This is a genomic window from Cellulomonas sp. P2_B4, from assembly GCF_056404795.1.
The window spans coordinates 113794-170671 of sequence record NZ_JBFUDI010000009.1 but is presented as its reverse complement, the minus strand read 5'-3'; the positions used below and the strand labels follow the sequence as shown (position 1 = coordinate 170671).

Below are 56878 nucleotides of genomic sequence, written 5' to 3'. Positions count from 1 at the left end.
ATACCGGGGTAGGCGGCCGCGATGTCACCCTCCCAGCTGGCCCCGACGTCGTCGACGACCGCGGAGACGTCACGTGCGGCGTGGTTCGCGCCGCTCGCCTGGTCGCGGCCTGCGACGCTCGGGAGGTTGTGCCAGTCAGACCGCATCGTCCAGATCGAGTAGCGGTCGGGGCCGAACGTCTGCGCGGTGTAGGTCGGTCGACCGGGGTCGACGAGGACGGGCACGCCCCGCAGCGCTACGACGAACGCGCCCACGTCGTTGTGGTTGTGGTGCTCGCCGTTGTGGCCGCCCTTGACGGCGACCGTGGTCGGTGGAGGGCCGTCGAACGAGGCGGCGTCGCGGGAGAGAAGGAGCTGCACGGACGGCAGCCACACGTCTCGGACCAACGGGTCCGGCCCCAGGCGGACGGCGAGCCACACCGGGTCTGCGGCCGCGCGCAGAAGACGCCCGAGGCCCGCGCGCTCGTCGGCGACAGGCTCGCCGGGTCGCCGGTGCGCAGCGGCGTGCGCGGCGGCGTCCTGGTCGCCGGCGGCCATGGCAGCGCAGTGCAGCGCGGCCCACGGCTGGTCCTCCGGCGGTCGAGCGGGGCCGTCGGCAGCGTTGAGGTACCACGGACCTCCGAGGTGCATGCGGTGCGGGAACGCGACGGTGGCGACGAGCGCCGGCACGCCGGACGCATCGACGCCGCCGTCGGTCGCGTGGCGCAGCAGGTCGATCGCCTCGAGCGCGCGGCATGCCCCGTTCCACCAGTACGCGTAACCCTCGTCGACCGCGCCGTCATCAGGCAGGGCCTTCACGTAGCGGTCGATGCCCTCGACGACGAGGCCGACGATCGAGGCACGCTCTGCGGGCTCGGCGAACCGCAGGGCCGCGACGAGCACGTTCCCGTGGATCCACGGGTTCCAGTTGTGCACATCGCCGTCGAGGCCGAGCCAGTGCCAGTCGCGCCGGGCGACGAACGGGTCGAGCACCCGTGTGCGCACCTCGTGCCGGACCCGCGCGCGCAGCCCGGGGTAGCGCTCGTCGAGCACGTCGCCGAGCACGTGGTCGACCCAGGCGAGCTGGCCGGCGACCTCACCGGCTCCCAGATCGAGGAACGGATCGGTGACCGTGGCGACGAGTGCGCCGTGCCGCGCGCGGGTGTCGTCGTGCGCGGGCCAGCACCAGGTGCTCTGCTCGCACAGCGCGGTCACCCCGTCCGCGACCTCATCGATCCACGCCGGGTCGAGCGTCGTGGCGGCGACGACGAGCGCGCGCGAGAGGCGTCGCTGACGAGCACCCACCGCATCCTCGTACTCGGTGCGGTCGCCGTCCCGCCAGTACCGGGCGTAAGCGTGCGCGGTGGGAGCTGGCCACGGCGTCCCAGGCTCACCGGCGGCCCTGACTGCGATGGCCTCGCGGGTGGGGATGTCCAGGGTGCCGTTCACGTCCCATGCGGCACGGTCGGCGGCCGTGGGGACCGGGAGGACGATGTCGAGCGGAGGTTCACGTCGGTGCGCATCCGACCATGTGCGCCACAGTGCCAGGAGGCCCGTGGCCGGGGCCTCGCCCCGCTCATCGTGCCGGGTGACGGCCGCGCCTGTCGTCGTCGGCATGCTTCTCCATTTCGGCCGCCCCGCTGATCGACTGTGATCGATTGTGAGTGTATCAACCCGATAACGATGTTCCCAACGCTTGACACGGGTCGTTTTTGCGCTGTTACTTTCACCCTGTCATCGAAATGCGATCAGAGTAGATCGCAAACGAAAGGCTGAGCTTTGTCTCACACCCCTGCCGTCTGGTCCCGAGCGGACCTCGCGGCATTCGCCGACCGCATGCTCCTCGCGGTGCGTCCCTACGCCTCCCCGGCTCACGGCCGGGTCACGCTGCCGGGCGCCGAGGGCGGCTACGGCCACGCGGTCGACGGGCTCGAGGGGTTTGCTCGCACGTTCCTGCTGGCGGGGTTCCGACTCGCCGGCGAGCATGGAGAGGACCCGCTCGGCCTCGCCCAGTGGTACGCCGACGGCATCGCTGCGGGAGTCGATCCGGCGGCCGCGGCAGACTCGCCCGAGCGTTGGGTGCGCCTGCCGGAGCACGGGCAGGCAAAGGTGGAGGCCGCGTCGCTCGCCCTCGTCCTCGACATGACGCGTGCCTGGATCTGGGACGGGCTCTCCCCGCTGGTGCAGGAGCAGGTCGTCGACTACCTGAGCCCCGTGGTCGGGGACGCAACCTACCCGCGGAACAACTGGGTGTGGTTCCGGCTCGTCGTCCAGACGTTCCTGCGCTCGGTCGGCGGCCCGTACGACCTGGGTGAGATGGCCGAGGACCTCGCCACGCACGACTCGTTCGTCCGCGCGGACGGCTGGTACTCCGACGGCGCCGAGCGCTCGTACGACCACTACGTCGGCTGGGCGATGCACCTGTACCCGACGCTCTGGGCGAGGATGACCGGCGCGGGCGACCTCGCCGCGCCCCGCGCAGAGCACGACCGCGCGATGCTGGACCGGTTCCTCACGGACGCCGTGCACCTCGTCGGCGGCGACGGGTCTCCGCTCCTGGAGGGCCGCAGCCTCGTCTACCGGTTCGCCGCCGCCGCCCCGTACTGGGCCGGCGCTATCGCTCAGGTCCCCTCGACGCCGCTCGGCCTCCTGCGCCGCGCGGGCACGTCCGTCGTCCAGCACTTCGCCGAGCGCGGCGACCCCGGCGACGACGGCCTGCTCACGATGGGCTGGCGTGGCGAGTGGCGCGAGATCGCGCAGGCCTACTCGGGCCCGTCGTCGCCATACTGGGCGAGCAAGGGCCTGATCGGCCTCGCACTTCCGGCCGACCACCCCGTGTGGACGGCCCCCGACGAGCCGCTGCCCGTGCAGGTCGGCGACACGCTGCTCGCCGTCCGAGCGCCCGGCTGGCTGGTCGCCGGGACTGCCGTCGACGGCATGGTGCGGGTGGTCAACCACGGCACGGACCACGCCGACGAGGGCGCGCAGGTCGCTGACTCACCCCTGTACACCCGCCTCGGCTACTCGACCGCGACGGTCCCGCCGCTGGACGAGCGGGCATGGCGGGAGCCGGTCGACCAGTCGGTCGTGCTGGTCGACGGCGAGGGCGCCCGCAGCCACCGCGCCGGCATGCGCACGCTCGCCGTGCGCGTGGACGAGACGGCCGCCGGACCCGTCGGGTACGCCGCCTCGGTGGCCGATGCGCACTGGGTCGACGTCGGGCCGCAGCAGGTGCACCACGGCTCCGGCTACACGGGCCGCGTGCGGCCGGCCGGCCGCATCACGGTCCACTCGATCGTGCGTGGGCCGTGGGAGGTGCGCCTCGTCGCGGTCGACGACCTCGCCGCCGAGGCCCGCAACCTCGTCGTCGGTGGCTGGCCCCTGGCCGGCGCCGACCCGCAGGGTCGTGCACTCGGCCCGCACGCCGCCGGCGCTGTCGCCGACGGCCTCACCTCGTCGGTCGTCGCGCTGCTTGGCGCGCCGACCGCGGGGCTGGCGAACCTCCCGGACGCCGGCCCACTCGGCGCGGTCACCGTGGTGCCCTGGCTGGCGTTCGACGCCCGCCCCGGCACGGTGGCCGTCCTGCTCACGTTGACCGGTGCCTCCCTCGGCTCCGGCACGACCGACCCGGCCGCACGGCTGGGTGTCTCGAACGACGGCGCACTCGTAGACGTGTCCTGGCCCGACGGGGTCACGACGCCGACGCGGCTCGCCGAGAACGTCCCCGGTCCGATCGCCTCGACCGACCGGTAGGGATTTGGGCCATGAGGGCCCCGATCATGAAGGAGCACGCAATGAAGCGTTCAACCCTGGCAGCGGTGGGTATCGCCGCCGTGGTCTCGCTCGGGCTCGCCGCCTGCAGCAGCGGCGGCGGCGACACGTCGTCCGCACCATCGGACGACACGACGACGGCCGACACCACCCCCGTCACCATCTCGTTGTCCGGCTGGAGCCTGGCGACGACCCCGGAGTTCCAGACGCTCGTCGACGGCTTCGAAGCCGCCCACCCGAACGTCACGGTGGAGCTCAAGGAGTACGACGCCGCGAACTACGACACCCAGCTGACGGCAGACCTCGCCGCGGGCTCCGCTCCGGACGTGGTCACCCTGAAGGTCCTCAAGACCTTCCTGACCTACCAGGGAGGCAAGCAGCTCCTCGACATCTCCGACGTGGCCAAGGACCTGTCCGACAACGTGTCGGGTGCCGACAACTACGTCGTCGACGACAAGACCTACGCCATCCCGTACCGCCAGGACTCGTGGCTCCTGTACTACAACAAGGACCTCTTCGACGCGGCTGGTGTCGCGTACCCGGACGGCTCGTGGACGTGGGACGACTACGCCACCACTGCCAAGGAGCTCACGACCAACCTCGCGGCTGCCGGCTCGCCGGCGCTCGGCACCTACCAGCACAGCTGGCAGTCGACCGTCCAGGGCTTCGCGGACGCGCAGTCCCCGGACGTCGACCTGACCGACGGCGACTACTCGTTCCTGAAGCCGTACTACGACCGCGTGCTCGGCCTGCAGAGCGCGGGTGCGCAGGTGGACTACGGGACCGTCACGACGAACAAGCTGACGTACCAGGCCGAGTTCGGCAAGCAGCAGACCGCCATGATGCTGATGGGCTCGTGGTACGTCGCGACCCTGCTCGCGCAGCAGAAGTCCGGTGACGCCGACACGTTCAACTGGGGCATCGCGCCCGCGCCGCAGTTCGACTCGAGCACGACCGGCATGGACAAGACGCCGGTCACGTTCGGTGACCCGACGGGCATGGCGATCAACGCCGCGACCGGCAAGGACGAGAAGAAGCTCGCGGCGGCCAAGCAGTTCATGGCGTACGTCGCCACCCCGGAGGCCGCCAAGGCGCTCGCCGGGATCGGCATCGCCTCGTCCTACCTGGACGACTCGGTCGTCGACGCGTACTTCGCGGTCGACGGAACCCCGACGGACGACCTGTCCAGGTTCGCCTTCGGCACGCACGAGACCAAGCCGGAGAACCCCGTGTCGCCCTACATCTCGGGCATCCAGGACGCGCTCAACGACGCCCACTCGTCGATCATGTCCGGCTCCTCGAGCGTGGACGACGCGATCGCGGCGGCCACGAAGCAGATCAAGGACCAGGTCCTGACCAACTAGTCCGGGCCAGGGGTGGGGTGCGGCGAGACCGCACCCCACCCCSACCCCTAGGGAGAACCCATGTCCACCGTCGCACCGCCGACGAGGCGCCGAGGGTCGTTGCGGCTGCGCAACACGCTCACCGGCTGGTCGTTCATCGCGCCGAACTTCATCGGCTTCGCCGTACTGACCCTCATCCCGGTCGTCACGCTCTTCTACTACGCGTTCACCGACTGGAACGTGTTCGGCGGGGCGACGTTCACCGGCCTCGACAACTTCCGCCGGATGATCCACGACGCCGCGTTCTGGACCTCGTTCTGGAACACGGTCTACTACGCCGCCCTGCACATCCCGCTCACGCTGGTGATCGCGCTCGGCCTGGCGCTCCTGCTCAACCGCAAGATGCGCGGCGTCGCGTTCTTCCGGACGGCCGCCTTCTTCCCCTACATCACCTCGATCGTCGCGATCGCCGTGGTGTGGAACACGCTGTTCTCGCCCGAGTTCGGTCCGATCAACCAGTTCCTGCGCCTGATCGGGATCGAGAACCCGCCCGGCTGGACGGCCTCGGCGACGTGGTCGATGCCGGCGGTGATCATCGTCGGAACCTGGCGCGAGGTGGGCTACTACATGCTCCTGTTCCTCGCCGGTCTGCAGACGATCCCGCGGGAGCTCTACGAGGCCGCGCGGATGGACGGCGCCAACGCCTGGCACCAGTTCCGGAACGTCACGCTCCCGTCGCTGCGGCCGACCACCTTCTTCGTGACGATCATCCTGACGATCGGCAGCTTCAAGGTGTTCGACCTGATCCTCGTGATGACGCAGGGCGGCCCGGGCACCTCGACGCTCGTGCTCTCGCAGTTCATCTACAAGAAGGGCTTCCAGGAGAACCAGTTCGGCTACGCCTCGGCCGTCGCTCTCGTGCTCTTCGCGATCTGCATCGCCGTGACGATCGTGCAGTTCGTCGTCAACAAGCGGAGGGACCGCTGATGGCCACCATGTCGATCCCGCCACTGACCGAGCTCGGCGCGGTAGGTGGCGACCCTGAGCGGCCCCGCCGCCGCAAGCCCCGCACCGTGCTCGGTCAGGTACTGCTCTACCTCGCGCTGATCGTCGCTGCCGTCGGCGTGCTGCTGCCGTTCTACTGGATGGTCATCAGCTCGTTGAAGGAGAACAACGACGTCTTCACGGTGCCGATCCAGTGGATCCCGGACCCCGCCGTCTGGTCGAACTACGTCGACATCTTCGCGAAGTCCGACATGACGACGTGGCTGAAGAACACGGTCATCCTCTCGGTCGCGGTGACGATCCTGCAGGTGCTCACCGGGTCCTTCGCCGCGTACGGGTTCGCGAAGGTGCGCTTTCCCGGACGGGACGTGCTGTTCCTCGTCTACATCGGCACGATCGCCGTTCCGTGGCAGTCGTACATGATCCCGCAGTTCATCCTGTTCTCGAAGCTGCACCTGTCGAACACCCTCTGGTCGATCGTCGCGCTGCAGGCGTTCGGTGCGTTCGGTGTCTTCCTGATGAAGCAGTTCTTTGAGACGATCCCCGAGGACCTGTCCGAGGCGGCGCGGATCGACGGCCTCTCGGAGTACGGCATCTGGCGGCGGATCATGCTGCCGCTGTCTGTTCCTGCCCTCGCCAGCCTCGCGCTGCTGACCTTCACGAACACCTGGAACGACTACCTCGGGCCACTGATCTATCTGCGCAGCCCGAACCTGTGGACCATCCAGCTCGGCCTGCGCACCTTCATCGACCAGTTCAACGCGGAGTACGCGCTGATCTTCACGGGGTCGGTGATCTCGGTGCTGCCCATCGCGCTGCTGTTCATGTTCGGGCAGCGGTACTTCATCGAGGGCATCGCGACGTCGGGGATGAAGGGATGAGCGCGGCCGTTGGGTCCCCGACCCGTCCCGCACGTCGACACCTCGTCGGGTTCGACACGTACACGCTCGTGTTCGGCCTGGTGTACGCGGCGCTCGCGACGAACATCTCGCTGGTCGTCGCGGGGGCGCCGCTGGTCGTCGGCCTCGTCACGATGGACCCTGCTCGGTCCTGGCCGGCGCTCGCACTCGTCGCGCCGCTGGCCGCGCCGGGGCTGGTCGCCGCGTTCACGGTGTTCGGCGCCTTCTCCGCCGACTCGACCGCACCGATCCTGCGCACGTTCTGGCGCGCGTGGCGGCGGTCGTTCCGCAAGGCGTCGTTCATCGCCGCGATGGTCGTCGCCGGCGTGGTCGTGCCCCTCGTCGACGTCCGGGCCGTGTGGGAGATGCGGATCGGCGCGCTCGCCGTGCCCGCGTTCGTCACGCTGGCCGTGCTCTGCGCGGTGACGGGGCTCTACGCGCTCGTGCTCCTCGCTGCCCGGCCGGATGCCCGGCTGCGCGACCTGCTGCGGGTCGGGCTCTTCCTGTCCGTGCGGCGGTGGTACCTGACCGCGCTCAGCGCCGTGGTCGTGGGGCTCGGGCTCACCTTCCTCGCCGCGAAGCCGGCACTCGCGCTCGGGCTCGCCGCTGCACCCCTGCTCTACGTCGTGTGGGCGAACACGCGGTTCGCGGCCCGACCCGCGCTGGGCGAGCCGCGCGAGACAGGCGACGGGGCTGCCATCGCGCCGTGACCTGCCGTGCTGCCCAGGCACCACGCCCTGCCCCGCCCGCGCCCTGCGCGACCCCAGATCACAGGCGCCGACGCGCCGCAGAAGGAGCCACCCATGACTACCACCGACCGAGCGGTCGCGGGCCTCGACGAGGCCGTCGCGACCGTCCGGGCCAACCTCGCGCCCTTCGCGACGTGGTGGCCGGGAGACACGACGACGGACGGCACGTACCTGCCCCGTCGTCCCGCCGACGGCGGAGGCGAGGGCGAGAACACGGGGTGGACGACGAGCTTCTGGACGGGCCAGGTGTGGCTCGCGTGGCAGCTGACCGGCGACGACGTCTTCCGGGCGGTAGGCGCGGCGCACGCCGAGGACTTCGCGCGCCGGATGCGCGAGCACGTCGGCGTCGACACCCACGACCTCGGCTTCCTCTACACGTTGTCGAGCGTCGTCCCGTGGCGCCTGCTCGGCGACGAGGAAGCTCGCGCGGCGGCGCTCGCGGCTGCCGACCACCTGATGACCCGGTTCCTCGAGCCTGCTGGGATCGTGCAGGCGTGGGGTGACGTCGGTGAGGTGGGCCAGCACGGCCGCACGATCATCGACAGCCTGATGAACATGCCGTTGCTGTACTGGGCCAGCGAGCAGACGGGCGACCCTCGGTACGAGCGGGCCGCTCGACGGCACACCGCCCAGCTGCGCGACCACATCGTCCGCGCGGACGGCACGACGTTCCACACGTTCCACTGGGACCCGGTCAGCGGCGAGGCACTGCGCGGCACGACGGCCCAGGGCTTCCACGACGGGTCCTGCTGGGCGCGCGGCCAGGCGTGGGGCGTCTACGGGTTTGCGATGGCTCATCGGTTCACCGGCGACCCGTCGTTCCGTGAGACGGCCGTGACGCTCGCCGACTACTTCCTCGACCACCTGCCGGCCGACCGAGTGTGCTCCTGGGACCTGGTCTTCACCGACGACCCGACGCAGCCGCGGGACAGCTCGGCTGCGGCGATCGTCGTCAACGGGCTCGTCGAGCTGGCTGACGCGTTGGACACCGACCCCGCGACGGCACCGTCCGCCGCCCGCTACCGCAAGGCCGCCGACGAGATCCTCGACGCTCTCGTCGCCGGGTACGCCACCCGGGCCGGCGAGCCCGGCACCGCCCTGCTCGAGCACGCCGTGTACGACATGCCGAAGGGGATCGGCGTCGACGAGGGCTGTCTGTGGGGCGACTACTACTACCTCGAGGCGCTCATGCGCCGCGCCCGGCCGGACTGGGTGACGTTCTGGTGAGCCCGACGAGCGGGAGCGCACCGTGCGGCTGGTGACATTCGAGCGCGCAGGCGAGACCGGCACCGGGGTCCTCCTGCCCGGCGACCGGCTGCTGGACGTCTCCAGCCTCGCACCGAGTCCGGTCGCTCTGGCGGCGTCGCCGGACGCCGCAGCCGCGGCGCGTGCCGCGGTCGCGACGCCCGACCCGGCGAGGGTGCACGCGGTGACCGACGTCCGCCTGCTCGCGCCCGTGCCGCGGCCGGGCGCGATCTGGTGCATCGGCTACAACTACCGCGGGCACACCGCGGTCGAGGATCCGCCGTTTCCGGACGTCTTCGTCAAGACTTCGAACACCGTGGTCGGGCCTGACGAGCCCGTCATCCTGCCGCGGGCGAGCGTCGAGGTCGACTACGAGGCCGAGCTCGCGGTCGTCATCGGGACGACAGCGCACGACGTGACGCCGGAGCGGGCGCTGGAGCACGTCGCCGGCTACACCGTGTTCGACGACGTCTCCGCGCGGGACTGGCAGCGGCGCACCTCGCAGTGGGTGCTCGGCAAGTCGTTCGACACGTTCGGCCCGATGGGCCCCGCGCTGGTGACGGTCGACGAGGTGCCCGACCCCCAGGACCTCACGGTCCAGCTGCGGTGCAACGGCGAGCTGACGGTGTCGAGCCATACGTCGAGGATGGTGTTCCCGGTCGCGTTCCTCGTGTCCTACCTCAGCCAGGTCGCGACCCTCCAGCCCGGTGACGTGATCGCGACCGGTACACCGCAGAAGCTCCCGGACGCGCTGGAGCACCAGCGAGCGCTGCGCGACGGCGACGAGTGCGCGATCACGATCGGCCACCTCGGCACGCTGACCCACACGTTCCGCACCGCGCCCGGCGCGACGACGACCTACGAGAACGACGAAGGAGAGCACTGATGACCCTCACACGCTTGTGGAGCACGCACCCCGACGACCTGTCCCATGTGGATGGCGCCACCCTGCGCGAGAGGTTCGTGCTGTCCGGGCTGTTCACGCCCGGCGAGGCGTCCTGGGGTTACGCGCACGACGACCGTCTGCTCGTCGGAGGTGCCGTGCTCGACGGGCGACCGGTCACGCTGACGGCCCCGGACGAGATCGCCGCCGAGCACCTTCTCGATCGACGCGAGCTGGCGATCGTCGGCCTGGCCGGCGCGGTGCAGGTGGCGGCGGACGACGAGTCCTTCGCGGTCGGTCATCATGACGTGCTCTACCTGCCCATGGGGACGCGCAGCATCACGCTCTCGGGCGAGGGTGTGGTCTACCTGGTCTCTGCCCCGGCGCACCGTCGGACGGCGGCCGCGGTCGCCTCGCGCGACGAGGTGGTGGCGGTACGGCTGGGCGCGCCCGAGCGGTCCAACGACCGCACGATCCGCAAGTACGTGCACGCCGAAGGGATCGAGTCGAACCAGCTCGTGCTCGGCATCACCACCCTCGAGCCCGGCAGCGTGTGGAACACGATGCCGCCGCACGTGCACGCGCGACGTACGGAGGTCTACCTGTACGACGGGCTCGGCGACGACGTCCTCGTCCACCTCATGGGCCGGCCGGACGAGACCCGGCACCTCCTGCTGCACGACCGAGACGTCGTCGTCTCGCCGCCGTGGTCCATCCACACGGCGTCCGCGACCGGCGCGTACTCCTTCGTCTGGGCGATGGCTGGAGAGAACGTCGACTACGGCGACGTCGTCGCCGTCGACCCGACCGACCTGCGCTGAGCGCGTCGACGACTCGAGGTGGACCGATGATCCTGGACAGCTTCTCGTTGCGCGGCAAGGTCGCGCTCGTCACCGGCGCGGGCCGCGGGCTCGGGCAGGGAATCGCGATCGCGCTGGCCGAGGCCGGCGCCGACGTGGCGCTGCTCGATCGCAGCGGGGCCGCCGAGACCGTCACGGCGGTCGAGGCGCTCGGCCGTCGGGCCCTGCCGATCGCGCAGGACCTCCTCACGGCAGGTACCGACGACCTCGCGGCCACGGTCGCGCACGTCGTCGACGACCTCGGCAGGCTCGACGTGCTCGTCAACAACGCCGGGATCATCCGGCGCCGTCCGGCGATCGAGTTCTCCGAGGAGGACTGGGACGACGTCCTGCAGGTCAACCTCAAGGTCGTCTTCTTCCTCTCCCAGGCGGCGGCCCGGGTGATGACGCCGGCCGGTGGCGGCAAGATCGTCAACGTCGCGTCGATGCTCTCGTTCCAGGGCGGGCGGAACATCGCGTCCTACACAGCCGCGAAGTCCGGGGTCGCGGGCATCACACGCGCGCTCGCCAACGAGTGGGCGCCGCACGACGTCAATGTCAACGCGGTCGCGCCGGGCTACTTCGCGACGGACAACACCGCGCCGCTTCGCGCCGACGAGGCCCGGTCGGCGGGGATCCTCGCGCGCATCCCGGTCAGCCGCTGGGGAACCCCGGCCGACCTGCAGGGTGCGGTCGTGTTCCTCGCCTCGGCCGCGTCGGACTACGTGCACGGCACGGTGCTGCCCGTCGACGGCGGCTGGATGGCCAGCTGACGTGGCCGACGACGTGCCGACGAGCGTGACGACGGGCCCCCTCGACGGCGACGGGCTGATCCCCGCGTGGGAGTTCGAGCCATGGCGGATCGACGAGATCACGACGCCCGCGCAACGCGCGGAGCTGGCCGCTCGCGTGGCTGCGCTGCGGGCGGCCGGGCACGCGATCGGCGACGGCGCGACGGTCTCCCGGCTCGCCGTGGTCGACGGCGCACGCCTACGCCTGGGTGACCGGTCCTACGTCGCCGCGTTCGCGCACGTCACGGGAGACGTCGAGGTCGGTGACGACTGCTCGGTCAACGTCGGCGTGGTGCTTCGCGGTCCGGTGCGGCTCGGTCGCGCCGTGCGGATCGGGACGCATGCTGCCCTCGTCGGCTTCGACCACGGCTTCGCCGACCCGGGTACGGAGATCTTCCGGCAGCCGCTGACGAGCCGGGGCATCGAGGTCGGCGACGACGTGTGGATCGGCGCGCACGCCCTCGTCCGCGACGGCGTCCGCATCGGCGCGCACAGCGTCGTCGGGGCCGGCGCGGTCGTGACGCGCGATGTGCCGGAGGGCTCCGTCGTCGTCGGAAACCCTGCGCGCATCGTGCGCTCGCGGCTGGGTGCGTCGTCCGCGAGGCTCGGTCCGAGGCTGCGAGAGCTGGGTGAGCGGGCTCGGGCCGACGTCGCGACGATCCTCGACGACGCCTATGTCGATGGCGCCTACCGCGACCGGGAGGGTGCAACGCCGACGGTCCGGGCGCACTCCGACGCGATCGAGCTGGCCGAGCTGTGGGCGGGGACCGTCCCCGCGGCGATGTCTCGCGACGAGCATATCGCCGCGCTCCGGGGCCTGCAGGACGCGACGGACGGGCTCGTACCCGAGCTCGGCAGCGCGCACCACCCTGCTCCCGCACGTGCTCTGCCCGACGGCGACCACGCCTACCACGTGCTCTGCGTCGGGTACGCGCTCGAGCTGTTGGGCAGCGAGTTCGCTCATCCTGTGCACGCCGTGCTGGATCTGCCCGCCGACCGTCTCGTCCGTCTGCTCGACGCGCTCGACTGGCGTGGCGGGGCGTGGGGCGCCGGCGCAACCCTCGACGCGGTCGGCACCGCGCTCACGTGGGCGCGGCTCGCCGACCCTGGAGCCGGCACAGGGCTCTTCGAGGCCGTGACCGGCTGGGTGCTGTCGCGGCGCGACGCCGGCACCGGCCTCTGGGGCTCGACGGCGGGCGGGCTGCGCGAACCGGTCAACGGCACGTACCGGCTCCTTCGCGGGACGCTCGCGCAGTGGGACGTCCCTGGAGGGTCGCCGCGCGCACTCGTCGACACGCTCCTGCGCCGCGCCGCCGAGCTGCCGCACGATGCCGGCGCATGCGACCTGCTGGACGTAGCGCAGCCCCTGTGGTGGGCGGCTCGCACCGAGCCCGGGTACCGCCGCGACGGCGTGGTCGCGGCGGTAACGGCCGTGCTCGAGCGGTCGCTGGTCGGCTGGCGTACCGGTGAGGGCTGGGCGTTCGCCCCCTCCGAGCCGCCGTCGCTCATGGGCACGGAGCTGTGGGCCGCGACCACCTGGTTCGCCGCCGACCTGCTCGGTCTCGCCGACGAGCTCGGCTACCGCCCGCGCGGTGTCCACCGCCCTGAGCCACGCCTCCACCTGGGCGCTCCGCCCGCTCCGGCAGCGAACCCCACGACCGGGCGATCCCCCGCCCGTCTGACGACGAGCGAGGACAGATGAGCACCGGCACCACCCCGGAGCCCGCGGTCGGATCCGCGACGACCTCCGACATCCTCGAGCGGCTGGCCCTGCACACCCTCGTGCCGGTCGTCGTCATCGACGACGCCACCGACGCGGACGCGCTCGGCGCCGCGCTCGTCGACGGCGGCCTGCCGGTCGCCGAGGTGACCTTCCGCACCTCGGCGGCCGCTGATGCCATCCGGGTGCTCCGCGACCGCGGAGACGTGCTCGTCGGCGCCGGCACGGTGCTGACCCCCGCGCAGGTCGACGAGGCCGTCGCCGCAGGCGCTTCGTACGTCGTCTCTCCCGGCACGAGCCGCGCGGTCGTCGAGCGCTGCCTCGAGCGCGGCGTCCTGCCGCTCCCCGGTGCGGTGACCGCCACCGAGGTACAAGCCGCCCTCGAGCTCGGGCTGAGCACGGTGAAGTTCTTCCCCGCGGCCACCAGCGGCGGACCTGCTGCGATCGCCGCTCTGGCGGCGCCATTCGGTGACCTGCGGTTCGTCCCCACCGGCGGGATCGGGCCGGGGAACCTCGACCAGTACCTCGCCCTCTCCTGCGTGGCAGCAGTCGGTGGCTCGTGGATGGTTCCGCGTGCTGCCGTCCGCGCCCGCGCCGGCCAGGAGATCCGGACCCTGGTCGCCGACGCCGTCGCCCTTGCCGCAGGCCTGCGTACCCACTGACCGCACGAAGGAAGAACCGAGCGATCAGGCCGCGGCCAGGGTTCATCACGAAGCCGACGACGGGCTCAGGGAGCCGGCCGTGCGCCGCTCGTGGCTACCAGTTGGCACACCACGCTGGGCTACGAGGTCGGCCACTCCCCACAACGAAAGGCCCCGCACCAGCGTTGCCGCTGGTCACGGGGCCTTTTCCGGAGCCGCCTAAGAGAATCGAACTCTTGACCTTCTCATTACGAGTGAGACGCTCTGCCGACTGAGCTAAGGCGGCGTCGTCGCGATCCAGGGGACCTCGGCGAGCGCGCCAACTGTACCCGCAGGACCCCGCCCCCTCCAAAGCGAGCGGTCAGGCGGGCCGACGCCCCGGCAGACAGGCGAGCGCGGCCGCGCCGAGCGCGACGGCGTCCTCGAGCAGCGCGGCCTGCCAGTCGGGCATCCGACCCCCGGCCCAGGCCCGCCAGGACGCACCGGCGTGCGTCCCCACGAACCCGCCGACCGCGCCTGCGACCGCCGGGACGAGCGCTCGCGCTGCGGCCTGACGGGCGAGCATCGACGCCCCGATCGCGCCGGCGACCGCACGGAGCTCGTCGCCGCGGTGGTCGAGCCGGCTGGGCGTGGACGGCAGCTTGTCGCCGATGAGCTCGCCGACGATGCTCGTGGCCGCACCGAGGCGGGCGATCCGGCCCCCTCCGCCGGTGAGTGTCGCGGCACCGGGCCCGAGAGACGAACGGGCACCGGCCGCCAGACCGAGCAGGAGCGATCGCACGACGAGCCCGCCGCTCGCCGGTCCGCCGCCGCGCAGGGGGCCGAGCGTGATCAGTCCGCCGAGGGATGCCATGCGGCCACCGTCACCCGGGGCAACGGCTTCGGCAACTCGGGGAGGTCAGCAGCGGGTGCCGGCCGCCGGGGCGTCGCCGCCCAGCAGATAGGTGTCGACGGCACCGGCGATGCAGTCGTTGGACGAGCCGTAGGCGGTGTGCCCCTCGCCCTCGTAGGTCAGCAGGACGCCGGTGGACAGCAGGTCGGCGAGCTGCTCGGACCACCGGTACGGCGTGGCCGGGTCGTTCGTCGTGCCGACGACGACGATCGGGGGCGCACCCTGCGCCGTGTAGTCGTCGAGCTCGGCGGCGGCGGGGACCGGCCACTTCGCGCACACGACGTCGCCGTACCCGAAGAACGAGCCGACGGTCGGGGCGACCTCGTCGATCTTGGCGGCCTCGGCCCGCATCGCGTCGAAGTCCGGCGCGGTGTCGTGCGGCGAGTCCGCGCAGTTGATCGCGTTGAACGCGACCATCTGGTTCGTCGAGTAGGAGCCGTCCTGCTCGCGGTCGGAGTAGATGTCCGCGAGCTGCAGCAGCACCGAGCCGTCGCCCTTGCTGATGGCCGCCTGGAGGGCCTGCGTGAGGTAGCCCCAGGAGTCCTGCGAGTAGAGCGGCAGCGCGATCCCGTAGAACGCGAGCGAGCCGGTCAGGTCGCGGTCGGTGTTGGTGGGCAGCGGGTTCGCGCGGGCACGGTCGAGCAGGCGTCGCACCTGGGCCATGCCCTCGTCGACCGATCCCGTGAGCGGGCAGTCGCTTCCGCCCTGGCAGTCCGTGACGTACGCACGCAGAGCGCCCTCGAAGCCGGCGGCCTGGCCCTCCGCGGCCTCGTCGGGCGTCAGCGTCGGGGGCAGGGCGCCGTCGAGCACCATCCGCCCGACCGTCGTCGGGAAGAGGGCCGCGTAGGTGGCGCCGAGCTCCGTGCCGTACGAGAAGCCGAGGTAGTGCAGCTGGTCGTCACCGAGGGCCGACCGGATGACGTCGAGGTCGCGGGCCGCGCTGACCGTGTCGACGTGCGCGAGGACCGGACCGGTCCGGTCCAGGCAGGCCGCGCCGAGGTCGCCGTACACGTCGATCACGTGCTGGATGCCCGCATCGGTCGAGTAGTCAGGGTCGAAGGCGATCAGCTCGTCCAGCTGGGAGTCGTCGACGCAGTCGACCGGGCTGGAGCGCTGCACGCCCCGCGGGTCGAACGCGACGAGGTCGTACTTCGCCTGGACGTCCTTGCTGACCAGGCCCTTGGCCTGCTGCAGGAAGTCGATCCCCGACGCCCCGGGGCCGCCCGGGTTGAGCAGCAGGGAGCCGATCGGGTCGCCGTCCGTGGCCGCCGAGCGCGCCAGCGCGATCCCGATCGACTCACCGGACGGGTCGGCGTAGTCCAGCGGCACCTGCGCGGTCGCGCACTCGCCGGCGTCGCAGGACGTCCAGTCGAGCTCCTGGTTGTAGAAGGAGGCGAGCGGCCCGGTGGCCTGCGTCGCGTCGGCGCGAGGGGTCTCGACGGTCGTCTGGTTCTTCGGCGCGACGCAGCCCGCGAGCAGGAGGGCGAGGCCGACGAGCGCCGCGACGGCGGCGACGGGGCGTCGTGACCGACGGTCGCTCGCGTCGCGTCCGGGCGCGGCGGGGTGATCGGTCGACGGCAGCATGCCCCACACCGTAGCCGTCGAGACTGGGCGGTCCGTGGGAGTCTCGGGGAGATTGCTGGGGGAACCCTGTGGTGCTCGCCCGATCTGCGCCGTTTGCCCGATCGAGGATGTTCGCCCGATCGCGGGCGGTCGCCCGATCGCCGGTTGTCCGCCCGTCACCCCTGCGGTCGGAGCGCGACGGCCATCGCCTCGACCGCGAGCAGCGGGGCCACGTTCCCGGCCAGCCGGGTGCGGGCCTGACCGACGGCGTCCATGCGCCGCAGGGTCTGCTCCGCGGTGCTCGACTCCGCGAGCGCGCGGACCGACGGCTCGTGCTCGACGTTGACCAGCTCCACGCCGGCACCGAGCTGGACGACGAGGACGTCCCGGTAGAGCGAGAGCAGGTCCACCATCGCGCGGTCGAGCACGTCCCGCTGCGCCCGGGTCGCGCGGCGCTTCTGGTCCTCCTCGAGCTGCTTCACCTGGGTGCGCAGCGACGGCGGGAGGGTCGCCGCACCCTCGGCGCCCATGGCCCGCAGCAGCTCGGTGCGCTCCTGCGCGTCGCGCTCCTCGGTCGCCGCCCTGGCGTCGGCCTGCGCGGTCTCGACGAGCTCCCCGGCCGCGAGGACGGCGTCGCCCACGCCGCGGATCTTGGCGGCGATGCCCAGCACGGCCGACCTGCGGGCGCGGGCCTGCGGGTCGCGCGCGAGCCGGCGCGCGATGCCGACGTGGCTCTGCGCGGCCCGGGCGGCGATCTCGGCGACGTCCGGGTCGATGCCGTCGCGCGACACCAGCAGGGCCGCGACGGCGTCGACCGGCGGGACGCGCAGCGCCACGGAGCGGCAGCGCGAGCGGATGGTGACCAGCACGTCCTCCTGGCTGGGCGCGCAGAGCAGCCAGACCGTGCGGCCCGCGGGCTCCTCGATCGCCTTGAGCAGAGCGTTGCCGGAGGTGTCGTTGAGTCGGTCGGCGTCCTCGATGATGATGACGCGGTAGCGCCCCTGCGCCGGGCTGCGCTGCGCGAGCTCCACCAGCGGCCGCGCGGTCTCGGCGCGGATGAAGACGCCCTCCGTCGCGACGACCGTGACGTCCGGGTGCAGACCGCGCAGCGTCGTCGTGCAGTCGTGGCAGACGCCGCAGCCGCCGGTCGCGCACTGCAGCGCGGCCGCGAACGCGCGTGCCGCGTTCGAGCGCCCCGATCCCGGTGGGCCCGTCAGGAGCCAGGCGTGCGTCATCGCCGACGGGTCCGAGATCGCCGTCCGCAGGACCTCGACCGCGGGCTCCTGGCCGACGACGTCGTCCCAGACGCTCGTCACGCGACGCCCCCGGACGTCGCGACGCTCGGTGTGCCCGACGCGGCGACCCCGACCAGTGCCGCCGCCCGCACCCGGATCGCCGCAGCCAGCTCGTCGACCGGCAGGGTCGCGTCGAGCACGAGCCAGCGGCCGGGGTCGGCGGCAGCACGTCCGAGGAACGCCTGCCGGGTGCGTCGGTGGAACTCGTCGCCGGCTCGCTCGAGCCGGTCGGGCTCCCCCGTCAGCCGCGCGCGACCGGCGACCGGGTCGAGGTCGAGCAGGACGGTGAGCGCCGGGAGCAGCCCGTCGACGGCCCACAGGGAGAGGCGCTCGACCTCGTCGGCCCCCAGGTCGCGTCCGCTGCCCTGGTAGGCGACGGACGAGTCGAGGTAGCGGTCGGTGACGACCACGGCCCCGCGCGCGAGCGCCGGCCGGACGACCGAGGCGACGTGGTGCGCGCGGTCGGTCGCGTACAGGAGCGCCTCCGTGCGGGCGTCGACGTGGTCGCCGTGCAGGACGGCGTTGCGCAGCTCGACGCCGAGCTCCGTGCCGCCCGGCTCACGCGTCAGGACGACCTCTCGGCCCAGACCCCGCAGCCAGTCGCCGAGCAGGCGGGCCTGCGTGGACTTGCCCGCGCCGTCACCACCCTCGAACGACACGAACAGCCCCGGAGGGGCAGGGGTCGACGCAGGCTCGGTCACGTGCGTCAGGGTAGTCGCCACGGGAGACATCGCCGTGCCGGACCGCCCTCTCACTCGCCGGGGTAGACGACCCCGACCTGCGCGCGGATGGTGTCCATGGTGCGCATGACGTCGAGCGTGTTCTGCCAGGTCATGCGCGGGCTCTCCACGTCGCCCAGCGCGACCCGCCGGGCCACCTCGGCCGCCTCGAACTGCAGACCCTTCTGGCCGGGCTTGTCGAACGTCCAGACGCGGCCGTCGCGGCGCTCCACGCGGAACGACGACGTGCCGTAGAAGCTGCCGGCCACGCTGATCAGGCCCTCGGTCCCGGAGATCTCCGCGGTCGTCGGGGACTTGGCCCACAGGGTCGTCATGAGCGTGGCCTGCGTGCGCTCGTCGTAGGTCATCGCGATCGAGATCTGTCCGTCGACGCCCGTGGACGTCAGCTGGCCGACCGCCTGGATCGAGTCCGGCACGCCGAGGAAGTCGTGCGCGAACGACACCGGGTAGACCCCCAGGTCGAGCAGCGCGCCGCCCGCGAGGTTCGGGTCGAACAGGCGGCTCTTCGGGTCGAACGCGAAGTACTGGCCGTGGTCGGCCGAGATGTTGACGATGTCGCCGATCTCGCCGGCGTCGATCACCTGGTGGAGCGCGTCGACGTGCGGCAGGAACCGCGTCCACATCGCCTCCATGACGAACACGCCCGCGGCACGGGCCGCGTCGAAGATCTCCTCGGCCTCGGCGACGTTCCGCGTGAACGCCTTCTCGACGAGCACGTGCTTGCCCGCCGCGATCGCCAGCAGCGCGTGCTCGCGGTGCTCCGAGTGCGGGGTCGCGACGTAGACGGCGTCGACCCGCTCGTCCTCGACCAGCCCGCGGTAGCTCGTGTGCACCGACGGGACGCCGTGCGCGGTGGCGAACCGGGACCCGCGATCGCGGTTGCGTGAGCCCACGGCGACGAGCTGTGCGCGGGTGTGCGTGTTCACCGCGGAGGCGAACACGGCGGCGATCCCCCCGGCGCCGAGGATGCCCCAGCGGATCGGAGGTGCGGTACGGGGATCCTCGGTGCGAGCCATGGCGCCAACCTATCTCGCGCGCCCTACTTCTTCGTCGTGGCCTTCTTGGCAGGTGCCTTGGCCGTCGTGCGACGTGCCGGTGCCTTCTTCTTGGCCGGGGCCGACGCGCGCTTCTCGACGAGCAGCTCGATCGCCTGCTCGCGCGTGATCGTCTCGGGCGTGAGGTCGCGCGGCAGGGTGCGGTTGGTGACCCCGTCGGTGACGTAGGCGCCGAAGCGGCCCTCCTTCACGACGATCGGCTTCTCGGACGTCGGGTCGTCGCCCAGCTCCCGCAGCGGCGGCGCGGACGTGGCGCCGCGACCGCGCTTGGGCTGCGCGTAGATCGCCAGCGCCTCGTCGAGCGTCGTCGTGAAGAGCGCCTCCTCGGAGGCGAGCGTCCGCGAGTCCGTGCCCTTCTTCAGGTACGGCCCGTAGCGCCCGTTCTGCGCGGTGATCTCGGCGCCCGACTCGGGGTCCACGCCGACGACCCGGGGCAGGGACAGCAGCATCAGGGCGTCGTCGAGCGTGACCGACGAGAGCGACATCGACTTGAACAGCGACGCCGTGCGCGGCTTCGGGGCGGCCGCGAGCGCGCGCTTCTGGGCGGCCTGCGACAGGGACGTGTCGATCTCGGGATCCGGCAGGATCTCCGTCACGTACGGCCCGTATCGGCCGTTGCGCGCCACGATCGGCGTGCCGACGACGGGGTCGGTGCCGAGCACCTGGTCGCCCTCGGGCTGCGTCTCGAGCAGCTCGCGGGCCTTCTCGACGGTCAGCTCGTCCGGTGCGAGCTCCTCGGGCACGGACGCACGGCGCGGGTTGCCGTCCTCGCCGGGCTCGGCCAGCGAGTCCTCGAGGTAGGGCCCGTACCGGCCGACGCGCAGCACGATGCCGTCGCCGATCGGGATCGAGTTGACCTCACGGGCGTCGATCTCCCCGAGGTTCGCGACGAGGTCGCGCAGACCCTCGCCCTCCTCGTTGCCCGACCCGTCGCCGAAGTAGAACCGCGACAGCCAGGCCACGCGGTCCTTGTCCCCCGCCGCGATCGCGTCGAGGTCCTCCTCCATCTCGGCCGTGAAGTCGTAGTCGACCAGCCAGTCGAAGTTCTCCTCGAGCAGGCGGGTCACCGCGAACGCGAGCCACGACGGCACGAGCGCCTGCCCGCGACCCGTCACGTAGCCGCGGTCCTGGATCACGGAGATCGTCGCGGCGTAGGTCGACGGCCGCCCGATCCCGCGCTCCTCGAGCGCCTTGACCAGCGACGCCTCGGTGTAGCGCGGCGGCGGCGAGGTGCGGTGCCCGTCGGCGGTGAGGTCGGCGGCGGAGATCGGGTCGCCCTCGGCCATCGCGGGCAGCCGGGCGTCGCCCTTCTCCGCGTCGGCCGTCGACGAGTCCGTGTCGTACCGGGAGACGTCGCGACCCTCCTCGTACGCCGCCAGGAACCCGCGGAACGTGATGACCGTGCCGGAGGCCGAGAACAGGACGTCGGTGCCGTCGGAGGCGGTCGCGCCGAGGCGGACGGAGGCGGTCTGCCCGCGGGCGTCGGCCATCTGCGAGGCGACCGTGCGCTTCCAGATCAGCTCGTACAGCCGGAACTGGTCGCCGGAGAGCTCCTTCGCCACCTGGGCCGGCGTGCGGAAGTGGTCCCCGGCGGGCCGGATGGCCTCGTGCGCCTCCTGGGCGCCCTTGGCCTTGCTCGTGTACACGCGGGGCGAGTCGGGGATGTACTCGGGGCCGTACAGCTCGGAGGCCTGCCGCCGCGCGGCGTCGATCGCCTGCGAGCTCAGCGACGAGGAGTCCGTACGCATGTAGGTGATATAGCCGTTCTCGTACAGGCCCTGCGCGGTGCGCATGGTCTGCCGGGAGGCCATCCGCAGCTTGCGCGAGGCCTCCTGCTGCAGCGTCGAGGTGGTGAACGGCGCGGCCGGCTTGCGCGTGTACGGCTTGGTCTCCAGCGAGGCCACGGCGAACGACGAGGACGCCAGGTTGGCGACGAGGCTCGTCGCGACCGCCTCGTCGACGTGCACGACGTCGGCGGTCTTCAGGGTGCCGTTGTCGGCGAAGTCGCGACCCGAGGCGACCCGCCGTCCGTTGACCGACGAGAGCCTGGCGGAGAACGCCGGCTCGGCGGCGTCCTCGACCGTGCCTGCAACGGCGAATGTGCCCGTCACGTCCCAGTAGTCGGCGGCGACGAACGCCATCCGCTCGCGCTCACGTTCGACCACCAGCCGGGTGGCGACGGACTGCACACGGCCGGCCGAGAGGCCCTGACGGACCTTGCGCCACAGCACCGGGCTGACCTCGTACCCGTACAGCCGGTCCAGGATGCGGCGGGTCTCCTGCGCGTCGACCAGCCGGTCGTCGAGCTCGCGCGTGTTGGCCAGCGCCCGCTCGATGGCCTCGCGGGTGATCTCGTGGAACACCATGCGCTTGACCGGGACCTTGGGCTTGAGCTCCTGCAGCAGGTGCCAGGCGATGGCCTCGCCCTCACGGTCCTCATCGGTGGCCAGGAAGAGCTCGTCGGAGTCCTTCAGCAGCTTCTTGAGCTCGCTGACCTTCTTCTTCTTGTCCGCGTCGACCACGTAGTACGGAGCGAAGCCGTTGTCGACGTCGACCGCGAACTTCCCGAACGGGCCCTTCTTCATGTCGGCGGGCAGCTCCGAGGGCTGCGGGAGGTCGCGGATGTGCCCGACGCTCGCCTCGACGTCGTACCCGTCGCCCAGGTACCCGGCGATCGTGCGCGCCTTGGCGGGCGACTCCACGATGACGAGCTTGCGCCCTGCAGACATCCGTCAGGCCTTCCTCAGACTGCGCGAGGTCGGATGGCCCCGCACGTAGTGCACCGCTGGGGACTCTACGGCGTTCCGTCAAGCCTCCGGCAATCGGTTCGGCTGGCGGGAGTCCTTACTCACCGGTAACGGCGCAGGTGGGCGGTTCGATTGCACGTCGGTCCCGACGAGGGGCGGACGAGCCGCGGCGGCCTGCCGCAGCACCAGCATGATCGCGAACGCCAGGCACGACGCCATGAGCGCCCCGGCCGCTCCTCCGAGGTAGGCCGTGACCTGCTCCGCGCGGGCCGACAGGTCGTCGCGGTTGTTCCACGTGTGCGTCAGCGCGACCGCCGCACAGCCGGCCGCGGCGACCCCCAGGATGACGAGCCCGGAGACGACCAGACGCATCGTCGCGGGCGTCGGGTCGCGGTCCACGTCGCGGGCGACCTTGAGCGCCCCGGTCGTCGTCGGGACCCGAGCAGGCGTCAGCGCGACCAGCGCGCATGCGATCGAGGTCCAGGCCAGCACCACCAGCACGGCGGCGACGACGTCCGAGGGCCGGTGCCACTGGCCGATGAGCGTCGAGATGCCCGTGGCCGTCGTGTACCCGGCACCGAGCACCGCCGCCCATGGCCGCAACCTCGGCGGCACGACGAGGACGAGCGCCGCCGAGATCGACGCCGCGGCCGTCGTGTGACCGCTCGGCAGGGTGTTGCCGTAGCTCGCCTCGACGCCCAGGTCGGGCCGGTCGAACACCGAATGCTTGAGCACCTGCGTGGTCAGGTTGGCGCCGATCATCAGCACGGCCACCTGGACGGCGAGCGACCAGCGCCGACGCAGCGCGGCGATGAGCATCGCGGCGAGCAGCACGGCCACGATGAACCCGACCGACACCACGTCGAGCACCCGCTCCGCCACCCGCCACAGCTGCGTCTGCCCGTAGCGCGCACCCTGGAACGCGGCGTTCTCCACCTGCTGCCCGGCCAGGGTGTCGACGAACACCCGCCAGAGAAGCCAGACGCCCACGAACGAGAGCGCCGCGATCGCCAGCGCCAGCACCACGACGCCCATCCGGCGGTCGCGGACGACCGGAGCGGGTCGCGCGGGGGCGCGCAGGACGGGGGCATCGCTCACCGCACAACGGTAGGTCACCGTCGGGTCCCGATCGTCCCCCCGGAGTCTGACGGCGCGCCCGACGGGCACGAGGGTCAGTGTGGCGACGGCACCCCCGGCGCGACGACGACCGCGTGCGTGCACGTGCCCAGCTGCGCCCGGACGTCGTCGTCGGCGTTGATGCACAGCAGGCAGCCGCCACGCCGCTCGAGCTCGACCGCGGCCTCGTCGATCACGTCGGCCGCGTGGTGGCTGCGCAGGCTCACGGCGCCCAGGTCCAGCACCACCATCGAGGCCGTCGCCGACAGGGCGTCGAGCAGGTCCCGCAGCCGCCCGACGTCCGCGCGCCCGAACGACCCCGCCGGGCGCACGCTCGCGGTCAGCCACGGCTCCTGCGGTCCCGACGCGAGCACGGTCGTCCGGTCGAGCCCTGTTGCGGTCATGGTGCTCATCGCGTGCCTCCCGGCGGCGTCGGCGAGCGGGTGGTCGTCCACGGGCTCGGGAACCACTTCACCGACCCGGCCTGTGGAACACCTGGACGTGGACAGCCCTTGACCTGTGAGAGAGGTTGGCTACCGGACGGGCCCCCGCACGAGCGGTCACGCGACGGGCACCGCTCGTCGGACGTCCTCGTCGACGAGGTCGGCGTTGATCATCGCGCCGGCCCGCGTGCCTGCCGCCATGGAAGCCCCGACCTGCGCCATCAGGTCGGTGACGTTGCCGGCGACCCACACCCCCGGCACGTTCGTCACGCCCGCGCCGTCCCCGACCGCGTAGGTGCCCGCGGCGCCGTCGAGCACCCCGAGCTCCAGCCCGAGCCCCTCGAGCCCCTCCGTGCGTGCCGTGAACAGGGGCGCGACGACGAGCGCGTCGAGCGGGACGACCGCGTCCTCCACGCGCACCCCGGCGAGCCTGTCGCCCTCGACGACCACCTCCTCCACCGGGCCGTCCACGACCCGCACGCCCCGCGCCCGCAGCATCGCCGCCTGCTCGTCGGAGAACGGCGGGGCCGTGTGCCGGAGGACCACGACGTCGTCGGACAGCTGGGAGAACAGCAGCGCCTGGTGAACGGCCCGCGCCGAGGTCGCCAGGATGCCGATCGCCTGGTCCCGCACCTCCCACCCGTGGCAGTAGGGACAGTGCAGGACGTCGCGCCCCCACCGCTCGCGCAGCCCCGGCACGTCGGGCAGCTCGTCCACCAGTCCGGTCGCGACGAGGATCCGCCGCGCCCGCACCACGCGACCGTCCGCGGTCGCCACGACGAAGCCCCGTGCCGGCGGCCGCCCGCCGGTCAGGAAGCCCTGCGCTCCGGCGTCCGCCGCCGTGCCCTCGTCGCGGCGAGCCTCGACCACCCGACCGGCGACGACCTGCCCGCCGTACGCGCGCAGCTCGTCGCGACCGCGCGCCAGGAGCTCCGCCGGCGCGACACCTTCCTGCCCGAGCAGCCCGTGCACCCCCTCGGCGGGCGCGTTGCGCGGCTCGCCCGCGTCGATCACCAGCACCGCCCGGCGGGAGCGCGCGAGCATCACCGCCCCGCTGAGTCCCGCAGCGCCGCCACCGATCACCACCACGTCCACATCCGTCGTCTCGCTCATGCGCCCACCGTGCAGCGCATGTGCGGCCGATGGCAACGTTCGTTGCCGGAGTGGCAAACTCGCCCCGTGACCCACGACGCGACGGCCGAGGACGTCGAGCTCGTCATGCGAGCCGTGGGCCCGCGGCTGCGCGCGGTGCGCCAGCAGCGCGGACTGACGCTCGCGCAGGCGTCGGCGACGACCGGGATCTCGGTGAGCACGCTGTCGCGGCTGGAGTCGGGAACGCGACGCCCGCAGCTCGAGCTCCTGGTGCCGCTGGCGGCCCTCTACCGGGTCCCGCTCGACGAGCTGGTCGGCGCGCCCGCCACCGGCGACCCGCGCGTCCACCCACGGCCCGTGACGCGGCACGGTCGCACGGTGATCCCGCTGTCGCGGAGCACGGGCGACATCCAGGTGTTCAAGCTCGTCATCCCGCCCACGCCCCACGTGCCCGAGCCGGTGCTGGGGACGCACCAGGGCTACGAGTGGCTGTACGTCATCGAGGGTCGGCTGCGCCTCGTGCTCGGTGAGCACGACCTGGAGCTGCCGCCCGGCGAGGCCGCCGAGTTCGACACGCGCGTGCCGCACTGGTTCGCCAACGAGGGCACGCAGCCGGCGGAGGTGCTGAGCATCTTCGGCAAGCAGGGCGCCAGGATGCACGTCCGGGCGCGGCCCTCGTAGACCCACGACAGACCAGGTCGCACAGAGCACAGCGAGGATGCACGTCCGGGCGCGGCCCTCGTCGTGAGTCCTTCTTCCTGAGCGCATCCGCTGACCGGCCCGCCCCCGGTGGCGACACGGTCGTCGACGAGTCGACGACCGAGGCGGATGCCACCGAGGACGGACCGGGGATCAGCGGAGGTTCTCAGAAGGTCAGCGGACGGACAGCTCCACGGGGACGGGGACGGGCTGGAACCCGGCCGCGGCCACGGCCGCCGGGTCGTGCCGCAGGCACGCGACCTGGCGACGGGGGTCGTCGCCGGGCACGGCCGGCGTGACGAGCTCCGGCGCGACCGTCGCGCACGCGTCGAACGCGTGGACGCAGCGGTCCCGGAACGGGCAGCCCGTCGGGCGCCTGGCCAGGTCCGGCGGCGAGCCGGGGATGCCGCCCAGCTCGCGACGCGGCCCGCGCAGCGGCGGGAACGAGTGCAGCAGGGCGTCGGAGTACGGGTGCCGCGGACGTCGGTAGACGTCCTGGGCCGCGGCCTCCTCGACGATCTCGCCCGCGTACATGATCGCGATGCGGTCCGCGATCTCGATCAGCAGCGAGACGTCGTGCGTGATGAAGATGACCGAGAACCCGAGGCGGTCGCGCAGCTCGGCGATTTGCTCCACGATCTGGCGCTGCATGACGACGTCGAGCGCGGTGGTCGGTTCGTCCATGATCAGCACCTGCGGGTCGAGCGCGAGCGCCATCGCGATCATGACGCGCTGACGCATGCCGCCGGAGAGCTGGTGCGGGAAGGACCGCAGGCGGTCGGGCGAGATGCCGACCATGTCGAGCAGGTCGGCCGCGCGCTCCATCGACTCGTTCTTCTTCATCGACGGCAGGTGCGCGAGCAGCGCGTCGGAAATCTGCCGGCCGATGCGGTGCACGGGGTTGAGCGAGTTCATGGCGCCCTGGAACACGATCGCCATGTCCTGCCAGCGTGACGCCCGCAGGTCCTGGTCGCTCATGGCCAGGACGTCGACCTGGGAGCCGGAGCGGTCGGTGAAGACGACCTCGCCGCCCGTGATCATGCCGGGGGGCGGCAGCAGGCGCGTGGCCGCGTAGGCGAGCGTCGACTTGCCGCAGCCGGACTCGCCGGCCAGCCCGAGCACCTCGCCGCGGTTGAGGGTCAGCGAGACGTCGCGCAGCACGTGCGTCGGGTTGTCGTCGAACCCGTAGTCGACCGAGAGGTTCTTGATCTCCAGGACGGGCTCGGCGACGCGGCCGACCTCGCCCGGCGTCCAGATCGAACGCGTGGGGACGGCGCTCATGCCCGGTCCTCCTTGCTGTGATGACCGTTCGACGGCACGATCCTGGCGACCTCGATCTGCTCGGACTGCGTGACGAGCGTCGACTTCGGCGCCGACGCGCCGGGCGCCTCGTAGACCACCGGGGTGAAGCCGATGCGGGGACGGATGCCGCGCTTGCGCAGGGTGCGGGCGTTCATGCCGACGCTGCGCAGCCGCGGGTTGACGAACTCGTCGATCCCGAAGTTGATGAGCGTCAGGGCCATGCCGACCAGGGCGATGCACAGACCGGCCGGGACGAACCACCACCACGCACCACGCTGCAGCGCGAGGTTGTTCTGCGCCCCGTACAGGATGGTGCCCCAGTTCCAGTCGCCCGGGTCGCCGATGCCGATGAAGGCCAGCGTGGTCTGCGTGAGCACCGCGAACACGACCGTTCCGACGAAGCCCGAGGCGATGATGGCCGTGAGGTTAGGCATGATCTCGGCGGTGATGATGCGCCACGTGCTCTCACCACTGGCCCGGGCGGCCTCGACGAAGTCTCGCCGTCGCAGCGACAGGGTCTGGGCACGCAGCACGCGCGCACCCCACGCCCAGCCGGTCACCGCGATCACTGCCGCGACGGTGACACCACCGACCGAGGGCAGCTGGCCGGCGATGATGATGATGAGCGGCAGCTGCGGGATGACCAGGAAGACGTTGGCGAGCATGGACAGGCCCTCGTCGCCGATCCCGCCGATGTAGCCGGACGTCACACCGACGAGGACACCGATCGCCGTGGCCCCGATCCCCGCGATCAGGCCGACGATCACGACGCTCCGGGTGCCGATGATGATCTGGGACAGGATGTCCTGCCCGAGCTGGTTGGTGCCCAGCCAGTGCGAGGACGACGGAGCCTGCAGCAGGTCCGCGCTCAGCGCGCCCGGCTCGTACGGGGCGAGCCAGGTGCCGAAGATGGCGAGGAACGTGAAGAACGCCACGATCACGAAGCCGGTGAGCGACTTCGAGTTCCGCAGGAAGACGAAGCGCCGCTTGCCCGAGGTGGTGGTCTCCGCCGTCGTGACGTCGGGAGTGTCCTCCAGGAGCGTCAGGTCGATGGCCATGTCAGCCCTCCTGCCGGGTCCGCGGGTCGAGCGCGGCGTAGACGAAGTCGGCAACGATGTTGGCGACGAGGACGGCCATCGTGATGACCAGGAAGCAGCCCTGCATGAGCGGGTAGTCGTGCGTCGACACCGCGGTGAACAGGACGTAGCCGATGCCCTGGTAGGAGAAGACCATCTCCATGATCAGCGTGCCGCCGACCACGAACCCGAGCGACAGCGCGAAGCTGGACACCTGGGGCAGGATCGCGTTGCGGGAGGCGTAGCCGCCCATCACGCGCCGCTCCTTGAGGCCCTTGGCCTGGGCGACCGTCACGTAGTCCTCGGAGGACACGGTGACCATCATGTTGCGCATGCCGAGGATCCAGCCGGAGATCGACGCGATGACGATGGTCATGGCCGGCAGGAAGCCGTAGTAGATGACGGAACCTATGAACTCGAACGACCAGTTGGGCACCATCGACCGGTCGTAGCTGCCGCTCGAGGGGAACCAGCCCAGCCGGACCGAGAACACCGAGATCGCGATGAGGGCGAGCCAGAAGTACGGGACCGCCGAGAAGAAGGCCGAGATCGGCAGCGCCGAGTCCGCCCACGTGCCGCGCCGCCAGCCGATGGACCGGCCGACGAGGGTGCCCAGCGTGAACGCGATGATCGTCGCGACGCCGACCAGACCGATGGTCCAGGGCAGCGCCTGCTCGACGATGTCGGCGACCGGCTGCGGGAAGAACGTGAACGAGCGGCCGAGGTCGCCGTGCAGGATCAGCTGCCAGTAGTCGACGTACTGCTGCCACAGCGACTGGGTGTCGTCGAGGCCGAGCAGCACCCGCAGCGCGTGCTCCGCGTGCGAGTCGATCCGGCCCTGCAGTCGGCCCATCAGCGCGCTGACCGGGTCGCCCGGCATCATGCGCGGGATGAAGAAGTTCAGCGTCACGGCCGCCCAGAAGGTGACGATGTAGAAGATGATGCGGCGGACCATGAATCTCATCGGAGGCCCTCCTGTCCGGACGTGTGGGGCGCTGCGGGCGCCGTCGGCGCGGCGATCGCGGCACCGCCCGGGTCGGCGCCCGCAGCGGGCTCGGGGGCCGCGGCCGCGGCCAGGTCGGCGTCTGCGCGGACGACGACGTCGACGTCGATCGTCGGGCGGGCACCGTAGGCATCGAGGACGGAGCCGAGCTGTGGGCGGTCCGGACGGTCGGCGTAGCCCCAGCAGGCGGCCAAGCGATCGACGCCGACGTCCATCAGCGGCGGGACCTCGGTGCGGCAGACGTCGTTCGCGAACGGGCAGCGCGGGTTGAACCGGCAGCCCTCGGGGGGCGTGACGAGGCTCGGGGCCTCGCCGCGCGCACCGCGGGCGCGGGCATCCAGGTCGTCGGGGTCGGGGGCGGACCGGACGAGCAGCTGGGTGTACGGGTGCTTGGGGTCCTGCGTGACGGACTCGCTGTCACCGCTCTCCACGACGCGGCCGGCGTACATCACCATCGTGCGGTCGGCGAAGTAGCGGGCGGACGCGATGTCGTGCGTGATGTACAGGATCGCGATCTGCAGGCGGTCGCGCAGGTCGCGCAGCAGGTTGAGGATGCCGAGGCGGATCGACACGTCGAGCATCGAGATCGGCTCGTCGGCGAGCAGGACCTGCGGGTTCGCGGCCAGGGCGCGGGCGATGGCGACGCGCTGACGCTGGCCGCCCGAGAGCTCGTGCGGGAACTTGTCGATGTACCGGTCGGCCGGGCGCAGGTTCACGCGGTCGAGCAGCTCGAGCAGCGACTTCTCGAGCTCGTCGCCGCGCAGTCGTCCGCGGTGGATCCGCAGGCTGCGTGTCAGCGTGTACCGGACGGTGTGGACGGGGTTCAGTGACGCGAAGGGGTCCTGGAAGATCATCTGGACCTTGGACACGTACGTGCGGAACCCGGCACGCCCGTTGACGTGCGCGTCCTCGCCGTTGAGCTTGATCGTGCCGGCGGTCAACGGCATCAGCTGGGCGAGCAGCCGCGCGATCGTCGACTTGCCGGAGCCGGACTCGCCGACGAGGGCGACGACCCGGCCGCGGTAGAGCTCGAGGTCGACGTCGTCGACCGCGTGCACGACCTTCTTCGAGCGGAACCCGCGGACGGGGAAGTACTTGCGGATCGAGACCGCCTGGAGGACCGGGGTCTCGGCGGTCTGCACGGCGCCGTCGCCGTGCTCCTGGATCGGACCTTGCGTGGGGGCAGTCATCAGCTCACCTGGGGGAATGTTCGTCAGGGCGGGCGGTGCCCGCGGGTGCGGTGGGAGCAAGCCCACCGCACCCGCGGTCGGGAGGTCGTCAGGCCGTCATGGTGCGACGCGCCCAGCGACAACCCGCTCGATCATCGCTGCGGCTCAGCTGGCGGGCTTGAGCTTCATGACGATCTCAGCAGCACCCGGACGGGTCGGCTGCGGCCCGGCGTACGGGTCGTCAGCGTCCGGCCAGCCCACGTAGCTCTTCGTGGAGTACTGCGCGGTCTGCGGACGCGACCACAGGGCGATGCCGGGAACCTCGTCCACGTAGATCTTCTGGATCGTGTTCAGGGCTGCCGTGCGGTCGTCCTCGCTGGAGCTGCTGGCGTACGTCTTGAACGCGGCCGTGGCCTCGTCGTTCTGGTAGCGCCCGAAGTTCCAGTTGGCCTTCTCGCCGAGCGGCACGTACTGGGCACCGTCGAAGATGTCCGAGTACATGTCGTACGGCGTGGCGCCGCCGTCGGTCCAGTGGAACGCCGCCTGGAAGTTGCCCAGCGGGACGTCCTCGAACCAGTTGTCGGCCGGGGGCTTCTCCGCCGTGGCGTCGACGCCGAGCTCCTGCGCGGTCGCGACGACGAGGTCCTGGGCCGTGTTGTAGTCGTTCCAACCGGTCGGGTCCGTGATCGCGAACGAGACGGCCTCACCGTCGGGGTCGATCAGCTTGCCGCCGTCGTCCCAGGTGTAGCCGGCGTCCTCGAGGATCGCCTTGGCGTCGTCGACGCTGGACGGGTAGTCCTTGCCGTCGAGGTCCGGGTTCAGGAACGGCTGACCTGCCGGCAGGGGCAGGCCCGAGACGTTCGTGAGGACCGGGTTGACGCCGGACGTCGCGATCTTCGTGATGTTCTCGCGGTCGAGGGCCGTGTTCAGCGCCTGGCGGAACGCCTTGTTGCTGAACGGCTTGGTCTCGACGTTGAGGAACATGTTGTCGATGCCGAGGCCGGCGGCAGCCCACTGGTGGTAGTTGTCGGGGTCCTTCGCGATGTAGACGGTCTCGTAGTCCGCGATGAACGTCCAGCCCCACTGGACCTCACCGGTGGTGAGGGCCGTCGTGAGCGCGTTGTTGTCCGTGTAGGACGAGTAGCGCAGCTGCTTGACCTGCGACTTGCCACCCCAGTAGTCGGGGTTGGGGTCGAGGGTCGCCGCCTGCGGCGTCCAGGACGTCAGGGTGAACGGACCGGTGCCGACCGGGTCGGTATTCTCGTCCGTCGTCGGGTCGGCGACGTCCTTCCAGATGTGCTCCGGAACCATCATCAGGCTGTAGAGCTTGGACTGGTTGACGAACTGGCCGGACGTGAAGGCGACCTTGACCGTGCCGTCGTCCTGCACGGCGACGTCGCCGTAGGGCAGGGCGGCGGAGTTGATCGCGTCGTTGTTCTTGCGCAGGTTGACGTTGAACGCGATGTCCTCGGCCGTGAAGTCCTCACCGTCGGACCACTTGACGCCCGAGCGCGGCGTGATCGTCGCCTCCGTGAAGTCCTCGTTCCAGGTGACCGACTCGGCGAGCCACGGCTCCGCGTCGGCAGCCGGGTCGGCCTCGTTGACCATCATGAGGGGTTCGTAGATGACCATCGCGTAGCCGAGGGACATCGCCGACGAGTTCGTCGCGAACGGGTTCTGGTTGTTCGCCTGGACACCGTTCGGCATACCGATGGTCAGGACACCATCGGACGAGCCGCTGCCTGCGGAGCTGGACGCGTCGTCGTTGCCGCTGCCACCTGAACAGGCGGTGGCGAGCAGCGCGACCGTGGCCATACCGGCCATCATCGTTGCGAGCTTGCGCGTTCTCACGGAGTGCCTCCTTGCACTGCTGGGGTACTTACGGGTGTCGTTCGCTGAAAAGAGACTGACAGGGGAGCCTTGCCGGACGACTGCGGATCGTCCGTCCTGCAGGTCGTGCTCGGGACTGCTGGGTACTACACGTGCGGGTCTGGCCCGGCAGACGCGGACCCTGGGAGGTCCACGTCGACCGCGAGACGTAGGTCGCCTGACGAACGGCCCACGCGGATCGGGTAGGTACCGGCCGGGGTGACCCAACCGGGCTTTGCCGTGTCCCAGGTACGGAACGCACGCGCGTCCACCCGGACCTGGACCCGTTCGTGCGCACCGGGTTCGGCGAGCACGACACTGAAACCGCCGAGCCAGCGGACCGGACGCTCGACCCCGGGCGTACCCAGGGACGAGTTCTCGGGGGGCTCGACGTAGACCTGGACGACCTCACGACCGGCGCGGGTCCCCGTGTTCCGGACCTCGATGTCCAGCACGACCCCCCCGTCGCCGTCGAGGGTGGACGTCATGGACTCGTACTCCCACGTGGTCCAACCGAGGCCGTGACCGAACGGGGCGGCGGGCGTGCGGCCGAGGGCGAGCCACGAGCGGTACCCGACGTGCACGCCCTCGTAGTAGTCGACGACGCCGTCGACGGGGATCGCGTCGGGGACCGGGACGTCCGACTCGTGGGCCGGCAGCGTCCACGGCAGGCGGCCGGCCGGTTCGGTGACACCGGTCAGCACGTCCGCGAGCGCCTCGGGCCACTCCTGGCCACCGAGCCACGCCCAGACGACGCAGGGCACCTCGTCGAGCCAGGGCAGGAGCACCGGGGCGCCGGCGTTCACGACGACGATCGTGTTCGGGTTCGCGGCGAGCGCGGCCTTGACCAGCTGGTCCTGCGTGCCCGGCAGCCCGAGGCTCGTGCGGTCGTACCCCTCGGACTCGATCTCCTCGTTGGTCCCGACCACGACGATCGCGAGGTCGGCCGCGGCGGCGGCCTCCACGGCGACGGCCAGCAGCTCGTCGGGCGAGGTGCCCGGCGTGCGGTGAACCAGCTCGGCGCGCACGAAGCTCGCGTACCCGACGGGGTGCACGGCCTGCACCAGCGCGTCGATCTCGACCGTGGTCGGCTCGGTCACGTCGATCACGAGCGTGGCCGGGGGCGGCTGGTTCACGCTCGAGTCGAGGATGACCTCGGCGCCCACCACGGTGTCGCTGGTCGAGAGCACCTTTCCGCCGACCGAGATGGCGTGCTTGCCCACCGTGCCGACGCCGACCTCGTGGCGGCCGGGCTCGTCGAGCCGGACCGTGGTGCGGATGCGGAGCGCGGTCGCGGGACCGGGCACCTCTCGCAGCCAGCCGTCCCACGTGGTCACGTCGGCCGTGGCGAGCACGGCACCGTCCGCGTCGAGCAGCTCGCCCTGGGCGCCGACGTGGCCCTCCGGGGTGGTGCAGCGACCGGCAAGATCCAGCGCAGGGGGCAGCAGGCGGGAGACCGCACCGGCGTGCATGTCGACCGTCGCATCGCCGAAGGCGTCTCGCAACGCCTCCGAGGGGGTGGACGAGCGGTCGGGCCGAACGAAGCCGGAGCCGCCCCCTTGCTGGAAGGGATGGACCGCGTTCGGGCCGAGGAGCGCGATACGCGTGACGTCGTCAGGGGCGACGGGCAGCGCGTGCTCGTCGTCGCGGAGCACGACCATCGAACGGGAGACGAGGCGGCGCAGTACCTCGCGGGCGTCGACGTCGCCGACGTGGTCGCGCAGGTCGCCGGACGGCGCGAGGCCGTCCAGGGCGCCGACGCGCTGAGCCAGGCGCAGCAGCCGCAGGACCTTGTCGTCCAGGAGCGATTCGCTGACGTCGCCCGAGCGCACCGCGTCGAGCAGGCCGTCGCCCCAGGGGCCGTCCGGTCCGGGCATCTGCAGGTCGAGGCCGCCCTCGGCGGCACCGATCACGGACTTGGTGGCCACCCAGTCGCTGACCACGACGCCGTCGAAGCCCCACTCGTCCTTGAGGACGCCGGTGAGCAGCGGGCGGTGCTCCAGGACGGGGGCGGCTGTGTGGCCGTCGTCGACACCCGAGTAGGCGCCCATGACGGACCAGGCCTGCGCCTCGCGGACGAGCTGCTCGAACGGCGCGAGGTAGACCTCGCGCAGCGTCCGCTCGTCGACGCGGGCCAGGTAGCTGGTGCGCTCGGTCTCGGAGTCGTTGGCGACGAAGTGCTTGATGCACATGCCGACGCCGCGGTCCTGCGCGGACTTGACCACGTGGACGGCGATCGCGCCGGTGAGCAGCGGGTCCTCGGAGTAGCACTCGAAGTGACGGCCGCCGACGGGGGTGCGCTGCAGGTTGACCTGCGGGGCGAGCACCACGTCGACGCCGTGCCGGCGGGCCTCGGCGGCGAACACCGCACCGACCTCGTCGGCCAGGTCCACGTCCCACGTCGCGGCGAGCGCGCTCGGGGCAGGGAAGGACGCCGACGTCTCGTCGGCACTCTCGGAGATGCCTCGGACGCCGGCCGGACCGTCCGACACGTGCATGGCGCGAAGGCCGATGTGCGGCACGGCGGTGGTCGACCACAGACCGGCACCGACGACGAGGCGGACCTTCTCCTCGAGCGAGAGGCGCGTGAGCAGAGCGCTCAGGGCGGCATCTCCGTGGGTGGGCCGTTCAGCCGTGGGCGGCTGGGTGGCCGTGTCGAGTGACACAGCAGCAGTCTCCGTTCAGGACGTCTTTGTCTTCTGCCGAGCATCAAAGCACAACTTACTGACTTGTCAGTAAGTGCAAAGATCACAGTATGGTTTCGGTCATGGACGACGACGTTCCCCCGAAGGCGGCAGCGCGCAAGCCGCGTCAGCCCCGCCAGGCCACTGCCGAACGCAGGGCCGAGATCCTGCGCGCAGCCGCCAACACGTTCGGCTCCAAGGGGTACATGAGCGGTTCGCTGACGGAGGTCGCCGAGCAGGTCGGCATCACCCACGCGGGCGTCCTGCACCACTTCGGGTCCAAGGAGCAGCTGCTCGTCGAGGTGCTCGAGTACCGCGACAAGGAGGACGTCCGCGACCTCGAGGGACAGCACATCCCGGGCGGTCTGGAGCTGTTCCACCACCTGTTGCGCACGGCCCGGATGAACGTCGAGCGTCGCGGCATCGTGCAGGGCTATACCGTCCTGACCGGCGAGTCCGTCACCGAGAACCACCCCGCCCGCACCTGGGTGACCGAGCGCTTCACCGTCCTGCGCGGCGAGATCCAGTCGGCGATCCTGGCGGTCGGGGAGGGCGCCGTCTCCGAGGAGCTGGCCACCTGCGCGGCCAGCGCGATCATCGGCGTCATGGACGGTCTGCAGGTGCAGTGGCTCCTCGACGAGGACGTCGACCTGCCCGTCGCCACCCAGTTCGCGATCGAGGCCATCCTCACCGCCGCGCTCGCCGGCGCCGATCGGCCCCACCCGCTCGACTGAGGACCCCATCTCTCAGACTTTTCACAGGGTTGCCCCAGGCGTGCCTCAGGTCGCGGTCGGAAGGTCGGACCATGACGATCACGACCAGCCGCCGCCCGGACGTGTTGACGCGCCCCGACGGATCACCCGTTCGCGCACTGGTAGTCGACGACGAGCCGACCCTTGCCGAGCTGCTGTCCACCGCCCTGCGCTACGAGGGCTGGCAGGTGGACCACGCCCTCACGGGCCACGCCGCGGTCAAGACCGCGAAGTCGCTCGACCCCGACGTCATCGTCCTGGACGTCATGCTCCCCGACCTGTCCGGCATCGACGTGCTGCGCCGCGTGCGCGCCACGCACCCCAACGTCCCCGTGCTGTTCCTGACCGCCAAGGACGCCGTCGAGGACCGGATCGCCGGCCTCACCGCGGGTGGCGACGATTACGTCACCAAGCCGTTCAGCCTCGAGGAGGTCGTCGCCCGCCTGCGCGCCCTGCTCCGCCGGACCGGGTCGGTGTCGTCGCGCGAGGAGGCCGTGCTCGTCGTCGGCGACCTGCGGATGGACGAGGACAGCCACGAGGTGTCCCGCGACGGTGAGGACATCCGCCTGACCGCGACCGAGTTCGAGCTGCTGCGCTACTTCATGCGCAACCCCAAGCGCGTGCTGTCCAAGGCGCAGATCCTCGACCGCGTCTGGCAGTACGACTTCGGCGGCCAGGCCAACATCGTCGAGCTCTACGTGTCCTACCTGCGCCGCAAGATCGACAAGGGTCGTACCCCGATGCTGCACACGCTGCGCGGTGTGGGGTACGTGCTGAAGCCGTCGGTCTGATGGCTCTGATGGCCGCGCGGCCGCGGTGGACGCTGCGTCGGCGACTGGTGGTCACCGTCGTCGCGCTCGTCGCCGTGGTCGCAGCCGTCATGGGCGCCGTCACCACCCTGTCCCTGCGCAGCTCGCTCGTGAAGCAGGTGGACGACAAGCTCACGATGGCGCACGGCCGCGCGGCGGACGTCCACATCGTCCCCGACGGGGGGTCGGTCGGCGTCACGCAGGGCGGTGCCGCACCGGGCTTCGCCCCGGAGGTGCTCGGCACGGCTCCGTCGTTCGTGCCGAACGGCACCGGCCGCCCGTTCCAGGACGTCGGCACGGTGAACGTGCAGCTGGCCGGCGGGACGGACCCGACGAGCCTGCCGGCACGTGACGCGGGGTACGTGGACGACGACGGCACCCTGACCCGCCTGACCGATGCGCAGATCGAGCAGATGCTCGCGATCCCGACGGACGGGGTCGTCAGGACGGTCACGCTCGACGGCCTCGGCCAGTACCGGGCGATCTCCAGCGTCACGGGTCCCGACCGCTCCGTCGCGGCCACCGCGGTCCCGCTCGCGTCCGTGAACGACACCATCACGACGTACGTGGTGATCGAGGCGATCGTCGCGGCGTTCGCGCTGCTCGTCGCCGCTGCCCTGGGCCTGGTGCTCGTGCGCCGCGAGCTGCGTCCCCTCGACCGGGTCGTGCGGACCGCCAACCGCGTCGCGCGGTTGCCGCTCGACCGTGGCGAGGTCGTCCTGGCCGACCGCGTGCCCGTCCGCGACACCGACCCCGCGACCGAGGTCGGCCAGGTGGGCGCCGCCCTGAACCAGCTGCTCGGGCACGTCGAGCAGGCCTTGGCGGCGCGCCACGAGTCCGAGTCGCAGGTGCGCCAGTTCGTCGCCGACGCCTCGCACGAGCTGCGCACTCCCCTGGCCTCGATCCGCGGCTACGCCGAGCTGGTCCGCCGCTCCCCCGAGGAGCTGCCCGACGGTGCGCTGCAGGCCATGTCGCGCGTCGAGTCCGAGTCGCTGCGGATGACCGGGCTGCTCGAGGACATGCTCCTGCTCGCGCGCCTCGACGCGGGCCGGCCGCTGGCCACCGACCCCGTCGACCTCGCCCTGCTCTCGATCGACGCGCTCACCGACGCCCACGTGGCCGGCGCCGACCACGCCTGGTCGCTGGACCTCGACGAGGACACCTCGCCCGAGGACGTCCAGGTGGTCGGCGACGACGCCCGACTGCGCCAGGTCCTGGCCAACCTGCTGTCCAACGCCCGGCTGCACACGCCGGCGGGCACCTCGGTCACCGTCCGGCTCCGTCGCGACGGGTCGCGGGTGGTCCTCCAGGTGGCCGACGACGGACCGGGCATCCCGCCCGCGCTGCGCGACAGCCTGTTCCAGCGGTTCACCCGCGGCGACGTGTCCCGCAACCGCACGACCGGGTCCACCGGGCTGGGCCTGGCCATCGTGCACGCGGTCGTCACCGCCCACGGCGGCACGATCACGGTCGGGCCGAGCACCGCGACGTCGGCCGGCACCACGTTCACCGTCACGCTCCCCGCGGCGCCGGCACCCCCGCCGCCGCTCACCGAGCGCCCGACGACCACCCGAGCCCCGGCCCGCGTCTGACAGCGGCCCGTCCCCGGCCCGTGTCTGACCACGCGGCCCGGCGACGTCCGCGCTCCGGGCACCTGACCCGCCGGAGCGCGGACGTCCCGTTCTCCTCCGCCCGAGCGGAGGGGGGCCCCGACCCGCACCTGCTCGACGCTGCGGTGGCCGCCGAGGGTGCGCGGCGGGAGAGTGGGTCTCGACGAGGAGGCACACATGGCGGATCTCAGTGACGCGTTCAGCGGGTTCTCGACCGACGACATCCCGGCCGCGAAGGAGTTCTACGGCGACAAGCTCGGGCTCGACGTGTCGGAGGAGAACGGGATGCTCCTGCTGCACGTGACCGGCAGGAACGTGCTGGTCTACCCGAAGGGACCGGCCCACACGCCCGCGACGTACACAGTGCTGAACTTCCCGGTCGAGGACGTGGCGGCGACCGTCGCCGAGCTGCGCGGCCGCGGCGTCGAGTTCGAGAAGTACGCCGGGACGCCCGTGGAGACCGACGACGACTACGTCTTCCGCGGCGGCGGCCCGCTGATCGCCTGGTTCACCGACCCCGGTGGCAACATCCTGTCGATCATCGACCGCAGCTGAGGCTCGTCGCGGAGCCGACCCGTCAGAGCGGGTAGGCCGCGTAGAAGTCGACGATGTCCTTGACCGGCCCGGTCACCTGGAAGACCGTGGTGCCGTTGGTCCAGACCGCGACACCCGTGCCGTCGCCGGCGTCGGCGATCGAGTAGCTGCCGACGGGTGCGCCCCCGGCCGTTACCTCGCCCGACTGCGGGAGGGCGGGCTCGCCCGCGCCCGCGGTCGCGGACGGGTCCGGCGCCGGGGCGGGCGGCAGGGCAGCGGTGAGCGTCGCCGCGAACGCGGTCGCCTCCGCGGGGGTCTCCCACTGGCCGGCGTTCACCGTGACGGTGCCCGCGGCCCCGTCGGTGTAGGTCTCGGTGTAGGCCTCGATGGCGCCCGCGGCGATCCAGGCGGGGTTGTCCGCCGACGTCGCGAGCGCGTACTGCAGGACCGATGTCGGCAGCGCCGTCGCGAACGCCGTCGTGGCGGTCCGCGGCACAGGGGCGACGGTCGGCGTGGGCGAGGGCAGCAGGACCGTCGACGCGACGGCGGGCGGCGTGGCCTCGTCGTCGGAACCGCCGGACGTGACGATCCCGATGATGATCGCCGCGACGACGAGGACGACCACGCCGATGATCGCCGGGACGAGCCAGGCCGGACGCTTGGTGGGCTCGTCGGCGGGCGGCTCGCCGCTCCCGGCAGGCGGGACGGGCGGCGGGGTGCCGCCGGTCGTCGGGCCGGTCTGTCCCCAGGACGGAACGCCCCCGGGCTGGTTCGGATCGGCGCCGGGCCGGCCGGTCTCGCTCATCGGGGTCCCCCTTGGTTCGTGGCGCCCGAACCCTTGCCGGACGCCCCGCAGCCTACCGACGCATCACGCGCGGACCGTGTCACGGCCCCGGAGTGCCGCGAACGTCAACCGACCACGTCACGTCGGCGGAACGCCGCCAGGCCACCCGCCACCAGGGCCGCCGCGACGAGGGTCAGGGCGAGCACGGGCGGCCAGTCCATGGCCTCGGCGGGGAGCTGGGGGGTGTAGGTGAACGGTGAGAGCGCGTCGGAGCCGTCGGGCAGGAGCGCGCCGAACAGGCCGACGACGAACACGTAGGCCACGTACGCCCAGACGAGGCCGTACGCGCGCGGCACCAGACCGACGAGCAGCACGGCCACGCCGAGCATGCAGCCGACCGCCGGCAGCGTCACCGCGGAGGCGCCGACGAGGTCCCAGACGTCGAGGTCCGCGGGCAGCGACGCCGAGCTGGTCAGGCCCACCACCAGGCCGTTGACCAGCATGATCACCACGGCGGCGACGACGGCGACGAATACCTGCGACCCCAGCCAGCGCCACCGCGACACCGGCCCGGCGAGCACGGCCGCACCACGGGTGGCGACCTCCTCGGATCGGGCGGCGCCCATCGCGGTCGCCGTGTAGGTGCCGGTCGTGATGGCGAGGAACACCGTGTAGAGCGCGAGCGCGCCGGCCACGGCCCCGCCAGGTCCCGTCGGGAGGACCTCCTCGAGCGTCGGGTCAGAGCCGAGGAAGTCGACGAGCGCGCCCGCGAGGAGCCCGACGACCGCGCCCATCGCGACGACGGCGAGGCCCCACGAGAGGATCGCGCCGAGCTGGCTGCGGGTCGTGAGCGCCACCATGCCGGTCAGGCTCGCGGGGGCCTCGGGCCGGCCCAGCCGCTCGGCCATCAGGCCGGTGCCGACGTCGCGGCGCCCGACGAGCCAGAACGCCACGAGGACGAGTCCGGCCGCGACGACGACCCCGATGGCCAGCGGCCAGAACCGCGTCGACACGTACGCCGCGGTCGCCTGCGCCCACCCGAACGGGGACAGCCAGGTGAGCACGCTCGTGCTCTCAGGACCGCGCACGTCACCGATCGCGCGCAGCAGGAACGCGACCCCGAGCACCGCCATGCCGAGCGAGCTGGCCGTGCGGCCGTGGGCCGTGACCTGGGACGCGACCGCGGAGACGCCCGCGAACACGAGTCCCACCATCACGACCCCGCCCGCGAGCGCGGCCGAGCCCTCGACCTCGAGGCCGCCCCCGACGAGCCCGAGGAACGTGGCCAGCCCGACGGCCAGGGTCGCGACGACGGCCGCGACGATCCCCGCGACGACCTGCGCGTCCCGTCCGACCGGGGCGGACCGCACGAGCTCGAGCCGACCGTCCTCCTCGGCCGCGCGCAGGTGCCGGGTCACGGTCAGCAGCGCCATGATCGCGACCGGGATCATGACCCACAGGCCGATCTCGTTGGCCGTCATGGCGCCGATCGTGTAGTCGTCGAGCCCGTACCCCGGCCCGGCCAGGGCAGTCGCGGCCGGCGACGCGATCAGCTCCGCGCGTGCCTGGCGGGTCTCGGGCGACGCGTAGGCGGAGTTCAGCGCGCCGATCGACGCGAGCACGATGAGCCCGATCGACAGGGCCCAGACGATGGTGCGGAACCGGTCGAGCCGCAGCGCGACGCGGACCAGCGCGCGCGTGCCCGACACCGGCCCGGACCGCACCGTCGCGTGGACGTGCTGCGCGGCGACCGCGGTCATCGCGACCCCTCCACCACGCCGAGGGTCGCCAGCTCGTCGCTGTACTCGCGCAGGAACAGGTCCTCCAGCGTCGGCGGGTGCGCCGTGAGCGAGTCGACGCCGAACGTGGTCAGCCGCGCGAGCACGTCGCCGAGCGACGGGGTGTCGATGTCGAGCGTGAGGTGCCCGTCGTGCCGCTGCAGGTTGTGCACGCCGCCCACCGGCGCCAGGGCGGCGGCCGCGCTGTCCATGTCCCGCAGCGCCGCGGTCACCGTGGTCCGACGAAGGCTGCGCAGCTCGTCCAGCGACCCGCTCTGCACCGCCTTGCCCGCCCGGATGATCGTCACGCGACGGCAGAGCACCTCCACCTGCGCCAGGATGTGGCTCGACAGCAGCACCGTGCGGCCCTCGTCGGCAACCTCCCGCACGACCTGCTGGAACACCGCCTCCATCAGCGGGTCCAGGCCGCTGGTCGGCTCGTCCATGAGGAGCAGCTCGGTGTCGGCGGCGAGCGCGGCGACGAGCGCGACCTTCTGCCGGTTGCCCTTGGAGTACGCGCGGCCCTTGATGCGCGGGTCGAGCTCGAACCTCTCGATCAGCTCGCCCCGCCGCTTCGGGTCCAGGCCGCCGCGCAGCCGTCCGAGGACGTCGATCGCCTCGCCGCCCGACAGGTTCGGCCAGAGGTTCACGTCGCCCGGCACGTACGCGAGCCGCCGGTGCAGCGCGACCGCGTCCCTCCAGGGGTCGCCGCCGAGCAGCTGCACCGAACCCTCGTCGGCCCGGAGCAGCCCGAGCAGCACGCGGATCGTCGTCGACTTGCCCGCGCCGTTCGGGCCGAGGAACCCGTGCACCTCGCCCGTGCCGACGGTGAGGTCGAAGCCGTCGAGCGCGCGCTTGGCCCCGAACGACTTGACCAGTCCGCGGATGTGGATGGCGTCGGTCATGACTTCTCCTGTGTCTTCTGGACGAACTCTCGATAGGCGTCGAGGTAGCCGCTGTCCGTGAACAGCCCGTGCGTGTAGAGCTCCAGGCCGGCGAGCATCGTGGCGCTGTAGAGCTCCTTCATCGCCGTGGTCGGGTCGTCGGTCGGGGCGGTGCCACGGCCCAGCGCACCGTCCAGCTGGGCCATGACGATCAGGCCGACCTGGGTGGCGACGAGGTTCCGGGACCTGCCGTGCGGGTCCTGCGACGGTCGGACGGTCCCCGCCTTCTCGCCGGTCTTCAGGTACGCGTCGGCGTCCGCGACGAGGCCGTCGACGAACTTGCCCGCGAGCGCGCCGCCCTCCATCAGGCTGCGGACGATGTACGCGAACAGGGGTGCGTACTCCTCGATCTGGGCCAGCCGACCGATGACCTCGCCCGGCGTGTGGTCCGCCATGGCGTCGGACTTCTCGTTCTTGACCGTCTCCAGGACGAACGCGTCGCACTCAGCCCGCAGGCCGTCCTTGGACCCGAAGTGATGGATGACCAGCGCGGCGCTGACCCCGGCGTCGGCCGCGATGGCGCGCACGCCGACGCCGAAGCCGTCGCGGCCGAACCGCGCGACCGCCGCGTCCCGGATGCGGGCGCGGGCTGTGAGGTCGTCGTCTGAACGCACGTTCACTACGCTAAACCGGTGTTCAGTCGAGCGCAAGGCCCGGCGCCCGAGGCGGCGATCGTCGTTGCGTCGACGGCGCCCCGTGCATGCGACGGCGCTACCTGCTGGGGGCGCCGTGGCGGTCTTGTGGCGCCCTCGCCGTCCGGTCCGACGGGTGGCTGCGGGTCTGCGGGCGCGCCCTCGTCGTCCGTGTCGGACCCTGCGTCTAGCGTCCTGCTCGTGACCTCGACGAGCGTGAAGCGCCCCTCCTCACCGCGGCCTGCGTTCCGGTGCTCGGAGTGCGGCTGGTCCGCCACCAAGTGGGTCGGCCGCTGCGGCGAGTGCCAGACCTGGGGCTCGGTGCTCGAGGACACCGGTCCGGGTGGCGGCGCCCCGAAGACGACGGCCACGACGCCGACGCGATCGACGGCCCTGCCCATCGACCAGATCGACGTCGAGACGGCACGGGCGCAGTCCACAGGGGTCGACGAGCTCGACCGGGTGCTCGGCGGCGGCCTCGTGCCGGGCGCCGTGGTGCTCCTGGCGGGCGAGCCCGGCGTCGGCAAGTCGACCCTGCTGCTCGACGTCGCCGCCCGGGCGGCGCGCACCGGCCGGCGCGTGCTCTACGTGACCGGCGAGGAGTCGGCCGCGCAGGTGCGCCTGCGGGCGGGCCGCATCCACGCGCTCGCGCCCACGCTCCTGCTCGTCTCAGAGACCGACCTGGCGACGGTGCTCGGGCACATCGAGAAGGAGGCCCCGGACCTGCTGGTGGTCGACAGCGTGCAGACGATCGCGTCCGCCCAGGTGGACGGCACCGCCGGTGGCGTCTCGCAGGTGCGCGAGGTCAGCGCCGCGGTGATCCAGGCCGCCAAGGCCCGCGACATGCCCGTCGTGCTCATCGGCCACGTGACCAAGGACGGGGCGGTCGCCGGGCCGCGCACCCTCGAGCACCTCGTCGACGTCGTCTGCCAGTTCGAGGGCGACCGGCACTCTCGGCTGCGCATGCTGCGGGCCACCAAGAACCGGTACGGCCCCACCGACGAGGTCGGCTGCTTCGACCTCTCCGAGACGGGCATCGTCGGGCTGACCGACCCGTCCGGGTTGTTCATCTCCCAGGCGCTGCACCCGGTGCCGGGCACGTGCCTGACGGTGACGCTGGAGGGGCGCAGACCCCTGGTCGCCGAGGTGCAGTCGCTCGTGGCGCTCAGCTCCGTGCCGAACCCGCGCCGGACCACGAGCGGCGTCGACAGCAGCCGGCTGGCCATGGTGCTCGCGGTGCTCCAGCGCCGGCTCGGGGCGCGGCTGGCCGACCAGGACGTCTACGTCTCGACCATCGGCGGCGCCCGCGTGATCGAGCCGGCCGCCGACCTGGCGCTCGCGCTCGCCGCCGTCAGCTCGCGGGAGAACGTGCCGCTTCCGCGAGGGCTCGTCGCTATCGGCGAGGTCGGGCTGGCCGGCGAGATCCGGACGGTGTCGGGGGTCGGCCGCCGCCTGGCCGAGGCGGCGCGGCTCGGGTTCACGCGGGCGATCGTGCCGGCGGGGGCCCTGGACGGCGCGAACCCGCCCGCCGGGCTGACCGTGACCACCGCGGCCGACCTGGGCGAGGCCGTGCTGAACGCGGGCCTGGCGACGGACGACCCGCGCCGGTAGGCGTCCGCCCGACGCAGGGCTACGCGGCCACCGGGAGGCGCGCGGGTCGCTCGGCCACGACCGGGACCCGCACGCCGCGGATCAGGAGCCAGAGCAGGAACAGGACCTCGGCGACTCCGCCGACCATGCTGAAGACGACCGTCGAGTCGGCGTCGGCCCCCTGGAACTGCAGCACGATGTCGACCAGGTAGCCCAGCCCGCCGGCCATCAGCAGGTACCCGAAGGTCCTCGGCACGTAGCCGGACCGGACCACGACGTACCCGAGCGGCAGGAGCCACAGGCCGAAGAAGATCTGCGCGACGTTGTTCGACAGGGTGTGCATGTCGAGCAGGAGGGTCGCGGTCTCGTCGGACCCCGGCCACGCGCCCGTGGCGACGAGCAGGGCGCCGCCGTGCAGCACCATGCCCAGGCTCTGGATCACGACGGCGGCCGAGGCGATCACCAGGAAGCCGACGGAGATGTCGAGGTTCGCGCGACGGAAGAGGCTGAACAGGAGCAGCACCGTCAGCAGGAAGCACGTGAACGCGACCAGGTCGGCGGCGAACGCCAGTCGCATGGTGCCGGCGGCGTCGCGGATGCTCTGCGCGGTCTGCGACGGATCACCGTCGGTGTCCAGACCGCTGCGGACGACCAGCTGCGACCAGCCCGCGGCGACCGCGACGACGAGGTAGAAGGCGCCCGCGAGCCGCGCGACGCGCTGGGGGTGGGCGAGTGCGAGCGGCGTGGCCGACGGCTGAGACATCTCAGGCTCCGGTCGGGTCGGGGTACTGGAACACGTCGTCCAGCGGGACGCCGAAGACGTGCGCGATCTGGAACGCCATCTCGAGCGACGGCGAGTAGCGGCCCTGCTCGATGGCGATGACGGTCTGACGGGTGACGCCGATGCGGTCCGCGAGCTCGGCCTGTGTCATCTCGCCGTGCTGGAAGCGCAGGCTGCGGATCGCGTTGGTGACGCGGGTCGGCTTCACCACGAAGGAAGGCCCCTCCGGTAGAGGCCGATCTTGGTGGCCGAGCTGAGCATCGCCGACAGGACGAAGCCGAGGTAGAGCGTGTTGGCGATCCAGAACCAGTCCGCCTCGACCATGGCGAGGATCAGCCCGGCGAGACCCCCGATCACGAGGAACGACTGGCCGGTGTACTCGCCGATCCGGTCGATCTCCTTGTCGCGCTGGTCCTTCTTGTCGGCGTCGCCGCGCCAGACGATCGAGATGACGATCGTGCCGATGATCGACGCCACGATCGCCAGCCCGATGCTCCAGAGCATCGGCGCGATGTAGTCGACGTCCTCGATGGGCACGTCCTGCGCCCGGGACAGGATCACGGCGACGTAGACGAGGAACGCCGCGAGGGAGACGACCGCGAAGACCCAGACGTTGCGCTCGGTGAACGTCATGCTGCTGCCCCGCTCCTGCTCGCTCACGGGAGGACCACGACCTTGCCGCGCGCGTGGTCGACGCCGAGGTGCCGCACGGCGTCACGGCCGGCGCTCAGCGGGTAGGCGCGGTCGATCGCCGGGGTCAGCGCCCCCTCGTCCGCCAGGCCGGCCAGGACGTCGAGGTCCGCCGCGCTGTACATCGCGACGAGGGGTCGCAGGCGCTGGCGGCTGAACAGCGAGAGGACGCCGGCGCGGGCGATCCGGCCGAACGGGCCGGTGACACGGTTGCCCTCGCCCGCCGACAGGACCAGGGTCCCGCGCTCGGTCAGGACCGAGCGCAGGCGGGACAGCGAGTGGTTGCCGACGAGGTCGAGGATGACGTCGTACCGGCCGGCCAGCTCGTCGCGGGTGTAGTCGAGGACGTGGTCGGCGCCGACCGAGCGGACCAGATCGACGTTGCGCGTGCTGCACACGCCGGTCACCTCGGCCCCCCACGCCTTGCCGATCTGCACCGCGAAGGTGCCGACCCCGCCCGACGCTCCGTTGACGAGCAGCGACTGGCCCGCCTGCAGGCGACCCACGTCGCGCAGACCCTGCAGCGCGGTCGTGCCGGCGAGCGGGACGGTCGCGGCCTGCTCGAACGTCAGCGCGGCAGGCTTGAGGGCCACCCGCTTGGCCGGGACGCTCGCGTACTCGGCGAACGCTCCCCCGTTCGGCTCGGCCCAGACCTCGTTCCCGGCGACGAACCCGGTGACCTTCGCGCCGACGGCGACGACCTCCCCGGCGAGGGCCTTCCCGGCGACCGGGACGCGGGGCGACCGCAGCCCGGAGATCGCCCGGATCAGGTACGGCCTGCCGATCATCGTGTACCAGTCGGCGGCGTTGACCGAGGCGGCGCGCACCCGGACCAGCACGTCGTGGTCGCCCACGGCAGGGACGTCGACGTCATGGAACGAGAGGACGTCGTCGCTCCCGTACCCGCGCTGGACGATCGCTTTCATGGTGCGCCTCCGCGCTCGATGTCAAGAATTGCTGACATCGAGCAACGTAAAGCAGGCCATACACCGTGTCAAGAGTTCTTGACATAGGGACGCCGCCCAGGGGTCAGATGAGCGCGGCCGTGGCTGCGGACGTCCGCCGGGTGCGTTCGATCGCCGACGGAGGCGAACCGTGCGCCTCGAGCACCAGGAACGCGGCACCCAGCACCGGCCGCTCGGAGACGAAGGTCAGGCGTGCGCGGGGGGCGCCGAGCGCGAGACGCGAACGGATCCCCTCGGTCAGGCCCGGGTCCCGCGCCGCCAGCACCCCGCCGCCGAGGACGACCGGAACGGCCGACTCCGTCAGGCCGAGCCGCCGCAGGGCTGCCAGGGCGAGCGCCGCGACCTCGTCGGCCTGCCGCTCGACCACGGCCGACGCGACCGCGTCACCGCTCGCCGCCGTCGCCAGGAGGAGCGGCGACAGGCCCGCGATGTCGTCGTGCCCGAGAACCTCGAAGTGCAGGTCCTCGATCACGGCGGCCATCGTCGTGGCACCGAGGGCCGCCGGCACGAGGTGCGAGAGATCGGTGGCCGGGCCGCGGCCGTCGACAGCGCGTGCCGCGTGCCAGATCGCCTGCTCGCCCAGCTCGTACCCGCCGCCCCAGTCGCCCGAGATGCGGCCGAGGGCCGGGAAGCGGGCGGTCGCGCCGTCGGACCGTCGGCCGACGCAGTTGATCCCCGTGCCGCACACCACGACGACCGCCTCGCGCGCGTCGGTACCCGCGCGCAACAACGCGAACGTGTCGTTGTCGACGACGGCCGAGGCCGGCGTGAACCAGGGGAGGGTCCTCAGCGCCGCGGTGAACGTCTCGATCTCGACCGGCAGGTCCAGCCCGGACAGGTAGACGCCGACGCGCTCCACGGTGCGGCCCTCGAGCGCCGCCCGCACCAGCCCGTCGATGATGGCGAGTGCGGGCTGCACCCCGATGACCTGCGGGCACGACCCCGGCCCGCGGGTGTGCGCAAGCACCGTCCCGTCCGGGTCGAGCACGAGCACGTCGGTCTTGCTGCCGCCACCGTCGACGGCGACGAGGACGCTCATCGGGCCCACGCGAGGTGCGCGCGGTTCTCCGCGAGCAGCAGGTCGGTCAGCCGCGACGCCCGGTCGTACTGACCGACCAGCGGGTGCGCGAGCAGGGCACGCTCCACCCGGGAGCGACCCCCGTGCACGGCGGCCTCGAGCGCCAGCCTCTCGTAGCCCGCGACATGGGACACGAGGCCTGCGATGTCGGGAGGCAGCGGCCCCGCCGCAAGCGGCGCGATGCCGGCCGCCCCGATCGTCGCCGGGACCTCGATGACGTGGTCGTCGGGGAGGAAGGGCAGCGTGCCGTCGTTGCGGACGTTGACCACCTGCACGTCGCCGCGGTCGGCCGTCAGCGAGGCGAGCAGGTCCACGGCCGCCTCGGAGTAGAACGCTCCCCCGCGCCGTTCCAGGGCCGCCGGCTTGGTGTCCACCGACGGGTCGGCGTAGAGCTCGAGGAGCTCGTCCTCGACGGCGGTCACCGCGTGCGCGCGCGTCACGGCACCGGGGGCCGTCTGCTCGGACAGGACGAGATCGTGCGCGTAGTAGTAGCGCAGGTAGTAGGACGGCACGACGCCGAGCAGCGACAGCAGCGACGCCGGCAGCTCGACCTCGGCGGCGAGCTCGGGCAGGCGCTCGGAGAGCAGGCCCGGCAACCGGTCGACGCCGTCCACGGACGCCCCGCGCACCCACGTCAGGTGGTTCAGGCCCACGTGGTCCAGGGCGACGGAGGACGGCGGCACGTCGAGCATCGTCGCGAATCGGCGTTGGAAGCCGATCGCCACGTTGCAGAGCCCGACCGCCCGGTGCCCCTCCTCGAGGAGCGCGCGCGTCACGATGCCGACCGGGTTGGTGAAGTCGACGATCCACGCGTCGGGCCGGGCGTACCGGCGCACGAGGTCGGCCAGCGACAGGACCACCGGAACCGTCCGCAGGGCCTTGGCCAGCCCACCCGGACCGGTCGTCTCCTGGCCGATGCACCCGCAGGCGTGCGGGAACGTCTCGTCGGTGTGCCGTGCCGCCTGCCCGCCGACCCGCAGCTGGAACAGCACAGCGGAGGCGTCGGACACCCCGGCGACGACGTCGGAGGTGGCCGTGACCGTGACGTCGTACCCGAACTTCGCGAACATGCGCCGCGAGACCCCGGCCACCAGGGCCAGGCGGTCGGCGGCAGGATCCACCAGGCACAGCTCGGTGAGCGGCAGCAGCTCGCGCAGCCGCGCGAACCCGTCGACGAGCTCGGGCGTGTAGGTGGACCCGCCACCGAGGACGGTGAGCTTCATCCCTTGACTCCGGTCAGTGTGACGCCCTGCACGAAGATGCGTTGGGCGAGGAAGAAGATGATCAGCACCGGGATCATGGCGATCACCGTGGCGGCCATCGTGAGGTTCCAGTCGACCGAGTGCGCCCCGCGGAACTGCGCGAGCGCGTACGAGACCGGCCAGGCCGACTCGTTCTCGGAGGTGTAGAGCAGCGGGCCGTAGTAGTCGTTCCACGACGCGAAGAACATGAAGATCGCCGTCGCCGCGATGCCCGGCTTGGCCATCGGGACGATGACCTTCCACAGCGTGCGCAGCTCTCCGCAGCCGTCGAGCCGCGCGGCCTCGGTGTACTCCTTGGGGATCGTCAGGAAGAACTGCCGCAGCAGGAAGATCGAGAAGGCGTCGCCCAGCAGGTTGGGCAGGATCAGCGGCCACAGCGACCCGGTGAGGCCGAGCTTGGACCACATCACGTAGAGCGGGACGCTCGTGACCTGCGGCGGGAGCAGCATCATGCCGATCACGAGGACGAGCAGCACGCCGGAGCCGCGGAACTGGATCCGGGCCATCGCGTAGGCCGCGGGGACCGACGAGACGAGCATGAAGACCGTCGCCAGGATCGCGTAGAGGAACGAGTTCCCCGTGTACTTGAGCATCGGCAGCCGCTCGAACACCTCGGCGTAGTTGTCCCAGTGGAAGGACGTCGGCCAGGCGAACGACGTCCCGGCCTGCTCGGGCGACATGACCGACGTGAGCAGGATGAACGCGAACGGCGCGAGGAAGATGAGCGCGAGCGCGAGGAAGACGGCGTGGTCCGCCACCCAGACCAGGGTGGTCGAGCGACGGCGGTTCAACTGGCCACGTCCGGCGTGAAGGACTTGAACCGGCGCAGCAGGACGGCCATCACCAGCGCCGCGACGACGAAGAGCACGACCGCCATCGCCGACGCGTAGCCCATGAGGTTCGCGCCGAACGCCTTGGAGTAGAGCAGCTGCCCGTAGGTGAGCGTCGACTGGTCAGGCCAGCCGAGCGCACCCGCTGCCCCCTGCCCGACCATCGACTTGCCCATCGCCGTCGAGGACGCCACGGCCGGCTCGGTGAAGTACTGCAGCGCCCCGATGATGCCGGTGATCAGCGCGAACAGCAGGACCGGCGCCATGTTGGGCACCGTGATGTGCCAGAACTGCTGGCGCGTGCTCGCCCCGTCGAGCTCGGACGCCTCGTACTGCTCGGTGGGCACGTCCAGCAGGCTGGCCAGGAAGATCACCATGATGTCGCCGAGCACCCACAGGCCCAGGAGCACGAGCGACGGCTTGGCCCAGGCGGGGTCGGTGAACCAGCCCGGACCGTCGATGCCGAACCAGCCGAGGATCTCGTTGACCGGGCCGGTGGCGGGGTTGAACACGAAGACGAACGCGATCGTCGCCGCCACCGGCGGGATGAGGGCCGGCAGGTAGTAGACGGTGCGCAGCACGCCCGACGAGCGCCGGGCCCGCGTGAGCACCCAGCCGACGAACAGGGCCCCGACGATCCGCACCGGCACCAGGATCGCGACGAACCACAGCGTGTTGAGCGTCGCCGTGCCGATCAGCGGGTCACCGCTGACCAGGAACTTCCAGTTGGCGAAGTTGTTCCACCGCGGCGGGTTCGACAGGTCGAACGCCGTGAACGAGTAGAAGACCGTCATCACCAGCGGGAAGACGAAGAACACGATCATGCCGAGCAGTGCCGGCGTCAGGAGCAGCAGGGCCGCCCTGTTCCGTCGGCGTTGGATCGTCGAGGCCATGTGCGTCAGCCCGCCTGGAGCTGCACGGCAGCGTTGATCTCGTCGTCGACCGTCGTCAGCATCCCCGGCAGGTCGGTGACGTCGCCCTGCTGCCACTTGGCCGTGTGGGTGCCGAAGATCGTCTGGTACTCCGCGCCGATGCCGCTGGGCGGGGTGGTGGACGACTTCGGGTTCTCGAAGATGTCGAGGAACGTCTGGAACTGCTCGGAGACCTCGAGGTCCGGCGACGCGATGGCGTCGTGCATCGTCGGCGCGTTCTTCAGACCGTTGGAGAGCTTGACCTGGGCGTCGGTGTTCGTCGTCAGGTACTTGATGAGCGCCCAGCCGGCCTCGGGGTTCTTGGCGCCCTTGCCGATGCCGACGATGTTGCCGGTGATGTACCCGGCGCCGTAGCTGTCCTCGTAGCCCTCGGCCGACGGGATCGGCGCCGTGCCGTACTGCAGGTCGGGCGCCTGGTCGGCGATGAACGCCGTGCGGTACTCGCCGTCGATGTTCATGGCGACCTTGCCGGTCTGGAAGTCGTTCTCCGCGGAGAACTCCTGCCCGAGCGCGGCCTGGAAGTCGGCCAGCTTCTGGTACCCGCCGAGCTTGTCGATCAGGTCCTTCTGCCACTCGAGGATCGCGTTCCAGCCCGGCGACGAGCCGATCGCCGACGTGCCGTCCTCGTTGAGCCACTGCGCGTCCGCGGCCGGCGCCCAGTGCGCCTCGGCGTTCTCGTAGTAGCCGAGCAGCGGCATGAAGCCGAGCGTCTTGATCGAGCCGTCGTCGTTGAACGTGGTGAGCTTGACGGCCATCTCGGTCAGCTCGGCGAGCGTCTTGGGGGGCTCTGTGTAACCGGCCGCCGCGAGCAGGTCCTTGTTGTAGTAGAGGCCGTAGACGTCGGCCAGCGCCGGCATCGTGCAGCGGACGCCGTCGTACGACGTGTAGCCGAGCACGGTGTCGGGGATCTGCGTCAGGTCGACGTTGTCGCGCTCGATGAAGCTCGACAGGTCGGCGAAGTCGCCCGACGAGCACAGGGGCCCGACCTGGTCGGTCGAGTAGGACAGGCCGACGTCGATGGCCTCGCCGGCGGAGATCGCCTGGCGCATCTTCTGGTCGTCCTGCCCGGACTTCACGTTCACCGTGACGCCGGGGTTGGCCTTCTCGAAGTCGTCGACGACCGACTGGATGACGTCGGCCTCGCGGTCCGTGAAGAAGTGCCAGAACTCGACGGTGCCGGAGATCTCGGAGGGGGCCGACGCCGCGGCCGTCGGGCCGTCGCCGCCGGAACCGCCGCTGCAGGCTGTGAGCGCGGCGACCGCCACCAGGGCGGGGACGACGAGCCAGGTCTTGCGTGTTCTCACCAGAGGCTCCTTGCTCGGGCACGACCGACCGCCCCCCGGACTGCGTGCGTCCGAGCAGGTCGTCGTGCGGGTGGGTTCTTCTAGGGGACGAGGTCCAGCAGCCGCGAGCGCAGGTCCGCGCCGACGACGGATCGAGCACCGCGCAGTACCGGGTGATCAGCCACGGCGCTCACGGAGATGTGCGGGGACCACCGGGTGGTCCTGCGGATGTGCCCTCGCACCAGGTCGGCGAGGGGTTGACCACCGGCGACGCCGGTCGGTCCGCCGAGCACGACCACGGGCGGGTCGAGCACGGCGAGAACGGGGATGACGCCGACGGCCACGCGCGCGGCGAGCTCGGCCAGGACTGCCGGCCTCTCCGGGTGGCTGACCAGCTCGGCCAGGACGGCGTCGAGGGTGCGGCCGCGCACGCCGTGCGCCCGCGCCAGCTTGCCCATCGCGATGCCGCCGATGAGGTCCTGCAGGTCCTTGGCCCCCTCGTGCGGCACGGGCAGGTACCCGATCTCGCCGGCACCGCCGGCCGCGCCGCGGTGCAGCGTGCCACCGAGGTCGACCGCCAGGCCGAGGCCGTCGCCGATCCAGAGCAGCGCGAATCCGTCGACGTCGGTACCTGCACCCTGGGCGCGCTCCGCGACGGCGGCGAGGTTCACGTCGTTGTCGATGCGGACGTTGATGCCGAGGCCGTCCTCGAGCTGGGTGCGCACGGCCTTGCGGGGCCAGCCGGGCATCAGGCCGACGAACGCGAGGTCGTCGGTGCGCGGGTCGACGGCGCCCTGCACCCCGATCGCCGCCGCGACGACCGTGTCCGGGGTGGTGCCCGCGGCCTCGCACGCGGCCTGGATCGCCGTGCTGATGTCGCCGACGGCGGACCGCTCGGACGCGGTCCGCGAGAGCGACACCTCGGCGACGGGGTGCTCGCCGCCGACCGCGTCGACGAGGGTCGACACCACGCTGTGCGGTCGTAGGTCGACGGCGACGGCGTGCGCACGGTTGGTGCGCACGCCGTAGGTCACAGCGCTCGGACCGCGCACCGCGGCGACCGACCCGACGACGTCGATCAGGTCCAGCTGCTCGAGCCGGGCGACCACCTGCGACGCGGTGGGCTTCGAGAGCCCGGTGAGCTCCCCGATCTGCGCCCGCGTCAGCGGTCCGTGCTCGAGCAGGAGGGCCAGCGCCGCCCGGTCGTTCATGGCGCGCAGCAGCCCGGGCGTTCCCGGCTGGCTGGGCGTGCCGTCCATGTCGTGCGCTCCGATCGTCGTTGACCGCGCCGTGTCCGGCGCCCTCGTGGGGCGCTCTCTCAGGCGCAATCAAACTAACAGGTAGGTTTCCTAATAGACAACAGTCTTCGAGCGTCGGACGCGTCTCGGTCCGGTAACGGCGCTGTTACTTCTGGCGTGTGGATGAACACTCGTCCGCCAGGTGTTTCGCCGGAGCCGGGAACATCGCTCGTCGTTACGATGCACCCGTGCCCCACTCGCACGTGCCCGACGACCTGCTCAGGTCCACGCTCGCCGCGGTCGCCCCCGGCGGTGAGCTTCGCGACGGCCTGGAGCGGATCCTGCGCGGCCGGACGGGCGCGCTGATCGTCCTCGGGTTCGACGACACCGTGGAGAGCATCTGCTCGGGCGGCTTCGTCCTGGACGTCGAGTTCTCGGCCACCCGCCTGCGCGAGCTGGCCAAGATGGACGGCGCGGTCGTGGTGGACGCGAGCATCTCGCGCATCGTGCGCGCCGCCGTGCAGCTCCTCCCCGACGTCACCATCGAGACCTCCGAGTCCGGCACCCGGCACCGCACCGCCGAGCGCGTCGCCAAGCAGACCGGCCTGCCGGTCGTCTCCGTGTCGGCGTCGATGCGGATCATCGCCCTCTACGTCGGCGGCAACCGCCACGTCATCGAGGACTCGACCACGATCCTGTCGCGCGCCAACCAGGCGCTCGCCACGCTCGAGCGCTACAAGTCGCGTCTCGACGAGGTCAGCGGCACCCTCTCGGCCCTCGAGATCGAGGACCTGGTCACCGTCCGGGACGTGTCGGCGGTGGTGCAGCGGCTCGAGATGGTGCGCCGCATCTCCGAGGAGATCGAGGGCTACGTCGTCGAGCTCGGCACCGATGGGCGTCTGCTCACCCTGCAGCTCGACGAGCTCATCGGCGGGATCAGCTCCGACCGCGCGCTGGTAATCCGCGACTACGTCGACACCGTGCGCCGCGACGTCGACTCGGTCCTCGACGAGCTGTCCTACCTCGACTCGACCGAGCTGCTCGACATCGGGCGCATCGCCACCGTGCTCGGCTTCCCGGGCGGCGGCGACGCGCTCGACGCGGCCGCGGGTCCGCGCGGCTACCGGCTGCTGTCCAAGGTCCCGCGTCTTCCCGGCGCCATCGTCGACCGGCTGGTCTCGCACTTCGGCGGCCTGCAGAAGCTGCTGGCGGCCGGCATCGACGACCTCATGGCCGTCGAGGGTGTCGGCGAGCAGCGCGCCCGTGCCGTCCGCGAGGGACTCTCCCGGCTCGCCGAGTCCAGCATCCTGGAACGGTACGTCTGACCGGTTCCGTCGTGTACAAGACGACGGAACTGCAGGTCAGCCCAGCCCGAACACCGCCGGAGGCGCGGCCGCACCGGCGAGCGTGAACTGCGCCGAGTACGTCCCGGCCCCCGGAGCGGGCAGGTCGGGCGGGCAGCCCGGCGCCGATCGGACCCGGTTCCACGCCAGCTGCGTGGCGTCGGCACCGGCCGCCGGCAGGAGCAGGTCCCGGCTCTCCGTGCCCGCCACGATGCAGTCGCGGTTGGACCACACCCGGTCGGGGCCGGAGGTGATGACGATCTCTCGGCTCGCCTCGCCCGCGTCCACCAGGCACGGGACGGCGCCGATGTTCGTGATCGAGACGTTGAACGACGGGCTCACCCCGGGGCCGAACGACTCGGCCGTGGCCGTCATGGCCAGCGCGAGCGTGGAGGGGTCGCAGTCCGGGACGCCGCCGGGCTCGACCGACGGCGTCGGGTCCGGCACGACCGGCGCGACGGCCGGCGGCGCGGTCGTGGTGGTCTGCGCCGTCGGTGTCGCGCCCTCGTCGTCGCCGCGTCCGGTGAGCCAGACGACCACCAGCACGACGACCAGCACCGGGATCCCCAGCACGATCAGGCGTCGCACCCAGTAGACACGGGCCGGCAGCCGCGGCGGCGGTTGCTGAGCGCCCATCGGTCCACCGCCTCTCACGTCGCGTCGCCGGATGTCCGACCACGGCGCGACCACGGTAGAGGCCCGGACGGACGACCGCGGACCCGACGCACCGGCGAGGACCGCGTTTTCAGAGCGTGAGCCGGACCACCGCGCGGCCCGTGCGCGGGCGGGCGACCACCGCGAACCCCGCGGACTCGAAGGTCGACAGCCGCCCCCGGTACGTCCCGGACCCGGCATTCGGCCTCTCGGCGGCGTCCACCGGGTAGCCCTCGACGGTGTGCGCACCGTTCGCGCGGGCGTGCTCGACGGCCGCGTCCAGCAGGAGCGCGGACAGGCCGCTTCGGCGGTGCCGCGTCCGCACGACGAAGCAGGTCACCGCCCAGATCCCGTCGTCGTCGAGGTCCTCGCGTGTCTGCGGGGTCGACATGGACGGGCTGGTCCGGATGCGCGGGAAGGCCGACCGAGGCGCCACCGAGGCCCAGCCGACGGGCTCGTCGTCGAGGCGTGCGACGACCCCCGGGCTCACGCCCGACGCCTCCACCCGCGCGACGAGATGCGCGCGCTTCTGTGCGAGCGGCATCTCGCGGTAGGTAGCCGGCTTCCACCGGTCGAACTGGCACCAGCAGCTCCGCTGGTCGCCCGGCGACCCGAGCACGGCCTCGGCGTCCGCGACGCTGACGCACGGTCCGGCGACGACCCCATGCTCCATCCGGTCACGCTAGCCGGGCACCGGCGGTGGGGCACGATGCTCGCGTGCCAACGCGATCCCTGACGGCGGCGAGTGCGGCCGTGGGGCACGATGCTCGCGTGCCAACGCGCTCTCTGACGGCGGCGAGCGCGGCCGTGGGGCGCGATGCTCGCGTGCCAGCGCGATCCCTGACGGCGGCGAGTGCGGCCGTGGGGCACGATGCTCGCGTGCCGCCGACCCCCACCGAGCTGCGCGAGCCCGTGCTCGCCTGGTTCGACGAGTCCGCGCGCGACCTGCCCTGGCGCGCGCCGGACCGGACGCCGTGGGGCGTGCTGGTCAGCGAGGTCATGCTCCAGCAGACGCCGGTCGTGCGGGTCGAGCCGGCGTGGCGGGCCTGGATGTCCCGGTGGCCGACGCCCGCCGACCTGGCGGGTGCGAGCACGGGCGACGTCCTGCGCGCGTGGGACCGGTTGGGCTACCCGCGCCGGGCGCTGCGCCTGCAGGAGTGTGCACGGGCGGTCGTCGAGCGGCACGGCGGGGTCGTGCCCTCGTCGGACGCCGAGCTCCTGGCCCTGCCCGGCGTCGGGTCCTACACGGCGGCAGCGGTCCGGGCGTTCGCGTTCGGGCTCCGGTCGGTGGTCCTGGACACGAACGTGCGACGGGTGCTGGCCAGGACCGTCGCCGGTCAGGCGCTCCCCGCACCGAGCCAGACGGCCGCCGAGGCGCGGCTCGCCGACGCGTACGCGCCCGCCGACGACGCCACCGCCGCCCGCTKGGCCGCTGCGTCGATGGAGCTGGGCGCGCTCGTCTGCACCGCCCGCGCACCACGGTGCGCCGCGTGCCCGGTGGTCGAGGCCTGCGCCTGGTACGCGGCCGGTCGCCCGGCCGACGTGCACGCGGCCCGGCGCAGGACCCAGGGGTTCGTCGGCACCGACCGCCAGGTCCGCGGTCGCGTGATGGCCCTGCTCCGCGAGGCCATCGGCCCGGTCCCCGCCGATGCGGTCGCGGCGGTGTGGCCCGACGCCCGCCAGATGTCCCGCTGCGTCGAGTCCCTGCTCGCCGACGGCCTGATCGCCCGCACCGACGACGACGTCCCGACCTACCGCCTCCCGCACTGACGGCAAGCCC

At 72.0% G+C, this 56878-nt stretch carries 51 protein-coding genes and 1 tRNA gene (1 of these 52 cut by a window edge); 19 read left to right on the top strand and 33 right to left on the bottom strand.

Translation table 11 applies throughout. The annotated features are described in order from the left end of the window. Positions 1-1595 carry the 5' portion of a heparinase II/III domain-containing protein gene (locus AC1DZC_RS15770; RefSeq protein ID WP_477043926.1) on the bottom strand. The gene continues 364 nt to the left of window position 1, outside the view, so 1595 of the gene's 1959 nt are visible here — the first part of the coding sequence; its start codon is at positions 1593-1595; its stop codon lies beyond the left edge, outside the window. Positions 1596-1757: 162 nt separating this feature from the next. Here AC1DZC_RS15770 and AC1DZC_RS15765 point away from each other — a divergent pair, with 162 nt between their 5' ends. The 11 genes from AC1DZC_RS15765 (at position 1758) to eda (ending at position 13885) form a co-directional block, all read left to right on the top strand. Continuing rightward, positions 1758-3731, top strand: a complete 1974-nt coding sequence (locus AC1DZC_RS15765; protein WP_477043925.1) for a DUF2264 domain-containing protein — start codon at positions 1758-1760, stop codon at positions 3729-3731. Positions 3732-3772: 41 nt separating this feature from the next. Continuing rightward, positions 3773-5113: an ABC transporter substrate-binding protein gene (locus AC1DZC_RS15760; protein WP_477040593.1), complete on the top strand. Its 1341-nt coding sequence runs from the start codon at positions 3773-3775 to the stop codon at positions 5111-5113. Between the two features lie 60 nt (positions 5114-5173). Further along, entirely contained in the window at positions 5174-6079 is a 906-nt protein-coding gene (locus AC1DZC_RS15755) for a carbohydrate ABC transporter permease (protein ID WP_477043924.1), read from the top strand. After that, the gene (locus AC1DZC_RS15750) at positions 6079-6978 is read left to right on the top strand and encodes a carbohydrate ABC transporter permease (protein WP_477040595.1); all 900 of its coding nucleotides are present in this window, start codon (positions 6079-6081) and stop codon (positions 6976-6978) included. Before AC1DZC_RS15755 ends, AC1DZC_RS15750 begins: the two co-directional genes overlap by 1 nt. Then, on the top strand, positions 6975-7706 hold the full coding sequence (locus AC1DZC_RS15745; protein ID WP_477043923.1) for a DUF624 domain-containing protein: 732 nt from the start codon (positions 6975-6977) through the stop codon (positions 7704-7706). The genes AC1DZC_RS15750 and AC1DZC_RS15745 overlap by 4 nt, the downstream gene beginning before the upstream one ends. Positions 7707-7799: 93 nt before the next feature. Beyond that, the gene (locus tag AC1DZC_RS15740; RefSeq protein ID WP_477043922.1) at positions 7800-8972 is read left to right on the top strand and encodes a glycoside hydrolase family 88 protein; all 1173 of its coding nucleotides are present in this window, start codon (positions 7800-7802) and stop codon (positions 8970-8972) included. Positions 8973-9003: 31 nt separating this feature from the next. Next, the gene (locus AC1DZC_RS15735; RefSeq protein WP_477043921.1) at positions 9004-9876 is read left to right on the top strand and encodes a fumarylacetoacetate hydrolase family protein; all 873 of its coding nucleotides are present in this window, start codon (positions 9004-9006) and stop codon (positions 9874-9876) included. Next, positions 9876-10694 carry a 5-dehydro-4-deoxy-D-glucuronate isomerase gene (kduI, locus tag AC1DZC_RS15730; RefSeq protein WP_477040599.1) on the top strand — a complete coding sequence of 273 codons (819 nt, stop codon included), beginning with the start codon at positions 9876-9878 and terminating at the stop codon, positions 10692-10694. Before AC1DZC_RS15735 ends, kduI begins: the two co-directional genes overlap by 1 nt. Positions 10695-10720: 26 nt before the next feature. Further along, on the top strand, positions 10721-11485 hold the full coding sequence (gene kduD, locus AC1DZC_RS15725) for a 2-dehydro-3-deoxy-D-gluconate 5-dehydrogenase KduD (protein ID WP_477043920.1): 765 nt from the start codon (positions 10721-10723) through the stop codon (positions 11483-11485). 1 nt (position 11486) lies between these two features. Continuing rightward, entirely contained in the window at positions 11487-13205 is a 1719-nt protein-coding gene (locus AC1DZC_RS15720) for a DapH/DapD/GlmU-related protein (protein WP_477043919.1), read from the top strand. Beyond that, positions 13202-13885: a bifunctional 4-hydroxy-2-oxoglutarate aldolase/2-dehydro-3-deoxy-phosphogluconate aldolase gene (gene eda / locus AC1DZC_RS15715; RefSeq protein ID WP_477043918.1), complete on the top strand. Its 684-nt coding sequence runs from the start codon at positions 13202-13204 to the stop codon at positions 13883-13885. The genes AC1DZC_RS15720 and eda overlap by 4 nt, the downstream gene beginning before the upstream one ends. 192 nt (positions 13886-14077) lie before the next feature. On the opposite strand, the gene AC1DZC_RS15710 is transcribed toward eda, so the two are convergent. The 10 genes from AC1DZC_RS15710 to AC1DZC_RS15665 form a co-directional block, all read right to left on the bottom strand. Next, positions 14078-14150, bottom strand: a tRNA-Thr gene (locus AC1DZC_RS15710). Between the two features lie 75 nt (positions 14151-14225). Continuing rightward, positions 14226-14717: a hypothetical protein gene (locus AC1DZC_RS15705; protein ID WP_477043917.1), complete on the bottom strand. Its 492-nt coding sequence runs from the start codon at positions 14715-14717 to the stop codon at positions 14226-14228. A gap of 45 nt (positions 14718-14762) precedes the next feature. Then, complete coding sequence (locus AC1DZC_RS15700; protein ID WP_477043916.1) at positions 14763-16340, bottom strand: alpha/beta hydrolase; 1578 nt, start codon at positions 16338-16340, stop codon at positions 14763-14765. Between the two features lie 155 nt (positions 16341-16495). Continuing rightward, on the bottom strand, positions 16496-17635 hold the full coding sequence (locus AC1DZC_RS15695) for a DNA polymerase III subunit delta' (protein WP_477040605.1): 1140 nt from the start codon (positions 17633-17635) through the stop codon (positions 16496-16498). Continuing rightward, the gene (tmk, locus tag AC1DZC_RS15690; RefSeq protein ID WP_477043915.1) at positions 17632-18345 is read right to left on the bottom strand and encodes a dTMP kinase; all 714 of its coding nucleotides are present in this window, start codon (positions 18343-18345) and stop codon (positions 17632-17634) included. Before tmk ends, AC1DZC_RS15695 begins: the two co-directional genes overlap by 4 nt. A 20-nt stretch (positions 18346-18365) precedes the next feature. Then, positions 18366-19370 carry a Gfo/Idh/MocA family protein gene (locus AC1DZC_RS15685; RefSeq protein WP_477043914.1) on the bottom strand — a complete coding sequence of 335 codons (1005 nt, stop codon included), beginning with the start codon at positions 19368-19370 and terminating at the stop codon, positions 18366-18368. A gap of 23 nt (positions 19371-19393) precedes the next feature. Beyond that, a complete protein-coding gene (gene topA, locus AC1DZC_RS15680) occupies positions 19394-22138 on the bottom strand; it encodes a type I DNA topoisomerase (RefSeq protein WP_477043913.1) in 2745 nt (914 codons plus the stop codon). Between the two features lie 78 nt (positions 22139-22216). Then, positions 22217-23254, bottom strand: coding sequence for a phosphatase PAP2 family protein (locus AC1DZC_RS15675; RefSeq protein WP_477043912.1), 1038 nt, complete (start codon positions 23252-23254; stop codon positions 22217-22219). Between the two features lie 74 nt (positions 23255-23328). Next, positions 23329-23685 carry a hypothetical protein gene (locus AC1DZC_RS15670; RefSeq protein ID WP_477043911.1) on the bottom strand — a complete coding sequence of 119 codons (357 nt, stop codon included), beginning with the start codon at positions 23683-23685 and terminating at the stop codon, positions 23329-23331. A 147-nt stretch (positions 23686-23832) separates the two neighbouring features. Beyond that, positions 23833-24828, bottom strand: coding sequence for an NAD(P)/FAD-dependent oxidoreductase (locus AC1DZC_RS15665; protein ID WP_477043910.1), 996 nt, complete (start codon positions 24826-24828; stop codon positions 23833-23835). A 105-nt stretch (positions 24829-24933) separates the two neighbouring features. On the opposite strand from AC1DZC_RS15665, the gene AC1DZC_RS15660 reads away from it, so the two are divergent. Beyond that, positions 24934-25488, top strand: coding sequence for a helix-turn-helix domain-containing protein (locus AC1DZC_RS15660; protein WP_477043931.1), 555 nt, complete (start codon positions 24934-24936; stop codon positions 25486-25488). Positions 25489-25680: 192 nt separating this feature from the next. On the opposite strand, the gene AC1DZC_RS15655 is transcribed toward AC1DZC_RS15660, so the two are convergent. The 6 genes from AC1DZC_RS15655 to AC1DZC_RS15630 all read right to left on the bottom strand — a co-directional run bounded on the left by AC1DZC_RS15655 (position 25681) and on the right by AC1DZC_RS15630 (position 34591). Then, positions 25681-26787, bottom strand: coding sequence for an ABC transporter ATP-binding protein (locus AC1DZC_RS15655; protein ID WP_477043909.1), 1107 nt, complete (start codon positions 26785-26787; stop codon positions 25681-25683). After that, complete coding sequence (locus AC1DZC_RS15650) at positions 26784-27866, bottom strand: ABC transporter permease (protein ID WP_477043908.1); 1083 nt, start codon at positions 27864-27866, stop codon at positions 26784-26786. Before AC1DZC_RS15650 ends, AC1DZC_RS15655 begins: the two co-directional genes overlap by 4 nt. A 1-nt stretch (position 27867) precedes the next feature. Then, a complete protein-coding gene (locus AC1DZC_RS15645) occupies positions 27868-28848 on the bottom strand; it encodes an ABC transporter permease (protein WP_477040615.1) in 981 nt (326 codons plus the stop codon). After that, a complete protein-coding gene (locus AC1DZC_RS15640) occupies positions 28845-30077 on the bottom strand; it encodes an ABC transporter ATP-binding protein (RefSeq protein ID WP_477043907.1) in 1233 nt (410 codons plus the stop codon). The genes AC1DZC_RS15645 and AC1DZC_RS15640 overlap by 4 nt, the downstream gene beginning before the upstream one ends. 144 nt (positions 30078-30221) lie before the next feature. Then, positions 30222-31907 carry an ABC transporter substrate-binding protein gene (locus AC1DZC_RS15635; protein WP_477040617.1) on the bottom strand — a complete coding sequence of 562 codons (1686 nt, stop codon included), beginning with the start codon at positions 31905-31907 and terminating at the stop codon, positions 30222-30224. Positions 31908-32032: 125 nt separating this feature from the next. After that, entirely contained in the window at positions 32033-34591 is a 2559-nt protein-coding gene (locus tag AC1DZC_RS15630) for a beta-d-glucosidase (protein WP_477043906.1), read from the bottom strand. 101 nt (positions 34592-34692) lie between these two features. Between AC1DZC_RS15630 and AC1DZC_RS15625 the strand changes: the two genes are divergently transcribed. From AC1DZC_RS15625 to AC1DZC_RS15610, 4 genes are all read left to right on the top strand, one after another. After that, entirely contained in the window at positions 34693-35343 is a 651-nt protein-coding gene (locus AC1DZC_RS15625; protein WP_477040619.1) for a TetR/AcrR family transcriptional regulator, read from the top strand. A gap of 71 nt (positions 35344-35414) precedes the next feature. Then, positions 35415-36152, top strand: a complete 738-nt coding sequence (locus AC1DZC_RS15620) for a response regulator transcription factor (RefSeq protein WP_477040620.1) — start codon at positions 35415-35417, stop codon at positions 36150-36152. After that, the gene (locus AC1DZC_RS15615; RefSeq protein WP_477040621.1) at positions 36152-37762 is read left to right on the top strand and encodes a sensor histidine kinase; all 1611 of its coding nucleotides are present in this window, start codon (positions 36152-36154) and stop codon (positions 37760-37762) included. The genes AC1DZC_RS15620 and AC1DZC_RS15615 overlap by 1 nt, the downstream gene beginning before the upstream one ends. A gap of 195 nt (positions 37763-37957) precedes the next feature. Beyond that, entirely contained in the window at positions 37958-38335 is a 378-nt protein-coding gene (locus tag AC1DZC_RS15610; RefSeq protein WP_477040622.1) for a VOC family protein, read from the top strand. Between the two features lie 22 nt (positions 38336-38357). Here AC1DZC_RS15610 and AC1DZC_RS15605 read toward each other — a convergent pair whose 3' ends face one another. The 4 genes from AC1DZC_RS15605 to AC1DZC_RS15590 form a co-directional block, all read right to left on the bottom strand. After that, complete coding sequence (locus AC1DZC_RS15605) at positions 38358-39119, bottom strand: hypothetical protein (RefSeq protein WP_477043905.1); 762 nt, start codon at positions 39117-39119, stop codon at positions 38358-38360. Positions 39120-39223: 104 nt separating this feature from the next. Then, entirely contained in the window at positions 39224-40858 is a 1635-nt protein-coding gene (locus AC1DZC_RS15600; RefSeq protein ID WP_477043904.1) for an ABC transporter permease, read from the bottom strand. Further along, a complete protein-coding gene (locus AC1DZC_RS15595; RefSeq protein WP_477043903.1) occupies positions 40855-41781 on the bottom strand; it encodes an ABC transporter ATP-binding protein in 927 nt (308 codons plus the stop codon). The genes AC1DZC_RS15600 and AC1DZC_RS15595 overlap by 4 nt, the downstream gene beginning before the upstream one ends. Next, positions 41778-42434 carry a TetR/AcrR family transcriptional regulator gene (locus AC1DZC_RS15590; protein ID WP_477040626.1) on the bottom strand — a complete coding sequence of 219 codons (657 nt, stop codon included), beginning with the start codon at positions 42432-42434 and terminating at the stop codon, positions 41778-41780. The genes AC1DZC_RS15595 and AC1DZC_RS15590 overlap by 4 nt, the downstream gene beginning before the upstream one ends. 213 nt (positions 42435-42647) lie before the next feature. Between AC1DZC_RS15590 and radA the strand changes: the two genes are divergently transcribed. After that, entirely contained in the window at positions 42648-44063 is a 1416-nt protein-coding gene (radA, locus tag AC1DZC_RS15585; RefSeq protein ID WP_477040700.1) for a DNA repair protein RadA, read from the top strand. Positions 44064-44082: 19 nt separating this feature from the next. Here the strand turns inward: radA and AC1DZC_RS15580 are convergent, their stop codons facing one another. The 10 genes from AC1DZC_RS15580 to AC1DZC_RS15535 all read right to left on the bottom strand — a co-directional run bounded on the left by AC1DZC_RS15580 (position 44083) and on the right by AC1DZC_RS15535 (position 53122). Continuing rightward, positions 44083-44805, bottom strand: coding sequence for a DUF4386 domain-containing protein (locus tag AC1DZC_RS15580; RefSeq protein ID WP_477043902.1), 723 nt, complete (start codon positions 44803-44805; stop codon positions 44083-44085). A gap of 1 nt (position 44806) precedes the next feature. Further along, a complete protein-coding gene (locus tag AC1DZC_RS15575; protein WP_477040628.1) occupies positions 44807-45034 on the bottom strand; it encodes a helix-turn-helix transcriptional regulator in 228 nt (75 codons plus the stop codon). Then, positions 45028-45483 carry a hypothetical protein gene (locus AC1DZC_RS15570; RefSeq protein ID WP_477043901.1) on the bottom strand — a complete coding sequence of 152 codons (456 nt, stop codon included), beginning with the start codon at positions 45481-45483 and terminating at the stop codon, positions 45028-45030. Before AC1DZC_RS15570 ends, AC1DZC_RS15575 begins: the two co-directional genes overlap by 7 nt. Then, positions 45480-46439 carry an NAD(P)-dependent alcohol dehydrogenase gene (locus tag AC1DZC_RS15565; RefSeq protein WP_477043900.1) on the bottom strand — a complete coding sequence of 320 codons (960 nt, stop codon included), beginning with the start codon at positions 46437-46439 and terminating at the stop codon, positions 45480-45482. Before AC1DZC_RS15565 ends, AC1DZC_RS15570 begins: the two co-directional genes overlap by 4 nt. Before the next feature lie 103 nt (positions 46440-46542). Continuing rightward, positions 46543-47517, bottom strand: coding sequence for an N-acetylglucosamine kinase (locus AC1DZC_RS15560; RefSeq protein WP_477043899.1), 975 nt, complete (start codon positions 47515-47517; stop codon positions 46543-46545). Then, complete coding sequence (locus tag AC1DZC_RS15555) at positions 47514-48779, bottom strand: 6-phospho-beta-glucosidase (protein ID WP_477043898.1); 1266 nt, start codon at positions 48777-48779, stop codon at positions 47514-47516. The genes AC1DZC_RS15560 and AC1DZC_RS15555 overlap by 4 nt, the downstream gene beginning before the upstream one ends. Beyond that, positions 48776-49576: a carbohydrate ABC transporter permease gene (locus AC1DZC_RS15550; RefSeq protein WP_477040633.1), complete on the bottom strand. Its 801-nt coding sequence runs from the start codon at positions 49574-49576 to the stop codon at positions 48776-48778. Before AC1DZC_RS15550 ends, AC1DZC_RS15555 begins: the two co-directional genes overlap by 4 nt. A gap of 29 nt (positions 49577-49605) precedes the next feature. Beyond that, the gene (locus AC1DZC_RS15545; protein WP_477040634.1) at positions 49606-50541 is read right to left on the bottom strand and encodes a carbohydrate ABC transporter permease; all 936 of its coding nucleotides are present in this window, start codon (positions 50539-50541) and stop codon (positions 49606-49608) included. Between the two features lie 5 nt (positions 50542-50546). Next, on the bottom strand, positions 50547-51884 hold the full coding sequence (locus AC1DZC_RS15540) for an ABC transporter substrate-binding protein (protein WP_477040635.1): 1338 nt from the start codon (positions 51882-51884) through the stop codon (positions 50547-50549). An 80-nt stretch (positions 51885-51964) separates the two neighbouring features. After that, a complete protein-coding gene (locus AC1DZC_RS15535; protein WP_477043897.1) occupies positions 51965-53122 on the bottom strand; it encodes an ROK family transcriptional regulator in 1158 nt (385 codons plus the stop codon). Positions 53123-53349: 227 nt separating this feature from the next. Here AC1DZC_RS15535 and disA point away from each other — a divergent pair, with 227 nt between their 5' ends. Further along, entirely contained in the window at positions 53350-54426 is a 1077-nt protein-coding gene (disA, locus tag AC1DZC_RS15530) for a DNA integrity scanning diadenylate cyclase DisA (RefSeq protein WP_477040637.1), read from the top strand. 36 nt (positions 54427-54462) lie between these two features. Here the strand turns inward: disA and AC1DZC_RS15525 are convergent, their stop codons facing one another. Both AC1DZC_RS15525 and AC1DZC_RS15520 read right to left on the bottom strand, forming a co-directional pair. Next, a complete protein-coding gene (locus AC1DZC_RS15525; RefSeq protein WP_477043896.1) occupies positions 54463-55080 on the bottom strand; it encodes a hypothetical protein in 618 nt (205 codons plus the stop codon). A gap of 109 nt (positions 55081-55189) precedes the next feature. Next, positions 55190-55771 carry an N-acetyltransferase family protein gene (locus AC1DZC_RS15520; RefSeq protein WP_477043895.1) on the bottom strand — a complete coding sequence of 194 codons (582 nt, stop codon included), beginning with the start codon at positions 55769-55771 and terminating at the stop codon, positions 55190-55192. A 206-nt stretch (positions 55772-55977) separates the two neighbouring features. Here AC1DZC_RS15520 and AC1DZC_RS15515 point away from each other — a divergent pair, with 206 nt between their 5' ends. Then, positions 55978-56868, top strand: coding sequence for an HhH-GPD family protein (locus AC1DZC_RS15515; protein ID WP_477043894.1), 891 nt, complete (start codon positions 55978-55980; stop codon positions 56866-56868). Positions 56869-56878 lie beyond the last annotated feature (10 nt).

Coding starts and splice junctions, on each gene's coding strand:
- AC1DZC_RS15760 (WP_477040593.1), top strand. CDS start 3,773: ATGAAGCGTTCAACCCTGGCAGCGGTGGGTATCGCCGCCGTGGTCTCG.
- AC1DZC_RS15755 (WP_477043924.1), top strand. CDS start 5,174: ATGTCCACCGTCGCACCGCCGACGAGGCGCCGAGGGTCGTTGCGGCTG.
- AC1DZC_RS15750 (WP_477040595.1), top strand. CDS start 6,079: ATGGCCACCATGTCGATCCCGCCACTGACCGAGCTCGGCGCGGTAGGT.
- AC1DZC_RS15745 (WP_477043923.1), top strand. CDS start 6,975: ATGAGCGCGGCCGTTGGGTCCCCGACCCGTCCCGCACGTCGACACCTC.
- AC1DZC_RS15740 (WP_477043922.1), top strand. CDS start 7,800: ATGACTACCACCGACCGAGCGGTCGCGGGCCTCGACGAGGCCGTCGCG.
- kduI (WP_477040599.1), top strand. CDS start 9,876: ATGACCCTCACACGCTTGTGGAGCACGCACCCCGACGACCTGTCCCAT.
- kduD (WP_477043920.1), top strand. CDS start 10,721: ATGATCCTGGACAGCTTCTCGTTGCGCGGCAAGGTCGCGCTCGTCACC.
- eda (WP_477043918.1), top strand. CDS start 13,202: ATGAGCACCGGCACCACCCCGGAGCCCGCGGTCGGATCCGCGACGACC.
- AC1DZC_RS15705 (WP_477043917.1), bottom strand. CDS start 14,717: ATGGCATCCCTCGGCGGACTGATCACGCTCGGCCCCCTGCGCGGCGGC.
- AC1DZC_RS15700 (WP_477043916.1), bottom strand. CDS start 16,340: ATGCTGCCGTCGACCGATCACCCCGCCGCGCCCGGACGCGACGCGAGC.
- tmk (WP_477043915.1), bottom strand. CDS start 18,345: ATGTCTCCCGTGGCGACTACCCTGACGCACGTGACCGAGCCTGCGTCG.
- AC1DZC_RS15685 (WP_477043914.1), bottom strand. CDS start 19,370: ATGGCTCGCACCGAGGATCCCCGTACCGCACCTCCGATCCGCTGGGGC.
- topA (WP_477043913.1), bottom strand. CDS start 22,138: ATGTCTGCAGGGCGCAAGCTCGTCATCGTGGAGTCGCCCGCCAAGGCG.
- AC1DZC_RS15670 (WP_477043911.1), bottom strand. CDS start 23,685: ATGAGCACCATGACCGCAACAGGGCTCGACCGGACGACCGTGCTCGCG.
- AC1DZC_RS15665 (WP_477043910.1), bottom strand. CDS start 24,828: ATGAGCGAGACGACGGATGTGGACGTGGTGGTGATCGGTGGCGGCGCT.
- AC1DZC_RS15660 (WP_477043931.1), top strand. CDS start 24,934: ATGCGAGCCGTGGGCCCGCGGCTGCGCGCGGTGCGCCAGCAGCGCGGA.
- AC1DZC_RS15655 (WP_477043909.1), bottom strand. CDS start 26,787: ATGAGCGCCGTCCCCACGCGTTCGATCTGGACGCCGGGCGAGGTCGGC.
- AC1DZC_RS15650 (WP_477043908.1), bottom strand. CDS start 27,866: ATGGCCATCGACCTGACGCTCCTGGAGGACACTCCCGACGTCACGACG.
- AC1DZC_RS15645 (WP_477040615.1), bottom strand. CDS start 28,848: ATGAGATTCATGGTCCGCCGCATCATCTTCTACATCGTCACCTTCTGG.
- AC1DZC_RS15640 (WP_477043907.1), bottom strand. CDS start 30,077: ATGACTGCCCCCACGCAAGGTCCGATCCAGGAGCACGGCGACGGCGCC.
- AC1DZC_RS15625 (WP_477040619.1), top strand. CDS start 34,693: ATGGACGACGACGTTCCCCCGAAGGCGGCAGCGCGCAAGCCGCGTCAG.
- AC1DZC_RS15620 (WP_477040620.1), top strand. CDS start 35,415: ATGACGATCACGACCAGCCGCCGCCCGGACGTGTTGACGCGCCCCGAC.
- AC1DZC_RS15615 (WP_477040621.1), top strand. CDS start 36,152: ATGGCTCTGATGGCCGCGCGGCCGCGGTGGACGCTGCGTCGGCGACTG.
- AC1DZC_RS15610 (WP_477040622.1), top strand. CDS start 37,958: ATGGCGGATCTCAGTGACGCGTTCAGCGGGTTCTCGACCGACGACATC.
- AC1DZC_RS15605 (WP_477043905.1), bottom strand. CDS start 39,119: ATGAGCGAGACCGGCCGGCCCGGCGCCGATCCGAACCAGCCCGGGGGC.
- AC1DZC_RS15600 (WP_477043904.1), bottom strand. CDS start 40,858: ATGACCGCGGTCGCCGCGCAGCACGTCCACGCGACGGTGCGGTCCGGG.
- AC1DZC_RS15595 (WP_477043903.1), bottom strand. CDS start 41,781: ATGACCGACGCCATCCACATCCGCGGACTGGTCAAGTCGTTCGGGGCC.
- AC1DZC_RS15580 (WP_477043902.1), bottom strand. CDS start 44,805: ATGTCTCAGCCGTCGGCCACGCCGCTCGCACTCGCCCACCCCCAGCGC.
- AC1DZC_RS15565 (WP_477043900.1), bottom strand. CDS start 46,439: ATGAAAGCGATCGTCCAGCGCGGGTACGGGAGCGACGACGTCCTCTCG.
- AC1DZC_RS15560 (WP_477043899.1), bottom strand. CDS start 47,517: ATGAGCGTCCTCGTCGCCGTCGACGGTGGCGGCAGCAAGACCGACGTG.
- AC1DZC_RS15555 (WP_477043898.1), bottom strand. CDS start 48,779: ATGAAGCTCACCGTCCTCGGTGGCGGGTCCACCTACACGCCCGAGCTC.
- AC1DZC_RS15545 (WP_477040634.1), bottom strand. CDS start 50,541: ATGGCCTCGACGATCCAACGCCGACGGAACAGGGCGGCCCTGCTGCTC.
- AC1DZC_RS15535 (WP_477043897.1), bottom strand. CDS start 53,122: ATGGACGGCACGCCCAGCCAGCCGGGAACGCCCGGGCTGCTGCGCGCC.
- AC1DZC_RS15525 (WP_477043896.1), bottom strand. CDS start 55,080: ATGGGCGCTCAGCAACCGCCGCCGCGGCTGCCGGCCCGTGTCTACTGG.
- AC1DZC_RS15520 (WP_477043895.1), bottom strand. CDS start 55,771: ATGGAGCATGGGGTCGTCGCCGGACCGTGCGTCAGCGTCGCGGACGCC.